At 69.6% G+C, this 57,671-nt stretch carries 38 protein-coding genes and 2 pseudogenes (1 of these 40 running past the window's edge); 11 read left to right on the top strand and 29 right to left on the bottom strand.

Annotated elements, in window-relative coordinates; genetic code table 11:
- The 5 genes from AB0435_RS13890 to AB0435_RS13870 form a co-directional block, all read right to left on the bottom strand.
- On the bottom strand, positions 1 to 813 hold the 5' portion of the coding sequence (locus AB0435_RS13890) for an IS110 family transposase (protein WP_366427063.1). It extends 396 nt beyond the left edge of the window; the window shows 813 of its 1,209 coding nt (coding positions 1-813); it begins with the start codon at positions 811 to 813; its stop codon lies beyond the left edge, outside the window.
- A gap of 254 nt (positions 814 to 1,067) precedes the next feature.
- Complete coding sequence (locus tag AB0435_RS13885) at positions 1,068 to 4,007, bottom strand: DUF3962 domain-containing protein (RefSeq protein ID WP_366427062.1); 2,940 nt, start codon at positions 4,005 to 4,007, stop codon at positions 1,068 to 1,070.
- Between the two features lie 39 nt (positions 4,008 to 4,046).
- Positions 4,047 to 7,658, bottom strand: coding sequence for a hypothetical protein (locus AB0435_RS13880; protein WP_366427061.1), 3,612 nt, complete (start codon positions 7,656 to 7,658; stop codon positions 4,047 to 4,049).
- Positions 7,651 to 8,808, bottom strand: a complete 1,158-nt coding sequence (locus tag AB0435_RS13875; protein WP_366427060.1) for a hypothetical protein — start codon at positions 8,806 to 8,808, stop codon at positions 7,651 to 7,653. The genes AB0435_RS13880 and AB0435_RS13875 overlap by 8 nt, the downstream gene beginning before the upstream one ends.
- The gene (locus tag AB0435_RS13870) at positions 8,805 to 10,433 is read right to left on the bottom strand and encodes a PD-(D/E)XK nuclease family protein (RefSeq protein WP_366427059.1); all 1,629 of its coding nucleotides are present in this window, start codon (positions 10,431 to 10,433) and stop codon (positions 8,805 to 8,807) included. The genes AB0435_RS13875 and AB0435_RS13870 overlap by 4 nt, the downstream gene beginning before the upstream one ends.
- Positions 10,434 to 10,578: 145 nt before the next feature.
- On the opposite strand from AB0435_RS13870, the gene AB0435_RS13865 reads away from it, so the two are divergent.
- A complete protein-coding gene (locus AB0435_RS13865; protein WP_366427058.1) occupies positions 10,579 to 12,090 on the top strand; it encodes a serine/threonine-protein kinase in 1,512 nt (503 codons plus the stop codon).
- 22 nt (positions 12,091 to 12,112) lie between these two features.
- Here AB0435_RS13865 and AB0435_RS13860 read toward each other — a convergent pair whose 3' ends face one another.
- From AB0435_RS13860 to AB0435_RS13835, 6 genes and pseudogenes are all read right to left on the bottom strand, one after another.
- A complete protein-coding gene (locus AB0435_RS13860) occupies positions 12,113 to 14,104 on the bottom strand; it encodes an N-6 DNA methylase (protein WP_366427057.1) in 1,992 nt (663 codons plus the stop codon).
- Positions 14,105 to 14,170: 66 nt separating this feature from the next.
- A complete protein-coding gene (locus AB0435_RS13855; protein ID WP_366427056.1) occupies positions 14,171 to 16,345 on the bottom strand; it encodes a DEAD/DEAH box helicase in 2,175 nt (724 codons plus the stop codon).
- Between the two features lie 41 nt (positions 16,346 to 16,386).
- Complete coding sequence (locus AB0435_RS13850; RefSeq protein WP_366427055.1) at positions 16,387 to 17,628, bottom strand: restriction endonuclease; 1,242 nt, start codon at positions 17,626 to 17,628, stop codon at positions 16,387 to 16,389.
- A 5-nt stretch (positions 17,629 to 17,633) separates the two neighbouring features.
- Positions 17,634 to 19,499: a DUF4357 domain-containing protein gene (locus AB0435_RS13845; protein WP_366427093.1), complete on the bottom strand. Its 1,866-nt coding sequence runs from the start codon at positions 19,497 to 19,499 to the stop codon at positions 17,634 to 17,636.
- A gap of 69 nt (positions 19,500 to 19,568) precedes the next feature.
- Positions 19,569 to 20,708, bottom strand: coding sequence for a hypothetical protein (locus tag AB0435_RS13840; protein WP_366427054.1), 1,140 nt, complete (start codon positions 20,706 to 20,708; stop codon positions 19,569 to 19,571).
- Between the two features lie 63 nt (positions 20,709 to 20,771).
- Positions 20,772 to 21,192: pseudogene (locus tag AB0435_RS13835) on the bottom strand (ATP-binding protein).
- 199 nt (positions 21,193 to 21,391) lie between these two features.
- On the opposite strand from AB0435_RS13835, the pseudogene AB0435_RS13830 reads away from it, so the two are divergent.
- A pseudogene (locus AB0435_RS13830) lies at positions 21,392 to 21,667 on the top strand (Scr1 family TA system antitoxin-like transcriptional regulator); the annotation flags it as partial.
- The gene (locus AB0435_RS13825; RefSeq protein ID WP_366427053.1) at positions 21,664 to 21,816 is read left to right on the top strand and encodes a DUF397 domain-containing protein; all 153 of its coding nucleotides are present in this window, start codon (positions 21,664 to 21,666) and stop codon (positions 21,814 to 21,816) included. The pseudogene AB0435_RS13830 and the gene AB0435_RS13825, both read left to right, overlap by 4 nt.
- Before the next feature lie 91 nt (positions 21,817 to 21,907).
- On the opposite strand, the gene AB0435_RS13820 is transcribed toward AB0435_RS13825, so the two are convergent.
- From AB0435_RS13820 to AB0435_RS13795, 6 genes are all read right to left on the bottom strand, one after another.
- A complete protein-coding gene (locus AB0435_RS13820; protein WP_366427052.1) occupies positions 21,908 to 26,062 on the bottom strand; it encodes a DNA methyltransferase in 4,155 nt (1,384 codons plus the stop codon).
- Positions 26,062 to 29,007, bottom strand: a complete 2,946-nt coding sequence (locus AB0435_RS13815; protein ID WP_366427051.1) for a helicase-related protein — start codon at positions 29,005 to 29,007, stop codon at positions 26,062 to 26,064. The genes AB0435_RS13820 and AB0435_RS13815 overlap by 1 nt, the downstream gene beginning before the upstream one ends.
- A gap of 29 nt (positions 29,008 to 29,036) precedes the next feature.
- Entirely contained in the window at positions 29,037 to 35,357 is a 6,321-nt protein-coding gene (locus tag AB0435_RS13810) for a protein kinase (protein ID WP_366427050.1), read from the bottom strand.
- A gap of 1,075 nt (positions 35,358 to 36,432) precedes the next feature.
- The gene (locus tag AB0435_RS13805; RefSeq protein WP_366427049.1) at positions 36,433 to 37,434 is read right to left on the bottom strand and encodes an aldo/keto reductase; all 1,002 of its coding nucleotides are present in this window, start codon (positions 37,432 to 37,434) and stop codon (positions 36,433 to 36,435) included.
- Complete coding sequence (locus tag AB0435_RS13800) at positions 37,431 to 38,657, bottom strand: MAB_1171c family putative transporter (protein ID WP_366427048.1); 1,227 nt, start codon at positions 38,655 to 38,657, stop codon at positions 37,431 to 37,433. The genes AB0435_RS13805 and AB0435_RS13800 overlap by 4 nt, the downstream gene beginning before the upstream one ends.
- Positions 38,658 to 38,732: 75 nt before the next feature.
- Positions 38,733 to 39,344, bottom strand: coding sequence for a toxin (locus AB0435_RS13795; protein WP_366005419.1), 612 nt, complete (start codon positions 39,342 to 39,344; stop codon positions 38,733 to 38,735).
- Between the two features lie 486 nt (positions 39,345 to 39,830).
- On the opposite strand from AB0435_RS13795, the gene AB0435_RS13790 reads away from it, so the two are divergent.
- Positions 39,831 to 40,682 (top strand): TIGR03619 family F420-dependent LLM class oxidoreductase, encoded by an 852-nt coding sequence (locus tag AB0435_RS13790; RefSeq protein WP_366427047.1) that lies wholly within the window; start codon positions 39,831 to 39,833, stop codon positions 40,680 to 40,682.
- A 4-nt stretch (positions 40,683 to 40,686) separates the two neighbouring features.
- Here AB0435_RS13790 and AB0435_RS13785 read toward each other — a convergent pair whose 3' ends face one another.
- A complete protein-coding gene (locus tag AB0435_RS13785; protein ID WP_366427046.1) occupies positions 40,687 to 41,028 on the bottom strand; it encodes a MerR family transcriptional regulator in 342 nt (113 codons plus the stop codon).
- 185 nt (positions 41,029 to 41,213) lie between these two features.
- Positions 41,214 to 41,936: a trimeric intracellular cation channel family protein gene (locus tag AB0435_RS13780; RefSeq protein ID WP_366005416.1), complete on the bottom strand. Its 723-nt coding sequence runs from the start codon at positions 41,934 to 41,936 to the stop codon at positions 41,214 to 41,216.
- A 277-nt stretch (positions 41,937 to 42,213) separates the two neighbouring features.
- On the opposite strand from AB0435_RS13780, the gene polX reads away from it, so the two are divergent.
- The 4 genes from polX (at position 42,214) to AB0435_RS13760 (ending at position 46,088) form a co-directional block, all read left to right on the top strand.
- Positions 42,214 to 43,932 carry a DNA polymerase/3'-5' exonuclease PolX gene (gene polX, locus AB0435_RS13775; RefSeq protein ID WP_366005415.1) on the top strand — a complete coding sequence of 573 codons (1,719 nt, stop codon included), beginning with the start codon at positions 42,214 to 42,216 and terminating at the stop codon, positions 43,930 to 43,932.
- Between the two features lie 177 nt (positions 43,933 to 44,109).
- A complete protein-coding gene (locus AB0435_RS13770) occupies positions 44,110 to 44,724 on the top strand; it encodes a DUF4956 domain-containing protein (RefSeq protein WP_366005414.1) in 615 nt (204 codons plus the stop codon).
- The gene (locus AB0435_RS13765) at positions 44,721 to 45,551 is read left to right on the top strand and encodes a polyphosphate polymerase domain-containing protein (protein WP_366005413.1); all 831 of its coding nucleotides are present in this window, start codon (positions 44,721 to 44,723) and stop codon (positions 45,549 to 45,551) included. The genes AB0435_RS13770 and AB0435_RS13765 overlap by 4 nt, the downstream gene beginning before the upstream one ends.
- 105 nt (positions 45,552 to 45,656) lie before the next feature.
- Entirely contained in the window at positions 45,657 to 46,088 is a 432-nt protein-coding gene (locus AB0435_RS13760) for a hypothetical protein (RefSeq protein WP_366427045.1), read from the top strand.
- A gap of 12 nt (positions 46,089 to 46,100) precedes the next feature.
- On the opposite strand, the gene AB0435_RS13755 is transcribed toward AB0435_RS13760, so the two are convergent.
- The 10 genes from AB0435_RS13755 to paaA all read right to left on the bottom strand — a co-directional run bounded on the left by AB0435_RS13755 (position 46,101) and on the right by paaA (position 54,929).
- Entirely contained in the window at positions 46,101 to 47,159 is a 1,059-nt protein-coding gene (locus AB0435_RS13755; RefSeq protein ID WP_366005436.1) for an ABC transporter permease, read from the bottom strand.
- A gap of 100 nt (positions 47,160 to 47,259) precedes the next feature.
- Positions 47,260 to 48,519: a kynureninase gene (kynU, locus tag AB0435_RS13750; RefSeq protein ID WP_366427044.1), complete on the bottom strand. Its 1,260-nt coding sequence runs from the start codon at positions 48,517 to 48,519 to the stop codon at positions 47,260 to 47,262.
- Positions 48,520 to 48,569: 50 nt separating this feature from the next.
- Positions 48,570 to 49,376, bottom strand: a complete 807-nt coding sequence (locus tag AB0435_RS13745) for an alpha/beta hydrolase (protein ID WP_366427043.1) — start codon at positions 49,374 to 49,376, stop codon at positions 48,570 to 48,572.
- On the bottom strand, positions 49,369 to 50,220 hold the full coding sequence (locus tag AB0435_RS13740; protein WP_366005409.1) for a tryptophan 2,3-dioxygenase family protein: 852 nt from the start codon (positions 50,218 to 50,220) through the stop codon (positions 49,369 to 49,371). Before AB0435_RS13740 ends, AB0435_RS13745 begins: the two co-directional genes overlap by 8 nt.
- Before the next feature lie 177 nt (positions 50,221 to 50,397).
- The gene (locus tag AB0435_RS13735; protein ID WP_366427042.1) at positions 50,398 to 51,165 is read right to left on the bottom strand and encodes an SDR family oxidoreductase; all 768 of its coding nucleotides are present in this window, start codon (positions 51,163 to 51,165) and stop codon (positions 50,398 to 50,400) included.
- Positions 51,166 to 51,244: 79 nt separating this feature from the next.
- Positions 51,245 to 52,360 (bottom strand): 2Fe-2S iron-sulfur cluster-binding protein, encoded by a 1,116-nt coding sequence (locus AB0435_RS13730; protein WP_366427041.1) that lies wholly within the window; start codon positions 52,358 to 52,360, stop codon positions 51,245 to 51,247.
- Positions 52,361 to 52,368: 8 nt separating this feature from the next.
- Complete coding sequence (gene paaD, locus AB0435_RS13725; protein ID WP_366005406.1) at positions 52,369 to 52,866, bottom strand: 1,2-phenylacetyl-CoA epoxidase subunit PaaD; 498 nt, start codon at positions 52,864 to 52,866, stop codon at positions 52,369 to 52,371.
- Entirely contained in the window at positions 52,863 to 53,642 is a 780-nt protein-coding gene (gene paaC / locus AB0435_RS13720; RefSeq protein ID WP_366427040.1) for a 1,2-phenylacetyl-CoA epoxidase subunit PaaC, read from the bottom strand. The genes paaD and paaC overlap by 4 nt, the downstream gene beginning before the upstream one ends.
- The gene (paaB, locus tag AB0435_RS13715) at positions 53,632 to 53,934 is read right to left on the bottom strand and encodes a 1,2-phenylacetyl-CoA epoxidase subunit PaaB (RefSeq protein WP_116214376.1); all 303 of its coding nucleotides are present in this window, start codon (positions 53,932 to 53,934) and stop codon (positions 53,632 to 53,634) included. The genes paaC and paaB overlap by 11 nt, the downstream gene beginning before the upstream one ends.
- Positions 53,931 to 54,929, bottom strand: a complete 999-nt coding sequence (gene paaA, locus AB0435_RS13710; protein ID WP_366427039.1) for a 1,2-phenylacetyl-CoA epoxidase subunit PaaA — start codon at positions 54,927 to 54,929, stop codon at positions 53,931 to 53,933. Before paaA ends, paaB begins: the two co-directional genes overlap by 4 nt.
- A 223-nt stretch (positions 54,930 to 55,152) precedes the next feature.
- Here paaA and AB0435_RS13705 point away from each other — a divergent pair, with 223 nt between their 5' ends.
- Genes AB0435_RS13705 through AB0435_RS13695 form a run of 3 tightly spaced genes read left to right on the top strand, consistent with a single transcriptional unit; the run spans position 55,153 to position 57,511 of the window.
- Complete coding sequence (locus AB0435_RS13705) at positions 55,153 to 55,404, top strand: acyl carrier protein (protein WP_366005403.1); 252 nt, start codon at positions 55,153 to 55,155, stop codon at positions 55,402 to 55,404.
- Positions 55,404 to 56,873 (top strand): AMP-binding protein, encoded by a 1,470-nt coding sequence (locus tag AB0435_RS13700; protein ID WP_366005402.1) that lies wholly within the window; start codon positions 55,404 to 55,406, stop codon positions 56,871 to 56,873. Before AB0435_RS13705 ends, AB0435_RS13700 begins: the two co-directional genes overlap by 1 nt.
- Positions 56,874 to 56,875: 2 nt before the next feature.
- Entirely contained in the window at positions 56,876 to 57,511 is a 636-nt protein-coding gene (locus tag AB0435_RS13695; RefSeq protein WP_366427038.1) for a 4'-phosphopantetheinyl transferase superfamily protein, read from the top strand.
- The last annotated feature ends 160 nt before the right edge of the window (positions 57,512 to 57,671 follow it).

Genomic DNA, 57,671 nt, shown 5'->3' with positions numbered 1-57,671 from the left:
GGCCTCCAGCAGTTCCTCGATCCTCGTGGCGAGGAGTTTCCGCTGGTCGAGCACTGCCTGGAGCGAGCTGGCGAGGCTTGGGACGATCAACGCGGCCGCGTCCGTGCCGGGCACGGTCACCGTCTGCTCGTCCAGGGCCGTGAAGATGTCCTCGATCAGCCGCTCGGCCATCCGCGGTGCCTTCGGCCGGATCAGGTTCACCAGCCGGCGCCGTCCGGCCTTGCGGATCTGGGCCGGGGAACCGAACTGGTCGAGCAGTTTGAGCACGGCTGGGTGCTGCACTCGCGGGCCCAGCACGCGCTCCAGCGACGGGTGGATCTGTGTCAGCAGGCCCCGCAGCCTGTTGGCGATCCTCGTCGCTTCGCCGGCCAGGTCGTCGTCGAAACCCACGATCATCTCCATCTCCGCGACCGCCTCGTCGGCAAGCTCGATGGTCCGGAGAGTGTGCGGCATCGAGCGGGCGGCGTCGGCGATGATGAACGCGTCACGGGCGTCGGTCTTGGCCTCGCCTGGGTAGAGGTCGGCGATCCGGCGCATCGTCAGTCCGGGTAGATAGGCGACCTGGCAGCCCATATCCCGGGCCACGGTCAGCGGGAGGGCCCCGATCGAGCCCGGCTGGTCGACGATCACGAGCACGGTGCCGTGCTTGGCTTGCAACTTGGTGAAGACTTCGCGGAGCTTGGGCTCGCTGTTGGGCAGCCGCTTGTCGAAGGCCTTCTTCCCGGCCGGGGTGACGGCGGTGGCGTGGTGTTCGCCCTTGCCGACGTCCAGGCCGAGGTAGACGTCGATGTCGCTGGTGTCGATCACGCGCATCCTCCGGTCGTAGTGTTGCTCCGGCGCTGCCGGATGCGCTTGGGCCGGGGGTCGTTCCCTGCGAAACGGATCGTCGGCCCGATACGATGGTGCGTTCTTGCCTTGCGGGGCGCGTTGCTATCCCTCCGGAGTGGCGCGAGGCAGACTCGATGCCCACCTGACGCACGGGTGGGTCGTCAGAGGGGCCTCTTTCCTGTACCACCCCACTATGCGCCCTTGCGAGGAATCCAGAAGGCCAGAAGGTGTTTGCCCGTTCAGGCTGCGGGGGTTCGCGCGGATGGCCCGAAGAGTGACAACTGTTCGTCGTGCTCGGCCGGTTCCGGCATGTGGGCCAGGCCCGGTGCAGCCGCCACATCCGGGTTTACGTCTGCCACCTGGTCCGTTTCCGGGGCCGAGTCCTCTTCAGCGCGGGTGGGGAGGACGTACTCCTGAGACAGGCCCGCGAGGTGCAGGGGCAGCGGAAGGCTCAACGCGTCTGGCAGGTCGGGGGCCTGCCGTAGCTGGTGAACGGCCAGTGCCAGGGCCTCTGGTACGTCCCCGTCCTGCGTGTGGCAGCCGAGCACGGCGACTTCGACCAGGCCGGGGTTCCAGGCGGCTTCGCCCGTGTCGATGGTCAGCTTTCCCTTGGTATTGACCCGTGGGGCCAATTTGTCCGCGGCTACAGAGAGCTTGAAAGTTTGAGCCTTGGGCGTGGTCGACCAGAAGACACGCGCCTCGCCCTGGGCAGTGGATGGATCTGTCCACAGATGGGCCGGGAGGCCATTGGCGCTGTTCGGGTCCGGATTCAGGCCCCACCACTGCGCAGTCTCACGTCCGCGCGCGCTGCGCACCCGTACGATCCGCAAATCCGGGTCCAAGCGACGTGCGGGGGCGTGGCTGCCGCGGAACTTGTCCGCCACCACATTGGCGTCCTGCAGCCAGGTCCAGTGCGAGCGCATGTTCTGACCGTGCGCGAGCAACACGGTGGGGGTGCCTCGAACGGAGCGCAGCACCTTTTCCAGCCATTCCTCGGCCGCCCGTCGCTGTTGAGCCCGGTCTGTCCACCAGGACGGGAGGCTCGCCGATTCGCCGGTGTCACGCGGGGCGGGAACCGGATGCCGGGGGACCTCGGCACGGCGGGTGAGTTGCAACAGCATGACCGGGTACGGCACCCAGGCCCGGGCCTGCTCGTCCCAGCCCTGTACCCGGGCCGCGCCTGCCCCCGACGGCTGAGGCGTGACGAGGACCGCGACGGGAACATGGCCGGCCCAGCGCGTGCGGCTGCGCGCGTTCTTACGCACCATCCAGGTGGCCAAGTACCTCAGGCCCTGCGGGAGTTGCGAGCCGAGGCTGTGCTCGGGATGCACGCGCACGCCCAACTGCCGCAGACCGTCGTCCCATGCTTTGGCAGCACGGAATTCCGCATTCTTCTCGCTGTTGTAACCCTTGGTCTTCTTCGGTACGGCCATGAACTGCGTCAGCACTTTGGCGTCGGCGCAGCCCAGGCGCAGTGCGAACTTCGGATCGTGATCAGGGGAGGAGAAGTCCTTCGCGCGGTCGATTTCCACCAGTGTGAGAGTGGGCACGGGCGAGGCTTGGTCCGAGGCGACGAACTCGGCGGTCTGTGTACGACGCATGGCGACTGCAGTCGTGATGGCTTCACGGGAATGCCGGGTTCCCTCAGGAAGGGGCAGGTCGCCGCCGAGTGAACGCGGCAGCTTCAGGCACCGCAGACGTACGACGATCTCAGGCATCTGCCATTCGAGGACCACTGGGCTGGTGTCGTATGCGGACGAAGCGTCGGGCGCGCCGCCGTCGCCCTTCAGATCCAAATGTGCGATGAGCGCCGCGACCGCTACGTCCCGCATCGCCGGCGTCTGCCACAGCAGTCGCGCCTCCAGTACAGGCGTCACCCCGACGTCGGTTCCGGAGCTGAGGTCGCTCAGTGCGAACGCAGCTCCCTTCCGCCGGGCTTCGGCACGGCGAAGATTCACCTCCGCCTTCTTCGCCGTGTCGGAAGGGTCCTGACGGGGGTTGGCGGGTGAGCTGCCGGAGAGGCGGGTGCGGACGAGAGGCGCGGTGGGGCGAAGCTCCTCGGGCAGAGCCTCCTCGGCCCACTCGGTGAGAGCGGAGCGCTGGTGCGACATCAGACCGGCGCCCACCTCGTGCGACCCCATGGCCGTGCTGTACACGACAGCCGCGCGCATGTCGTCCTGAATCCACTCGGCAGGTGCGGCAAGCAGGGCCTGCGCATCGGGGAACGGGTCGGTGAGGAAGATGTTGCGCAGCATGCCGGCGGGGCCACCGCCCACCCAGTCGTAGCCTCCCTGGAGCCAGGCAAGCCGGGCCACGGCGAACCGGTCGCTGAGCGGCGCGCCGGACAGCCAGGGCACGCGCGGTCGCAGCATGACCGTGGTCCTGCGCCCGAAGGGAAGGTGGAGCCGACCGGCCTTCGCGCCGATGCGCGTGGCGTACCGCCGGATGTGCGTGTGGAAATGGAACCGTGGCAGCGGTTCGAAGGGCACCGTGTGGAGGGTGATGTTCAGGACCACTGAGTACCACTCCGTGCCGCGAGCGCCCTCGTGGGGCAGCGCCTGCGACACCAGCTCGGCCCCTTGGTCCTGCGGTCCGCGCGGCATCGCCCGGAAACGCAGCCGTCCCGCTCCGAAGTCGTACGGCTCCAGGGAGAGGATCCGCTGGGCCAGCCAGTCGGTGGTCAACTGGAACTGGCGAGGGTCCGGAGCGGCGGTTCCGCCCGCGGTCGTCGGGCACTTGAGCAGTTCCACCTCGACGTCCTGTTGCCACTGGGGCGGATCCTCCTGGAACAGGGCCCGTACTTCGGCGACGCGGGAACGGTGTTCGGGTTCCGGTCGGAGGTCGCGGAGCCAGGCACCCAACAGGCCCTGGAAGGCCGGATCGGGAAGCGGGGCCGGGGACGAGTGGGGCGCGTACAGCCAGAAGTCCGGCCCCTCTCCCCGGTACTGCGAGGGGCGCGGGCGTACCAGCAGGTCTGGCGCGAAGGTCTGGAGCACCTGGTCCATGCGCCAGGTCGGCACTGTCTCCCATCGCTTCTCTCGGCCTGCGCTGCACAGGTCGAGCAAGGCATCTCGCCACTGCTCGGGAAACGGAAGTGCGCGGTAGCGTGCGAGGTGGGAGGCGTCGGGAGAGGCCGGGAGCCAGGAAGCGGTTCGGACGGAGTCATAACGAAGAGCCATGGTGGTTCGCCTTCCGGGGCAGGGGTACGGCGGGGCTGTTCAGGAGACGTGATGGGTGAGGTCGCGCAATGCCTTGTACAGCGGCGCGTACAGGAGCTGGGCCACGGCAGGGTCGCCGGAGTCGGGGAAAGCGGAGGGATCGACCGACGGGTCGAAGTAGGGGGCGAGGGCATCGCGCAGTCCGGTCAACAGTCCGTCCTGGAAGGGGACTTGCGTCGCCAGGGACCCCGGTGAGAGGGCCCGCGCCGTTTGCGGAGCGAATCGCGCATCGACGAACACCACCCTTGCGGGGACGCCGCCGCGAACGAGTCGGCCGATCACCTGCCAGATGGTGACCAACTGGTCCCAGGTGAAGGACTGCTTCTCCCGTTCGGACAGTCGTGAGTAGATGTAGCGGCGTGCCAACAGCCTGCGCCACTCCGCCCGGGCCACGTGGCGGAAGGCGAGGCCGGCGGCATCCAGGTCCTCCGCATCGACGGCGAGCTTACCGAAAGTCCCCTGCTCCAGGCCGGGCTCGTTCCGTACGAAGCGCGAGGCCCAGTCGTTGATGGCGAAGACAGCCAGTGACAGGTCGTCGGGGCGGGGGTGCGGGCGCGCCAGGAACAGGGCCGTTCCGAAGGCGGCGTTGCGCTGGGCGTTGAGGATGTTGTGCCCGCGCTCGACCGCCATCAGGGGGGCCACCAGAATCTCCGCGTTGCGATCCTCGGCGAAGGACGCCAGATCTCCACGCCTCAGAACGGTCACCGCTCCCTGGCCCGCCGCCCGGGGCGTCGCCCCTGAGGGGCCCACGGCCTGTTCCAGATCTGCGTCGTCAGCGGCGAGAACGCGGACCCTGTCGCGCCACCGGTCCAGGTCGTGCAGTGCCATGGCGACGGTGTTCGCCTCCTTGTAGCTGCCCACGAGCAGGATCGCCCGTCGTCGGCGGTCGTCGGTGACTTTGGCGAGTTCCTGCTCCAGAGGGCTGGGGCCGCCGCCCCGCCCGGGAGAGCCGAGCTTCTGCGCCAGCTCGCGTGCCGCTGCCGGACGTGTCTTGGGGTTCACCGCGGAGAGGCCCATCGGGCGGCCGTTGTCGTCGTACAGAAAGTGCGTGGTGAAGACCGACTCCCCGACGGCCCGCAGCGATCGCTCCGCAGGTTTGAGCACGGCGCCCACCGGGGCGAGCACGTGGGCCCGGGTGGATGTGCCTGCCCAGCTCGTGCCGGACATCAGCACCACGTGAGGCCCCTTCCGACCAGTGCCGGGATCGGAACCCACCTCGCACAGCGAGAGCAGTAGAGCGCGACCGACACCCGCGCAGCGGAAGAAGCGCAGCGTGCCGCTGTGCCGCCCGTCGTCGTCCCGCTCACGTTCGTCGGGTAGGTACTGGAATCCCAGGACGTTGCCCATTGGCGCTTCAGGGACCAGCGGGGCGTAGTCGAGGGGAGGACGGCGGGAGAGGTCGTTGCCGGTCGAATCGAGATGCAGAGCCGCCTCGACCTGCGGCCACAGGAAGACGAGCCGGTCGAGCCGCTGGTTGAGTGCGCTCAAGAGCAGCATGAACTCCAGCCGCCGCGCGGTCAGATCGAGCCACTGGTCGTCCTCGATGCGTGCTACCGCCGGGGTACGGGCGAGCATCGGGGACAGCACTGCCACGACCCGCTCCCGGGACGCCGGTGTGGAGAGGGTGGTGAGCACGTCGTGTGCGAGCCGGACCAGGTCGTCGGTCTCGTTGGCGTAGGGGCCGTCGCCGCCGAGCGGGTCGTCCCGGAAGGCGTCGAAGATGTCCGTCAGTTCCTTGCGCAGCGCGTCGGTGACAGGGCCGGCCGATTCGGGTTCCGGTGCGTCATCCTCGTACGCCTCGTACAGTTCTGCCTCGTCCGGCACGCCGTCGGGTGCGCACGACGGTGTGGCCGGGGAGAACCACTCGCCGAGGAGCTTCTCCTGGAGGGTCCAGGGGCTGAAGTACTCGATGTCCGCCCACTCGCGGAGATCGGCGTCCGAGATCAGCAGCTTGTACAGGCGGTCCGTGGCCGAGTGGGCCACGGTCAGTGAGGCGGACCACCGCTCGATCTCCTGATCGGTGAGCGGCAGTCGGCCCTGCTTGGACAACTCCTCGATCCGGTGCGTCTGCACCTGGTCGAGCCAGGAGTCGATGCCGGGGGAGACGAGGGTGGCGGAAGGGGCGAAGATCTCGTCCAGTTTCATCTGCACGGAGTCCGCCTCGTCGACGAAGACGATGTCGCTGCGCAGGAGGGCAAGTTCAAGGTGACGCAGCCGTTCGGCACCCAGGTGCCGGGGCACGGCGGACTGTACGAGGCTCGCGGGGTTCGCCACCCAGATCAGGGCGTCCACCAGCTCGCGGGCCGTGTGGTGGCGCGGGCAGGCGTGCCACAGGGGGCATCCGTGCGGAGCGCCTTTCAGCTCGGACGGCTGCGTTTCGGTACACCGAGGGGCGGCCTTGCCGGGGCGATAGGGCTCGGGCAGCGCCGGGGCCGGGTCCGCGGGGAGGGGCGGGTCCTGACGCTTCTTCTCCGGGTACAGGGACGCACAGGGGGCGTCCGCGTAGCGCAGTGGCTCGGGGGCCTCGGTGCCGCGCAGTGCATTGATCACACACACGGTGCTCAGGTCGTCGAAGCCTGGGGCGTCGTGGTCGAGGATGTTGTCCAAGCCGCGCGCGGCGAGCCTACGGTGGAGGCGTTGTACATGCGTCTGCCGGGTCGTCGGCCCCAGTACGGGAGCCGCAGCGAGACCCAAGTCCCGCAGGAGCCCGGCCAGCCGCAGTTGCTCCGCCACGTCTCCCACGACCAGCGTGGTGCGCAGCCCCTGGCGTGCGCCCCAGACGGCCACGAGGGTCATCAGCGTCGACTTGCCCGCGCCGACCATGCCCGCCAGGTGCAGCAGTCCGTCGATGCGCAGGGTGTCGGAATCGACGAAGGACAGCCCGTCGCTGCTGCGTGGTGAGAGCCGCAGCTCCGTCAGCCGGTCCTCCCAGTACCCGGGGCTCGCGACGCCCCTTGTCTGTTCGGTCTCGTCCATCCACCGCGCTGTGTCGACGAGTTCTGCCCGCTTGACCATGAGCGGCGTGCCGTCACCGGGGCGGCCGAGTTCGGGCCGGTGCCCAGGAACGGGCTCGGCGGCGAGCCCCGCGGGGAGGGTCACCGAGGTGGGACGCCGCCAGGCGAGGAAGGTGGCACGGCCGGGCGGGGCGAGCGGCAGTTCCTTGCGGGCGAGCGGGGGGAGGGCCGCCAGCGCCATGTCGTATACGGTGAACCGCTCCGTATCCTGCGATTCTGTGCGTACGGCGGGTGCGTCGCCCTCCCGCGGAACGTCGTAGACACGCACCCGAGGCGGCAGCGCGCGGTAGGTGTCGAGTGCCTGGTGCCAGGCGCGGCGCCGACGCAGCGTCCACAACAGGTGGCGGCCCGCCGTGAGCATGATTGTGTGTTTCTCAGTCACTGCCAGCCCCCGGGACCGGGCGAACGGGTAGCCACCGAAGAGGACGTATGCGCCTCGGGGGCTTTCGCCGGGTGCGATGTGTTCGAGTAGCCGGAGCGCCAGCTCAACCTGACAGACCAGTGCGGGCCTCGTCCCGGACAGGTCTGCGGGGACGTCACCCCACACCTGGGTGAGCTGTTCGGTCACTTTCTTGTACCAGCCGTCGCGGTCACGCACCCTGGCCTCCTTCGGCTCCGGTCAGCCGGGCGCGGGCGCGCACGGTCAGTGTGGTGTCGGTCAACAGGGTCAAGGACCGAGCGTGCGGGGGGCGGTTGCGTGCGTACGTCGCGAGGTAGCCGGGGCGGTCGGTGACCCGGCTCTGCGGCACCACCCAGAACGCCTCGTCGTACCGGGGCTCCTGGGGCACCGGGCGGGCGGAGCGCCCGAGGAATGCCGGGTGGGCCCAGTCCTTCACGTCGACCGCCCACACCCAGCCGTCGGGAAAGGTGATGTGCAGGTCGTATGCGTCGAAGGCGGGCCACATGCGCACCCGCAGGCCGAGCCGCACCAGGGCCTTCTCCAGCTCGGCCTCCGCCCTGCCGGGACCGGTGACGAACTGACGCAACGGAGGCTCCAACTGGAGCAGTTCACCGGCCTCCTGGCGGGCGATGAGCCGCCCCAGCAGCGGTGCGCCCTGTCGGCGGCAGCGGTCCCGTTCGCACCACCACCCGCCCTCCCTCAGCGGCGTGAGCAGGGTGAGGCAGCTGCCGCACGTGGCGTAGGTGTCGCCGCGCAGGTAGCTGTCGGGAACGGGTTGGTAGATCCGTTTGACGAGTTCCCTCACCGGGTCGAGGACGTGGTCCACGGAGACGGAGAAGGCATCGGCCGAGGTCAGTACCGGACGGTTGACGAGCAACCGGCGGAACTCCGTGTAGGCGTCCTCCTCGCCGTACTCACGGCACAGCCTGAGCGCCGCCAGGATGATCTCCCGGTCGCGCTGGTCCAGTGCGCTGTGGGGGTACTTGTCCGCCCATTCGTGGCAGAGCTCGGTCGGGCGGGACGACGCCGGATCGAGGAGCAGATCATCGGGTCCGATCACTTCGTCGGGAAGTGCGACCGGCCAGTCCGCCACCGGCCGCTCCCGGCACCAGGACACCAGATCGGGCAGGCTCATCGGCGGACGTGCACCCCGTTCCAGGCAGGCGAGGACCGTTCCGTCCAGGGCGCGCTGTGCCTCAGGCGGGTAGGGCAGGACGAAGGAGTGCAGACCGCCGACCGCGTCCAGGGTGGTGAGCGCGGAGGCGAGAGTCCGCACGAGGGCGATGCCGTCGTGGGCGGCCCAGTCTGCGGTGTACGGAGGGAGGTCGTCCGGTGCTGTCGTGCTCATCCGGCCTTCACCCGACTCTGTCCTGCTGCACAGTGACGCAGCATTTCGCACCCTTCGCATTGGTCCCCGGGACGCGGCTCGTAGGTCTCGTCGACGGCCCAGGGCGTCGCGAGACGGGAGATCACCTGCCGGGCTTCGGCGACGGTGTCGGAGTCACCCGGGTCGACCTCCAGGCAGCGCGACCCGTCCCCGTACAGCACCTCCAGCTCGATGAGCGACCGGCGCGGGTCGCCGCCGGGTACTCCGTGGGACATCAGGAGCACCGCCAGGGCGAGTTGGGGGTAGGACTCCAGCAGCGGACGTCCCTCCCACAGCGGGCTGCCCGCCGTCTTGGTCTCGTGCCAGATCCACCCGCCGCACCGCGTGTACAGCAGGTCCGGGTCCGCCACGATCACCGTGTCCAGTTCGGGGTCGTAGGCTGTCAGGCGCTTCTGCACCTGTACTTCTTCGTCCGGGCCGAGCTCGTCGAGCGGACAGGCCCGCACATGCTCAGCAATCATGGCGAGCGCCGTGGTCTGCTCGTCCGGGGCCAGTTCCGGGATTTCCTGCGGCAGAGCCGCATCGGCACAAGGGCCCTTGAGATGCTGCTGGTTGAGCCAGGCATCGACGGTGCGCCCCCGTCGGATCGGCTCGCTCTCCGGCGCGGGCGACTTCAGGTGGAGCACCCGGGTCAGGTGGAAGAAGGCGGGGCAGCAGTCGTGCGCGCGAAGGTCGGAAGCGGACACGGAGCGGCGCTTGCGGGGGCGGCGCGGCCCGGGCACGCCGAGCAGGCCGGGGGCCTTCGGCAGCCCCGCACAGCCCGCGAGGGCCTCGCACCGCACGCATTCCGACCCGGGGTTGGTCGCGGTGCCGGTGACGGCGCGGGCGAGTGCCGGCCGGGCATGCGCGGCGAATTCCCGCTCCACGCGGGCGGTGTCCCAGTCGGCCAGTACGCCGTACTCGCCGTCGCCGCAGCCCACACCCACGACGCGGACCCGGTGGGGGAGGGCGGTACTCCCGGGGACCGGGCGGTGTATGTCGCCGAACCCCGCTTGTGAGGGGGTGCCCGTCGCGAGGACTGAGGCGGCCTCGGCGATCTCCTCGGCGGGCCGGTCGCGCTTGAGGGTGTTGAAGGACGGCAACCACAGCTCTCGCTCACCGCCGTCCTCCGATGCGTACCGCCGCCCCCACGCGGTGCGTTCGTAGCGGAGGGCGCCGCGTGCGTCGGGCGCCCGCAACCCCTCGCAAGAAGTCCACTCTTCCCGAACCGGGATCGTGGCCGGGCGCCCGGCCACGATCCGCTCGGACTCCGACTGCCGACGCGCGGCAAGGTACGCGTACACCGCCGTACAAGCCCAACTGACGTGCCCGGTGGTGTACTTGCGGACGTGAGAGATGCCCTCCAGTGCGAACTCCGGAGAGGCGCCGTCGAATTCCACGGCGTCAAGGGCGGCCATCACCGGGCCGAGTGCGAAGTCTTCGACGGGCTTGCGGCGCGAGCGCTTCGGTGCCTGCTGGACCAACGGCCTGGCCCGCACGGCGGAACCACGCGGGCAGCCCCGGGGGTCGTTGCGGACGAGCGGCAGAGAGGTGCGGATGAGGCGGGTGTCACCGTTGGTTCCGGGCGGGAGCGGTTGAAGCGTCACGGCGAACCTCTCAGGGGGCGCGGGAGCGTACTCGACAAGAGAAGCATGCGTCTGTGTACATAGTCAATCCAGTTAATGCATTCTGTTCATGAAACGCTATGGTGTGTCAGGCGGCGCGCATCGCGCAGGCAGAAGGGGGTGAGGTGTGGAAGCCGGGGACGTCCTCGACGACGGGCGCTTCCTGGTCGAGGAGTCTCTCGATCAGGGTGGCATGGGCAGCATCTGGAAGGCCACGGACACCACTACCGGAAGGACGGTCGCGGTCAAGGTCCTCCGGCTGGACGCCTACACGCACGGGCGCCTCAGTCCCGGCGAGCGGGTACGGCGCAACGTCGAGATGCTCAAACGCTTCGAACGCGAAGGCGCGATCCTCGCTGAACTCGACCACCCCGCGATCCCCCGGCTTCTGCACCGGGGTTACTGGCGAGAAGAGCCGTACCTCGTCATGGAGTACCTCGACGGGCCCACCCTGCGCGAATTCCTCGACCAGCACAGGCCGCTCCCGCTGGCCGCGGCCTGTGCCATCGCCGTCCAGATCGCCGAAGCTCTCGCCCACGCCCATGTCCACGGAGTCGTCCACCGAGACCTCAAGCCGGGGAACATCGTCCTGAGCCGCGCCGACGGGAGGGTGAGCCTTCTCGACTTCGGCATCGCCTACCTCACGGACCCCGACGCGACGCGCTACACCGCACTCGGCGAGACGCCGGGCAGCGCCGGGTACATCGCGCCCGAGCAGTTGCGCGGTCTGCGGGAGGTCACCGCCGCGGTGGATCACTACGCCTTCGGCTGCGTGCTGTTCGAGCTGGTCACGGGGCAGCGCCCGTTCGAGGACAAGCCGGACCGCAACAAGAACATCCAGCACCTCGAAGACCTGCCGCCCCGCATCCGGTCCATCAACTCCGGGCTCCCACAGGAACTCGACGACCTCGTCGCGGACCTGCTGAGCAAGATTCCCGGCGACCGCCCTGCCCGCATAGAAGTGTGGGAAGCGCTGCACGGCCTCCTGCCGGCCCCCGGCGACCCAGCTCCGGAACCGGCGCTTGAACCCGACCCGACGCTGCACTACCGCACGGCCGGAGGCCTGCACGCGGTCGCCGCGCCACGACGGCCCGCCGCTCCTCCCCGCCTGAACCGGCGGCGCGGGAGTTGGCTGGGGCGCGGGGAGTTCGCCGCCCTCCAGGCAAGGGCGAAGGCCGAACTCGAAGCCACCGACGCGGGGCCGGTGTGCGCACGCCTGGAACGTGCCCTGGCCCAGGCCGTGGAGGACTGGGGAATCGCGGACCTCTCTGTCGCCGATGCCCACCTGACCTGCGCCGACGCCGCTCTCCTGGGCGGACGTGTCCAGCGTGCCGAGTTCTTGTACGGGCAGGTGGCGGGCGCCCCCGTCCGGCAGGCGGCCCCCGAACTCCTGGCCCTCATGCTGGAAGCGGAGATCGGAGCGGTGGAATGCCGTATTCCCGAGGGCGACGCGCTGCGAGCGGTGGAAGACTGGACCCGGACGGTACGAAAGGTGCTCGAACTGCCCGATCGCACGGCGCGGCTCATTGGCCGGTGCCGCGAAGCCGGCCTCGGATTGGTGGATTGGCTCGGGTCCGACAAAAACGAATCCGGACACATCAAGGCGGTCGCTGACCTCCTTTCGAGCCTGCCGGACTGACACCTGACCGCCTGACGCGGATTCACATTCCGGAGAGCCGCCCCTCCGCGATCAGATCACCCAGGGACCTGCTCAACATGCCCGCCGCGGAGCTCAGTTCCCTGGCCTCCCGCTCCAGCGAGACCACCTTCCGGTGAACCTCCCCGTACTTCTGCTGCTCGCGCAGCGGCAGGCGTGGCACCTGGAGGCGACGTACGTCGACCCGGGAGGAGGTGGAAGCATGCGTACCCGCCTGACGGACGTTGGCGGGCGCGCCCAGACAACCTGCCAGGAACCACGGATCGAGCAGAGCCGGGTCAACGCGCAGGGCGTAGAGCTGCGGGCCGAGCACCGAGGGTGCCTCATCGTCCACGCTCACCCTGAAGTCCCGTGCTAGACCGACGACGATCACATCCTGGGAGGTCGTCACCGTCATGGTGCCGTCGGCCTCACCCCGTGCGGCCTCCGCCCGGGGCAACCAGTGGCCGGTTTCCTTGGAGAGCACGACAGAGGTGAGTGCAGGAACCGCGTCCTCGGGCCGCTCCCCGCGCAGCACGAGGTGCTCCGGCACGCTCTGACCGGCGAGGACCTTCAGGGCTCCGGCCCGTTCCAGCTCCGCCACCGTCGCGCGCGTACCCGCCCCCTCACGGTTCGAGGGCATCATCCCTGAAAGCCCTCCCGCCACGTCCCGCAGCTCGCGCAAATGCCTGTCAAACCGAGTCCACCTGCGGCGCAGGTCCACTCCGCTGGCCGCGTCGGAGCGTGGGATGTGCCGTGCGGGTGTGAGATCGACCTCGTCGTCGAGCAGATCGATGACCGGGACGGACACGCTGCCCGCGGAGTGCTCCCCGCGCAGCGCGGGGAGCACGCAGTCCCGCACCCGAGCCCAGTCCAGCCCCGGCTTGCCCATGCCGGCGGCATCGAGTCCGTGTGCGGCGTCCACCAGCAGTAGACCCGAGCTCACGCTTTCGGGGCCGGGAATAGCGAGCACCCACACATGCAGGCCCACCCCGTGCGGCGGAGCCGCCCCCGGCGGCAGTGCGATCACTGCACGAAGCACCCCGGCCTGCAACAGCTTCGCCCGCATCCGCCGCCCCGCCCGGCGGGCGGCCACAGCCGGAGGCAGAATGAGTACGGCCGTCCCGCCAGGGGCCAGCGCCGCGAGCGCGTGCTGAACCCAGGCCAGCTCCGGCTCGGTGCGGGGAGGCAGCCCGTACGTCCAGCGAGTGTCGGTGGCAAGCTCCGCGTGCCCCCAATCCCGCTCGTTCGACGGTGGGTTGCACAGCACCAGGTCCGCCCGCACCCCACCCTGGGCATCCGCACGCAGGGTGTCGGCGACGGTGACGGAAGCGGGAAGGCCCGCCATCGCGAGTCGCGCCGCGGCCAGCGCTGCGAGTACGGGGTCGCGGTCCTGCCCGAAGAGCTGAGGTCCTTCCCCTTCGGGTCCTGGCCGGGCCGATGCCAGGAGCAGGGACCCGGTCCCGCACGCCGGGTCCAGCACGGTGCGTACCCGATGGCCGTGGGCGGTCGCAGCGATGTCGGTCAGCAACGCCGCCATCGGTTCGGGAGTGGCCGTCACCTGGCGCACATGCGTCTGCAGCCAGCGCTGGTAGAGGAAGTCGAATGTAGCTTCAGGGCCCTCTGAGTCCGTCACCTTCACGGCCCGGTCGAGCAGATCGGCCTGATGCGTGTCGATGACGGGGAGGAGGCCGGAGAGATCTCCGCCGCGCTGTGAGCTCAGGCGCTCACCCACCGCCGCCACCAGATAGCCCATCGAGTCGCGCCCTCCCACGGCCTCGAACTCCGGCCACAACCGGTCGAGCGCACTCACCGGGACCCTGAGCTTCCCCTCGGCCCGAAGCCAGGCCTCGACCTCGGCCCAGGAGAACTGCGGGCTGACGTCGTTGCCTTCCACCGGGGCGGGGAAGCTCTCGTGCCGCCGGCGCCAGTTGCTGACCGCTGCCCGACCGACCCCCACCATCCGCGCGATGTCCGCGAGGCTCACTGAAGCGTGCGGCCCTTGGGGCTGGGACATCAGGTCCTCCGGAAGTGTCGTGGCGTCGTGGATTGACTCAGTTTACAAACGTCATGACGCCTCCGGCTATCGGGCGGCCGCCTCCGATCCGGATTCGTTCGCCTGGGGTGGCTCCTGAGGTACGAACTCACTCGCCACCCCCGCCCAGGAGACATGGAGCGCCTCTCTGGCCCGGGTGCACGCCACGAACAGAAGACACCGCTCCCGCAGCAGGTCCGAAGCGTTCTGCAAGGCGTCGACCGAGGCGGAGGTGACCTCCCGTGCGAACGGCAGAGCACGGGACGTGACCCCCAGCACCGCCACGCAGCGAAACTCCAGCCCCTTCATCGCGTGCATCGTGGCCAGCCTGACCCCTGCCACGTCAGCCCCCGGGTTGTCCCGGACCCTCACCACCGGGATTCCGGCCGTCGCCAGTCGCTCGTACGCCTTGTCGAGCTGGAGGTTGAAGCGGGCGCAGACGCCGATCTCGGAGGGATGGATGCCCTGGGCGATCCACTCCTCCACCCGCTCCACCAGCGCCGCCACCTCGTCGTTCTCGCTGAGATGGTGCTGGGTCCCGGGGCGGCGGCCGTGCAGCAGCGAGTGGTATCCGGTCAGGTCGTCAGCGCCTTCGCCGCCCAGGTCCTCTACCCTCACCGGGTCGAGAATCCGCGTCGACCACAGCAGGATCTCCTCCGTACTGCGGTAGTTGATCCGTAGCCGGCTCGTCCGGCCGGCCACCGAAATCCCCAGCGAGCCCAAGGACACCTTCGAGTCGTAGATCCGCTGGTGCGGGTCCCCGGTGAGGAACAGGTCGTCGTTGCCAGGGGTGACGGCCGCGCGCAGCACCCGCCACTGTGCGGGGTGCAGGTCCTGCGCCTCGTCCACCACCACGTGGTCGTAGACCGGTGCCCGTTCCGCCAGCAGATCGCCCGCACGCCGGCACACCTGGAGGTACGTGGCGTAGCCGCGCTCGCGCAACATCGCCTCGAACAGCTCGACGGCGGGCCAGAGCTGCTCCCGCCGTGCCGTCGACAACTTGCTCCTGCGCCCCCGCCGCCGAGATGCGCAGTAGGCGTCCAGTGAGCGGAGATTCTGCCCCAGGAGGACGTGCCGGTACTCCTGCATGAGGAACTGCTGCGTCCAGGGCACATCGAGCTTCTTGATGATGCGTTGCCAGATCTGCTTCTCCTCCTGCTCACCGACGGCAGTGGGCACCTTGCCGTCGTAGCGGGCCACGACGGAGTGCGCGTAAGCGTTGACCGTGGTCACATCCACCCGGTCCAGCAGCTGCTGATCCCCTTCGAGGAGTAGCGAGAGATTCTCGCGCAGGCTGGCCGCCAGAGCGTTCGTGTACGTGGTGACAAGGACGCGCGAGTCGGGCGACCGCGTCAGAAGGTGCTTGACGCGGTGGAGCGCCACGACCGTCTTCCCCGTCCCCGGACCGCCCGTGACCTGGACGGGCCCGTTGTACGAGGACCGGTACGCGAGCCGGCGCTGTGATGGATGCAGGAACACCCGCCACGCCGCGAACGGCTTCTCCAGGATATCGGTCAGCTCTTCGGGCCCCGTGATCAGCGTGATCCGGGTCCTGGTGTTGGCGAACACCATCGCGAGGCTGTCCTCCGCCGCCGACACCGGTGCGGCCGGTCGTCGGGCGGTGACGACATCCCGGTAGACGTCGTCGGGGTCGAACCCCTCGGCCAGGTACTGGAGCACCTCGAACTGGTCCTCCGGCAGCAGCGTCTCGAACGCCTCCAACTGCGGCTTGTCGATGACCGTGCGTACGGCTCGCAGTACCTGAGCGTCGATGCCCAGGTGGTGAAGGGTCGTGTCGGAGTACCGGGTGAAGAGCAGGGAAGGGGCCGTGGCCGCGGCCTGCTCCAGAGCGGGGGTCAGCTGCTCGATGGCCACCACGTTACGCACTTCGAGGGCGCGCGTCGCCGAGTTCGTCGTGTAGAGCCGCTTGGCCGCCCAGTTGTACGCGACATCGTGCGGGACCACGTTCACCAGCAGGAAGACATCGCTGCCGTCGTCCGGAGCCAGGACGACCCCGCGCCAGAAGCCGTTGATCCGGATGGTGCGCATGCGCGGGTCACGCGCCTTCTCGACGGATTCCAGGTGCAACCCCTTGTCGGCGTGCAGTTCGGCCAACGTCAGTTGCTGGAACCTCTGCATCGCCTTGCACACACCGGCTTTGACGGGCTTCTCCAGGACGTCGTAGCTCTCCCAGAAACTGTTGGCGAACGCAAGCTGCGGCACGACGTGAACTCCCCGATCGGGTATGCCCGTTCAGCGGCCGATCATACGGGCGGGGTGCTGTGACCGGCCCATACGGGAAGGACTGGAGCCATCCGGCAGGCCAGCTCGGCGATGTCGTCGAGGAGCCCGGCCGGCTTCTGGTCCAGATCCAGGGCGTGTTGATGGATCACTGTGCCCGCATGCCGCACCTCGTGTGCCGCATGCACGGCATTACCCTTCGCGTACACCAGATGCCCCTCCCGAAGTCCGAGAGAGGTGCAGTACGCCAGCATCTGGTAGAGATCGGCGTCGGGGTAGCCGCTGCGCTTCTCCGCCTTGTACTTGGCGTCCGCCACAGCGGACACCGTCCCGTCCGGCTCGTAGAGCACGAGGTCCGGCTTCATGCGGATCTCGTCGGCCACATCGAGGTGGTGCGGGTCCTGGAGCCGTGCGGTACGGCCCGTATCGCGCAGGGTCTCCCGCAGGGCGGTGGTCACGAAGTCCTCGAAGAGCGTGTTCATGTCGAACAGGAAGCCGTTGATCCGTACCTCACCCGGCGCGTGCTCGGCGGACGCCCCGTCCAGCACCACCCGCGCCAGCCGAAGGGCCTGGTGGTAACGGGAGTTGAGCCGGATCGGATGCCACGCGGGAAGCTCCCTCCCTCGTACGACAGGAGTGACGTCCGCCAGTCGCACACGCTGGTGCAGGAGTCTGCGCCGCACATCCCCCGGCACCCCGGGCAACCGTAGCAGGCGCTCCACGGCCGTCCGCAGGATGCGGTTCTCCGCGATGTCGGTGCTGAACTCGTCGTACGCCACCTCCACCGGCAGCGTCATCCCGAGGCGCCGCCGGATCTGCTCGGCCTCCCTGATCCGTCCCCGTACGATGAGGGCGCTCTCCTCCGTCGGGCGGTACCCCTGCAACAGCCCTCGCCGCAGAGCCCGGTCCACCTGCCGCTCCACAGTGTGGGCGAGCGTGGGCAGCAGGTCGCGGTGCTCGGCCACCTCCACGTCCTCGTCCCGCCAATTTCGCTTCGGGTCCAGGCTGTACCCCAGCAGGAAGAAGAGCCGGGCGATTGGCACCTTGGGCGTGACGCGAAGAGTGACGGGCGCCTCACCGCCGGGTGCGGTGACGACGATCGCCCCCACCTTGCTGTTCGCCTTCAGCGACCAGACACCCGGCGTGTACGGATCATGGGTCGCGCTGACCATGCCGCCCGCGGCGAGCGCGCGCCCGATGGGCTCGGCCAGGCGCACGGAGACGGCGGGGGCATGTTCGACCAGTTCGATGTCGTCGGCGCTCACCCGGTTCACCCCAGCGACGCGCGCAGGGCCGCGAGGCCGTACCGCTTCTCGATGTCGATATCCTCCCCGTAGTGGTGCTCCTCCAGCAACGGCAGGATCTTGGTGCGCCAGGTGCGCTCGAGGCCGCCCTCGCGGTACACGCCGGGCTTCATGAGGTACGACGGCCCGATCCTGAAGTCCGCTTCGTCGATTCGGGAGTTAAGCGCGTCGAGCAGATCTGCCGGTTCGGAACTCTTGCCCTCACTCTCCAGCCATCGCCGCAGCAGCCCGCTCGTCGGCTCGATGCGTGGCGACAGCTCCACGAACGCGAAGCGGCGTCGCATGGCGGAGTCCACGAGTGCGATGGACCGGTCGGCGGTGTTCATGGTGCCGATGACGAAGAGGTTCGGCGGGAGGGAGAAGTCATCCCCTGAATAGGGGAGTTGCACGGACTTCCGCCGGTACTCCAGGAGGAAGTAGAGCTCGCCGAAGACCTTCGCGAGGTTGGCGCGGTTGATCTCGTCGATGATCAGAAAGTACGGGATGTGCCGGTTGCCCTCCAGGGCCGCGAGGTCGGCCAGCTCGCGCAAGGGGCCCGCGTTGATCCGGAAGGCGACTTCCTTGGTCTTCGGGTCCTCCTTCGGCCGGAAGCCCTCGATGAAGTCCTCGTACGCGTAGGAGGGGTGGAACTGCACGAGCTTCACCTGCTCGGCGCCACCGCCCAGGAACTCGGCGATCTTCTGTGCGAGATACGTCTTGCCCGTGCCAGGCGGCCCGTACAGCACCAGCTGTCGCTCGTCCGCGAGCAGGTCGCGCACTTCGCGCAGCCACTCGACTTTGTGCACCAGGAGATCCGTGGCCAACTTTTGTGTGGGATAAGGCAGTTCAAGCTCACGGCGTACGACGATGGCCGGGATCTCGGCGCTGGGGTCCCGCTCTATCTCCGCGGCCTCGCGCTCCAGCTCCTCATCACTCAGCCCGAGTCCTTCGATGTGTGCCTGCACCGAGGCGAGGTCGACGATATCGTGCTGGATGGACAGCTTCTGCTGAAGTTCCTCCGGCAGTTCGTCGTACTCGAACCCCTTGGGTTGCCACTCCACCGGGCGGCGCAGATTCGATCGTCGATCCTCCGTCTCGACCTGGGTGAATTCACCGGTGACGACTCCCACGTACAGCTCTCCGCCGGAGATCGTGCACACGGTGTCGCCCGGCTTCATCCGGCAGAGAAAGACGTACAGGTCCTCGACGAGCTGCTGCTTCTGGCTGTACGTCGCCGTGGACTCGTAGTCCTCCTCGACGGCGGTCCGCAGGAAGTCCTTGGTGATTCCCTTGGTGATGCCCTCGGGAGCAGTGGCTTCCGCGCTGGTACGGGCCTTCCGCGCACTCTCCTCCACGTTCGGTCGCAGCCGGGAGGCGGAGAGGGTGACGAGCCCGTCCGGGAGCCACATGCGCTGGACGAGGTCGAGCCCGGACACGTTGGAGCCCCGTACCAGCCATGGCCGGTTGGGCCCTGGCCAGCTGCCGGGCATGAAGTCGCTCAGCGGTCGGCCGTCCTCGGTCTTCCATTCGAACCAGCCGTTCGCGCTGCGGCCCAGCAGGACGGCCGCGGCCTCGGAAGGTGAGTTGAAGGTTAGGGAGGCCGTGGTTTCCAGGTATTCGGGCAGGCTGACCGACCGGACGATCAGTTCCTGCCGGATCAGCTCCTCGCGCTTGCGGTGAGCGGAAGTCACTCGATGGGCGAAGGAGTCCACCACGTCCGGTCGCACGGGCTGCCCGGCGAGTAGGGCGAACCTCTGGGCGCCGTTCGTCCCGCGCTCGTCGGTCAGCCGGCCACGGGCCGTCGGCCCGCCGTTCGGCAGGCGGAGCCGGAACTCGGGGTAGGGGTCGGACATGGCTTCCTCGGTCCTTCTGGCTGGCACCGCACGACTGTGGAGCTGTGATCTCTACGAGTCTAATGGCCCTTACTGACAGTCGGGCTTGTCGCGGGGCGGCAGGACCTCGCGAGCACGTCCGTGGAGGCCGGTCAGCCGCCCGGTCCGTTCGTCGATTTGGAAGACGAAGGCCTTGGCCTGGTCTGCAAAGGCGGCGGCGGGCTTGCTCAGGCCCGACCGGGTAATCACCATCAGCCGTTTGGGCACGTCGTCCCCGGCTGCCGCGGCCTCACCGTTGAGTGCCTTCAAGGCAGGCGCGGAGAGGTCCTTCTCCGGGCGGTGCAAGGCGATGTGGAAGTGCTCCGAGCGGAGGGGGTTCTCGGTGTCGCCTTCGTAGACGTCGGTGAAGCCGAAGGTGCCGAGCTGGCCGAGTACGGTCAGGAAGAGATCTTGGTAACCGAGGCTGCCGGAGCCGATAGCACGTTCCTCCTTGATGTGCCCCACCTCTTCGATCTCCCAGGCACGGGGACCGTCCCCGATCAGCTCCGCCAGGTCGTCGACGGACAGGGCTGCCTGGGGTACCCCAGGTACGGGAGACAGAGGACGCCCGAGCGATCGGTTGAGGTCGATACGGGTCCAGAGGTCGACCTCGGGGCACCAGAGATCGACCATCCAGCCGAGACGCGGCTTGAGAGAGATGCGTACCTCGTGGCCGTCGACCGTGGCATCGACGTGCGGGGAGGGGTGGCGGGGAGAGACGAGCTCGGGGGCGTAGGCGGGGCCGTGCAGGCTGTACCTGTTGCCTGCGGCCACGCGACGGACCGCTACCCCTTGTGCGTCCAGCAGGTCCGCCAGCTCGGTCAGGTCCGAGTGCTCGCTCTCGTGCCACCGCCAGGGGGACGGGAGGGGAGTGCTGGTGAGATGCGCGGTCACATGGGCGTGCACCGCGTCGACGAGCGCTTCTTCACTGGTGTCCAACGGCAATACCGAAGTGCCGGCCGCCAGGCCGGGGCCGGTGAGGCCCCACATGATGGTGTACGGGAACCGCACGTGCGCGAGCATCACGCCACGCTTCCCGTCCAGGTCCACCTTCAGGTAGAACGGCGCCGTTTCAGCGACTTCGATGCGGTGCGCGAGCTCTGGATAACGCTCGGCCAGGGTCTGTCCAAGAGTCTGGAAACGTATGTATGTGCCGAATGAGGCGAGCGTGTCGCTGGTCGGGAAGGGCAACGGGCACGCTCCAAGACAGGGAGGGGCAGTGGCGGGCGGTAGGAGTGGGGGAGTTCAGGAAGCTTACGCCCCGTGACCACGCCGGGCAACGGGCGCGGGGGCCTGCTGGCCGGAACTGCCCCCTGCCGCTTCCGGCGTGAGATCGAGCTCGGCCCAGACGCTCTTGCCGCTGGGAGGATAGAGCTCGGTGCCCTACCTACCGGTTGGCGAGCGAGGCGACCAGAAACAGGCCGAGGCCGGATTCGTGCAGTGTTCTGAGCGCCGGTGACCTCAATCCTGAGGGTGCGGGCCAAGGCGTCCAGCGTGAGTGGCAACCGGAAGTTACGACCCTGTACGCGGCCGTGCAGCACTGCGTTTGCGGCGAGTTCGGCGATCTGCTTCTCCCGCTCGGTGGCACCGGCCAGGTGCGGAGCTGTTCGGTGGCGAGCGGGCGAAGCGGGCACCGCGTCGGGTGGGGGGACAGCAACTGCGTGAAGGTATGCAGGGCGGCGCGGAGCTGGGGTGTGCTCGTGTTCACGGAACCACCGTGGTGGGCGTGCGGGGCCTGGGGCCAGGAATTCGCTCCGTACGCTGTGTCAACGTACGGGTATGCGGGGTAGACGGTAGGCGGTACCAGCCGTCACCCTGGGTGAGTTCGATTGAGGAGTAGCGCTGCGGTACGTGAACGCACCGGGAGGTGGCCGGAGCATGTGTTCCGGCGGCGGTTCGATGGTCCGCCGGTGACGGCGGGGCATTTCGAACATGCGATTGAGCTGACCGCGCTGCGCCGCGTGACGCTGCAAATCGTGCCGATGGAGGGTGGGTTGCATGCGTGTCTGGACGGACCGATCCAACTGCTCGAAACCCCCGACGGTCGCCGCCGGGCCTACGCGGAGGGGCAGCAGAACGGCCGTCTGATCGCGGCCCTCAACGCCAAAGGCTCGCGGGGCCTGCTGGAGCGACTGCGAGGAGAGCAATGAGCACGACGGAACTCGCCTGGTTCAAGTCCAGCTACAGCGGCAGCCAGGGGGACAGCTGCGTGGAGGCGGCCGCCACGCAACAGGCCGTCCACGTAAGGGACTCGAAGGGCATTGCGCTCCCGCACTTCGCGGTGGGGCGCGACGGATGAGATTCGTTCGTGCAGTACGCGGCTGGCGTCTGAGCCCGTACGTCCGCGAAGCGCGTGCCCGCCGCAGAGGTCTGCGGCGGGCACGACGTGTCTACGGGGCCGGGTGGCGGGGGCCCTGGCCGGGCGGCGGGGAGAGCGGGGACGTGTAGGTGTCGCCGTCCACCAGGGGGTGCTCCATGGTGAGGCCGCCCTTGGCCATGCGCTCGTACTCGGTGAGGACGAGGCGCTTGGTGCGGTACTCACCGTACTTGGCGATCTCGTTGTTCTTGAGCCCGCCGGATTCCGACTGGAAGGTCTCCAGGATGTGGTCGGTGTCGTCGGCGGAGATGCCGTAAAGGTGGAAGAAGTAGGAGTCCAGCTCGGCACGGAGCTGTGCGCGACGTTCTTCATCCCAGCGGAAGGGCTGGCCCTCGTCGTCCAGGTCGCGGGCGAGAGGGGCCATGTCGTAGGCCGTGTAGACGAGTTCGATGACGCGGGGGAGGAGGAAGGAGAGGTGCGATTTGAGGCTAGTGGGGGTGGGTACAGGAAGCTGCTTCCAGATGAAGAGCCCCATGCTGGTGCCGCCGATCTTCTGGCGGCTTACATAGTCGAAGACGAGTGAGGACTGGATAGAGATGAGGGCTACTGCAAGCGAAGCGCTGACTTGAGGCATCATCAAAGGGAACTTGTGCCCTACCGCAGTGCGCGGGAGGAAAGCTGGGATGGCAGTGCGTTCATCGGTTGCACGGCAGACATCACGCCACCCGAGCAACCAGCCGTGTTCCCAGTGCACTTCATCGAGCCGTTCCGTGATGGCTTCCACCTCTAGCTCCCTCCCGTTGCGCACGGTCTTGATGGGGTCGTTCTCCGCGATCCAGTAACGGGGATCTGCGCATGTGAAGGGGGACTGCTTCTCGGTGGGCTCGATGCGGCGCCTGTCCTCGTTTCCGGCGCCAGTGTAGGAGTTCCAGCGGTGGTCGTAGAGGTGCGCCATCTTGCCCTCGTACAGAGGCAGCATTCGCTCTTCGCCCCGCACGAAGACGTTGCCCTTCAGCTCCCAGCCCTCGCCGTCGAGATCTTCGCGCTTGCGGAAGAGATCGGAATCGTCAGTCATGTCGAAGAGGCGCTTGAAGGACATGCCCCACGGGTTGCCGTTCCGTCGCGTTTCGTTCCACAGCACCGGAATCCGCCGGTAGACGCCCGTGGTGAGGTCTGCGTCGCGCCGGGTTCGGAACACGGGGAGGGTACCGGTGTTGGGGTTGATGAGGTCGAGATCTTCGGGGCTGAGGGCGAAGACACGGTTGGGGTCGTCGAGATCGGTGATATCGGCGAGGAAGAAGCCGAACCGGCCTGCTGATTCGCGCATTCCGCGCCCAGTGAGAGAGAGCAGACAGAACTTGTAGCTGGAGTGCACGCTCTCGAACCATTTGCCCCCCTTGGGGAGGGCCGGGCTCTTGGGGCGCTTGTTCTCAAAGTCGTACAGCGAAACCAACGCCCCCCGCCGGGTGAAGTCGGCGAACAAGTGCTGGGACCCGGCCCCGGTAGCGATTGCGGTCGGTAGAATCAGTCCGAAGCGACCCTCGGGCGCGGCAACGGTCGCCATACGCTCGGCAAACAGAGTGTCCGTCTGGAGCGAGTTGACCCCCTTGACCGTGAGCCCCTTCGCGCACAGCGGGAACGCACCCGAGTCCCCCGCGAAATGGAAGGTACCCTTCACTGTCCTGCGAGCTCCCTGGTAGCGGATGCCCGCCTCAGGATTCTCGGACTCCCACTCAACGATTTTCCTGCGCCGCGCAACTCCAGAGATCTCGGCGATCTCCGGAGCGACCACGCTGAAGTACTTCTTGTCCTCGAAATCGACCTTGTCCCAAGGCGGGTTCCCCACTACACACGAGAAGCCTCCTGCCCAACCCGTCTCCGGGTCCACCGCCTTCGCCTCGGCGGAACCCGCCTCGGGCACGGTGAAGACCTCGGGAAACTCCAGATACCAGTGGAAGAAGTCGTACTGCTCCCGCTGACGGATGATCTCGTCGTGGGTGGACTGAGGGGCAGCGTCACCCTTCGGGTCGTTGAGCCCCCGGAAAATGTCGTAGGTGATGGCGGGCGCAGCGTCCTTCCGCTTCACCCAGGTGAACGCCGCGCACCAAGCATCCGACAGATGCAGGGCCCGCAAGTAGGCGGAGGAGTTCGCCCACGTCTCGTAGGCGGACTCCTGACGACGGACCTCGGCAAGGGTGTCGGAAGGGGCGGCCGTGATGCCGCGCATTACGTCGGCGAAAGCGGTGTTGGAGACGCGGGTCTCCGTCTCCAGGCTGAAGAGGCCGACGTTGCCGGTCCGCTCCATTTCGTTTTGCCGGAACAACGTGCGCACCCAGGCCTCGTCGTCGCCCTCGGTCTTCTTGAACGCCTTGTCGGGAATGCCTCCCGCCATCAACGCCGGCGTGGTCCCGATCAGGCCATTGCCGTGCTTAATGTGCGCGTCGAGGAAGCCGAGTGCGACACCGGGCTCCATGGCCTCCAGCCACAGGGAGACCTTGGCCAGATCGACAGCCATCGGGTTGAGGTCCACGCCGTAGATGCAGCGTGCGGTGACCTCGTGCAACGCGTGGCGCACGGCATCGAGGGTCGGCTCGGGGTTCTGCTCCCGTACGGCCGCCACCTGCTTGGCGATCCGTCGGGCGGCGGCCACCAAGAAGTGGCCGGAGCCGCAGGCCGGGTCGCAGACAGTGAGGGAGAGGAGCTCGTCGACGATGTGCTCGGTGGGGTCGGTGCTCTTCTCTTCCGCTGCTCGCCGCTCTCCCCGCTTGACGGCGGCCTCGATCACCGGGTCGAGAGTGGAGTCCAGCACCGTCTCGATCAGGGCCGTCGGCGTGTAGTAGCTTCCGGTCTTCTTGCGGTCGTTGCCAGGGCGGTCGACCAGCTCGAAGGAGCGCTCGGAGGCGCTGTGCTTAGGAACGAGTTCCAGCAGCGCCTCGTACACCGAACCCAGTTCCTCGGAGCCCATGTGCAGGTAGTCCACCGGCCGCCAACGGCCCGAGGCTTCGTCGCGGACACGGGCCAGATGGCGTACAGCCTCAAGGAACGGGCGGTTGGCCAGCCGGGCTCCGTGCAGCGGCTTGTCCGCATCAGTGTCGTTGAACAGGCCGCCGAGGCCGGGCAGCCCCAGTTCGGGACGGCCTTGTTCGTCGCCGAGGGCAGTGATCAGCAGCTGGAGGGCATCGTACTGATCGGAATGGGCCGTGCCCTGACGGCGCAGGGAGTGTGCGCGCAGCCGGGCAGTGGAGAAGAAGCGGTTGTAGCGATCGCGAGCCAGTTCGTCCGCGTCGGGGGAGAAGAGAGTGTTCCGGTCCTCGGCGACGAACAGGAAGATCATGCGGTAGACGAGCCGCAGGAGCGCCGACTGAAGGGCGGCCGGCTCCAGGTTCTGGCGCAGCGCGGTGTTCTCCGGGTGGCGCAGGAAGCCGGTGCCGAGCACAGTGAGGGCGCTCTGCACCCCGTCGCGGAAGTGGTCGAGGGCCCGGGTGCCGGACTCGATCGCGGTCGTGCGCCAGGTCTCCAGCCAGCAGGTCGAGGGCGGCGCATCCTCCGCGACCTCGAACCGCGAGACATGCAGCAGCCGGTACAGCAACACGAACTCACTGAACAGCTCGCCGTCGAAGACTGCCTCAAGGTCGAACTCGACGTACGACGCCGTGGCCAGGGCACTGGAGTCGCGCAGCAGCCGGATCTGACGGCCATTGGTGAGGACACCCCATAGATGCGCCTCAGTCCGGTTCAGGCACTCCTGGAGCAACGATTGCGGCGGTACGGTGCCCGCCCCACCGGGGCGCTTGTCCAGGTCGGCGTTCCACGCCGTCTGGTGGATCAGGGTGTGGCGCCAGCGGTGGGAGACCTGGAACTTCTTCCCGGGGTCGGAGTCGGCGGGGATGCCGTTCGGGCCTACCGATGTCAGTGGGCCGAAGCCCAGCTCATGCCAGAGCGGGGTCTGCCAGTCGCTCAGGGCGAGACCGGTCGGGTCGGCCGCCGGGACGTCCGTGTTCGGGTCCTGGGGGAGGCGTGCCCGCAATTTGCGCCAGAGCGGCTTCAGATACTCCCAGGCGCGCTCGGCCTCCTCCCGTACCGTACGGGACGACGGCATGCCGTAGTCGGCGGGCTTGGAGCCCGGCACGTCCTTGTTCTCGGAGATGCGTACCAGCATGTCGGCCGGCAGCAGTGCGCCCACCGTCTGGACCGACGAGAACACCAGGTTGCGGGTGGTGGCGGACATCAGGCGGACACTCCAGTAGCCGGGGCGGAGGCGGCGGTAGCGGGCAGGTACACGTACGCGCCGAGGATGTCGGCGCAGGGCTGGGCGGTGACCGACAGGCCGCGCCGGATGTCGTCGGACGCCTTGCGCACGCGTCGGTGGGAGTCCCGAAGTTCGGCCTCCAGCTCCTTGCCGTACGCGGTCAAGTAATCCTCCACCTCGGGGAGCTGGGACAGGATGCGGGACATTGTCCGCTCGCCGAAGTGCCGCTCGGTGTTCTCCGTGGCCGTCGCGTCCAAAAGTTCCAGGGCACGCTCCGGCGCCAGCCACACCGCGTTCTTCGGAGAGCCTTCGAACGCCACCATCCGGGCGTCCTCCGCCACCAGCTGCTTCTCACCGTGGCGGGAGGGCAACGTGAGGTGGAAGCGGTAGCGGACCAGGAGGAGGGTCGTACGGGTGGAGACGGCGTCCGTGGTGACCACGCCGCAGCGGCGGGCAGGCCGGGCGCCGTCGGCCTGGGGATCCAGAGCCGCGTTCAGGACGTGCGAGGCGAGAGCGCCCACGACGGGGTCCGTGCGTACCAGAGCCGCCTCGCCACGTGCCACCGCCGGGTCCGCCCGGAACGGGATCGGGAGGTCCTTCTCGATCACCTCCGCGCCGATCACCGGTGCGAGCGCGTCCCGCAGGCCCATCGGAGTGCCGCCCACCTGTGCGGTGAAGTCGTCGCCGCCCTCTCGCAGCAGCGCCCCGAGGGCGCGCAGTGACTCCCGTACGAACGTGTCCACCTCGTCCGTGCTGCCCAGCGCCGCACGGACGGCGGTGACCTCGCGGGCCACCTCCTCCGGGTGGATCAAGCGCTGTGCGAAGCGGGAACGCGAAGCCTTCTCGCGTTCGGCGGCCGAGTTCCAGTCACTGTCCAGCTTTGCCGTGTTCACCTTGAACGCGTCCGCGCTGAAGAGTGTGTCCTGGTCCTCCCGGCCGCGCATCAGCAGCCACTCGACGATCGCGTCCGTGACGCCCGTCGACAGTTCGTCCGGCACCGAGACGGAGATGCCGAGGTCCTTCTTGATCTGGCGGTGCTTCTTGATGAGGACTTCGAGAACCTTGCCGTCGATGCCGTTGTCGTCGCCGTAGAGGGTGATGACGCGGACCTCGTCCCGGCGCTGGCCGTACCGGTCGACGCGGCCTTCGCGCTGGTCGTGGCGGGTCGGGTTCCACGCGAGGTCGTAATGGACGACGGAGTCGAAGTACTGCTGGAGGTTGACGCCCTCGGACAGGCAGTCGGTGGCGATCAGTACGCGGCGCGCGGCGGCGTCCTCACCGGCCTCCGTAGCCAGCTCCTCGATGCGCTCGATGCGCTGCTGCGGGGAGATGGTGCCGGTGACCGCCTTCACGACGGTCTTCGCGCCGAGCGCCCCGCGAATGCCCTTCTCCTTGTCACCGCCCAGCTGCTCGGCCAGGTATTCGGCCGTCGGGATGAAGCGGCAGAACACGATCGGGTTGTGGCCGTCGGCGAGCAGACTCTTGAGGTGCTTGATCAGTGCCTTGAGCTTGAGGTCCTGCGCCGGGCCTTCCAACTCCTTTGCCCGGTCTGCCAGTTCAGCGAGACGGGAGTCCTGTCCTTCCTCGCCGGTCTTCGCGCCCGGCGCAACGTCCCCGCCCTCCATCGTGTCGCTGTCCGGGGAGTCACTGGTGCCCTGTGCGCCCAGGTCGTCGGCCTCCTTCGCCGACGCCGCCACCGCCGTGGCCGAACGCGTGACCAGCGTCTGGGTGGCGGCCCGAGGGGACGACACCAGCGAGCGCAGCATCGCGATCGCCGACCACCAGGCGATGCGGGCCTTCCGCTTGTCCTCGGTGCCCGCCTGCTCCACGCGCTCTCCCGCGTAGGCGATGGCGTCGTCCAGCAGGGCCCGGTAGGCAGGGGAGAGCTTGTACGTCTCGTCCTTGAAGTAGCGGTCCGAGGGGAACGCCGTCCGCTCCACCAGCGAATCGTCGCTCAGCCCGTCCTCCTTGGTGAGGTACTGGCGTACGTCGGCCCGCTTGCGCGCCACGAAGTGCTGTGCGAGGAGCTTTCTCCCCGCCTCGGATTCCAGGTTCACCCCCGCCAGCTCCGGCTTCACCAGGCCGAGCAGGTTGCGGAACGCGGACTCCTTGCCGCTGTGCGGAGTCGCCGTCACCAGAATCAGGTGCCGTGTCTCCTTCTTGGCGACCTCGCGCAGCAACTGGTACCGCAACTGGCTCTGCGCGCTCGACGTTACGTCGTCCGCGGTCACGCACGTGTGCGCCTCGTCCACGATCACCAGGTCGGGGCAGTTCCGTACGAAGTCGTCCCGATGACGCGGTGACTTGATGAAGTCCGTCGAGATGATCACGATCGGGTGCTTGTCGAAGAGGGACTGGCCCAGATCCAGGCCCCGCTCCAGACGAGAAAGCGTCGAGGAGAGCACCAGCTCCGCGTCAATGCCGAACTTGCTGCGCAGCTCCTGCTGCCATTGCTCAGCCAGTGCAGGCGAGCACAGCACCGCAAGCCCCGTCGCCTCACCCTGTGCCAGGAGCTCGCTCGCGACGAGACCCGCCTCGATCGTCTTGCCGATGCCGACGTCGTCCGAGATCAGCATCCGGACGGTTCTCTGCCGCAGCGCCATCAGCAGCGGTACGAGCTGGTACGCACGCGGCTCCACCGCGATGCCGGCCAGTGAGCGGAACGGGCCCGCGCCGGACCGGAAGCCAACGCGCAGCGCCGTACGCAGCAGACCGGCGGCACGCTGATCACCCAGGTCGCTCGGCTCGGGCGGCGCGAAGCGCGCTTCCTCCACTTTCTCGAACGCCGGAAAGACCGCGGCGACGTCGTCGTCCGAGCCTCCCAGCGGGCGCAGGACGAGCAAGTCGGCCTTGCTCTCGGGGAGAACCACCCATTCGCGGCCACGGGAGCGCACCAGCGAGCCTGCGGAGTATGTGTGTGCCATGTGCGTCGTCAAGTCCTCTGAAAGAGCAATCAGTTGGCGGCGGGGGTGCCGAAGTAGCGGGGGTGCTTTGCGGCGATGGCGTCCCAGTCCTCACCGTGCGGGAAGCGGAGGACGTCCCAACGGGCGTCGTAGAGCCGCTCCTCAGCTTCGTCGTCCCGGAAGGCGTCCGCCTCCGTGTCCGGCAGGTCCACGAAAACGGCCAGCTTCACTCCCGGCATCCGGTATACGAAGTCCGGAGCGGCGTTCGCCTCAGTGAGGAAGGAGCCGGGCTCGTCGGGCAGCCGCAGCCCGCGCGCCTTCGCCCAGCCCAGGAAGTCGCCCCGCTCCACCAGCTCTGCGGCGGACGCCTCAAGGGGGGTGGACGCGGTGGGCCCGGGTGTGGTCGACTCGGATGCGGCCGGGGCCTGCTTCAGCAACCGCCGGTACTGCTCCGAACGCGACTCCCCACGCCCCTCGCGCCGGGTGACCGCCGACGCCAGCTGCACCAGCCGATGGCTCACCGTGTGCCGGTTGATCAGCGCGTGGTTGAGCTGATTGCCGTACGTCAGCAGACATTCGTAACAGCCCAGCGCGCATGGCCGGTCGGGGTGCGGGCCGCCCAGGTCGCTGCCGTCGGGCTCGAAGTGGCAGATCTCAAGGGCATGTTGGGCAGCCTTCGCGACAGCCCCTTCCTCGGCCTGAAGCCGTCGCAGGACGCCTGCACCGCCCTCGGCCGCCTCCATGAAGAGGATGCGATTGCGGGGGCCGTTGTCCGGCGGCAGCAGCTCGCTGGACAGCTCGACGTCCTCCAGCTCGAACGCGGCCTCGATGCCCCGCTCAAGCGCGTACATCAGGGTCAGCGCGATCGGCTCCGGCAGCGCCTCGTCCAGGGTGACCACGAGGATGTTGCGGCGGTCCTCCACGTACGGGATGACTCGCTTCTTGCGGCGCCCCTCGTTGCCGTCCTTGTCGATGCGCGGCAGCTCGTTGGAGTCGCCGGACGCTTCGGCGGCGTCCTTGTCGTTCATCCACCGGCCGTCGGCAAGATCCAGCCAGTACCCCGCCGGCTCTTCCTTCTTGGTGCGTACTCGGCCGGTGTTGGTGATCCGGACCTCGGCCGAGTCTCCGTACGCGAGAGTGGCGAGCGGTGCGCCGGACACATCGCTGACCGCGGCATCGAGGCGGCCCTTGCGCAGCGGCCCGTGGTCGCGGAAACGGTACGACGTCTCCAGCTTGAACCCGGCCCTGCGCCGCTCCTCCTCGTCGGAGGAGATCCGTTCCCGGCGCGTGGTGTACACGGTGTGCAAGTGCAGCAGACCGTACGTCGCTGCACCGAGCGGCTCCTTGCACATGCGGCAGCGGTCGTCGCGTTCCTTGGGGTCGTGGTGGTAGCCGCACTGCCCGCAGCGGGTGGCCTCACTGGTCGCCAGTTCCCCCGAAGAGTCCGGCGGCAACTGGATGCGGGTGACCTGGTAGCGGGCGCCCTCGTGATAGATGAGCGCGCCCGGCCCGAACTCGCGGATGGCGAGGAAGCGGGGCCGCTGGAGGTAGTCCCCGTCGCCGCGCCGACGGCCGACGGTGGGAATGTACGCGGCCAGCGGCAGACGGGGGAAGCTGTAGCCGGGCAGGAACCCTTCGGACGCCAGATAGCGGTACGGGTTGAAGTCGGAGAGGACCGACTTGTTGTCGGCACTCTCGTTCATCAGCAGGTTGAGCTGCGTCTCGGCCTCCCGGCGGCGGGAGTTGGCCCGGCGGCGGTCGGTCTCGGTGAGGCTGTAGTCCAAGCGGCGCTTGTTCTGGATGTACTGGTCGTCGAGCGCGGCTCGGAAGAGCTGGCGCCAGCGGTCGAAGGCCTCGTCGAACCGGATCGGAACGGTGCGCACCCGGTCCTGGATCCAGTCGTCGTGCCACCACGTGGTCTCGGCGAAGTCGGGCAGCAACGGGCCGAGAACGCGCAGGGCCGCCGCCGCCGTCCGACGCTGTGCGGCTTCGTCGAGGGACGCCTGGTGGATGTCCGGCAGCAGTTCCAGGGCGGCGGAGGGACGCTCTCCCGTGTCGGGGTACGACACATCGAGGATGTCGGGGATGGACCGGCCCAGCTTCAGTCCGGCCTCTGCGATCCAGATGCCCTGAAGGTGGGAGAGTACGAGATCCTCGTTGGCGAGGTCGAGTCGCGGTGGCGCGACCACACCCGCGACCATCCGATCGGACCGGCGGAAGTAGTACTGGTCATGGCTGTTACCCGTGGAGCAGTACGTTGTGACGAGGGCGGGCTGACCACTGCGGCCGGCACGGCCTGAGCGCTGTGCGTAATTGGCCGGTGTGGGTGGCACGTTGCGCATCATCACCGCGTTCAGCGACGAGATGTCGACGCCCAGCTCCATCGTCGGCGAGCAGTACAGAAGCTTCAACTCCGCCTTGCGGAAGGCATCTTCGCGCTTCTCGCGTTCCTCCGGGGGGACCTGCGCCGTGTGCTCCCGCGCGAACAGGCCGGACAGCGTGCCCGCCGCCTCCCTGTACAGATTGCGGAAGAACGTGTTGACGCGCGGCCCGTCACCGCTCTGATACGTGCGGGTGAGTGGGTCGTGCGTGCCCGTCTCTCCCTTGCCCGCCCGCCAGATGAGCGACTGGGCGGCGACCCGGTAGCCGGTCGCGGCGGGAGCGGTGGACTGGCGGAAGCGCCCCGCGCGGTGGGGAGCCTCCGTCGCTTCCTTCACCAGGCCTGCCTTGGCGAGTACCTTCAGCAGCTGTTCGATGACCAGCTGGAGATCGGCCGGGTCTATACGGAAGGACCTGTCTGTCCGTCGCAGGTACTTGCCGAACTTGCCGCGCGCCGAAAGGAACAAACTCGCGCGGTCCATGCCCGGACGGGACGGGTGCGGGTAGGCGATGCCCACCTTGGGCTTGTCCGCGGCAGACAGTACCCACGGGTCGATCAGGCGCTCCTCGCTCGCCCGCTGCAGCGCATCGAAGTCGTCACGGAAGTACGACACGTCGACGGCGAGCGAACGGCGCATCTCGTCCAGCACAGCCTTCATGATCTCGGCCCGCAGCGCCGGGTCGGCATCCCGCAGGGCCGGGTGCGTCTGCTCCCACCGGTCCTGCTTGTTCGCGACCCAGCCCAGGTCCTCGTAATCGATGGCCAGCAGACCCGTCTGTTCCAGGTTTGGCATGGTGATGCGCCAGCCGCGCTCCAGGTCGAGATAGAGCCGGAAGGCGATCACGTCGCGGAGGGTCTTGGCGGCGTTGCGGGCGAGGGAGGGCGGCAGGTCGTCGTCACCGGCGTAGTCGGCCGGAGAGATGGCCAGCGCGTTGGTCACCGATGAGGCCAGCTCCTCGTGTCGTACGCCCTCGTCGCCGGCCTCGACCGCCGCCCGGTACAGCGCGCCCCGCAACTGTGTGATCTGTACGAAGTCGTTGAAGTGGCCCGCCTGGAGGGAGGCGTCCTGCCGGTTGTCGACGAAGGTCAGGAGCTTACGGGCCTCCTTGCTCAGCGCCTCCTCGGGCACCGACTTCAAGGAGCGCACCACCGAGGCGGAGATCAGCGAGGTCGCGGAGGAACGGCCCTCCTGATCCAGCGTCGCCAGTTTCGCGAAGTCCCGGCCACGGGTCTGCTCGTACGTCACCCCGCAGTGCAGGCAGAACAGGAAGGGGGAGGGGATGAACGCCGCCTTGAGCTCGCCGCGCCCCTCGTGACCGAGCGGATCGACGGTGACGGCCCGCGGCACCCGCTCGCGGTACGTCTTCTTCACCGTCTCCTGGCCCTGGCCGTCTAGCTCCAGCCAGGACTCGGGAAGTCGGCGGTCGTCCACTGCGTACTGGACATTGGAGGGCCACTCGCGCTCATGGTCCACATACAGATAACCGTCCCCCTGACGGCCACCCGTGGCGGACGTGTCACGGCGCGCCTCGTAGCGCACCTCGCCGTCCTGCTCCGTACGCCAGACCGTCAGATACTCCTGGCCGCACTCCCGGCAGAATGCCAGGGGCATGAGCAACTTGCCGCCGCTGCCCGGCTGTTCAATCTGGTACGAGCGGGTGAGGAAGCGGGACCGCTTGTCCTCAAGGGTGACGTACACGGTGTCGCCCTTGGAGAGGAACTGGTGCAGCCGGAACGCGAACAGCGTGCGGTCGGTCACCGGATGGCGGGCCTGCGACCCGGCGTCCAGGGTGGCACGGATTGCTTCGGCGCACGTCTCCTTGTCGACTCCCGACTGCTCGTGCAGCTCCCCGGCCGCGACCTCGATCTGCGCGGGCTGCCTGCGTACCAGAGCCCCCGTGTCCTGGTCCGTGGCCAGACCGAAACGTGTCTCGATCCAGCGGGCCAGGGGGTCACGGACCAGATCGTCGTATGCGCGAGGAGCGGCAGGAGAAGCCAGGCGCTCGGCCGGCACCGAGTCCGGCGACGGGCCGGTGGCGCGTACCAGGGTCTCCCCGATGATGTGCTGCGGGCGCACCTGCGTTCCGAACAGCAGGCTCGCCACCTGGGCGACGACCTTCTTCTGATCCTCGGCGGTTCCCTCGGTCGACATGGTGGCCGACGTACCGATGCACTGGAGCTGCTCGGACCCGCAGGCTTCCCGTACCCGGCGGATCAGCAGCGCCACGTCGGCGCCCTGCCGACCCCGATAGGTGTGGAGTTCGTCGAAGACCAGGAACTCCAGGCCGCGGGCCATCTTGATGAGACTGGCCCGATCGGTGGGCCGGGTCAGCATCAGCTCCAGCATCACGTAGTTGGTGAGGAGGATGTCCGGCGGGTTGTCGCGGATCTCCTTGCGCTTCTCGTCGTCCTCCTGGCCCGTGTACCGGGCGAAGGTGACGGGCTCCCTGCCCTCGCCGTAACCGTCCCGCAGGAACTTCTTCAACTCCCCGAGCTGGCTGTTGGCCAGGGCGTTCATGGGATACACGATGATGGCGCGCACCCGCTTCTCGGCTCGAGGGCCTTCGGCTTCGCGTTCGCGCAGCACCTTGTCGACGATGGGGACGATGTAGGAGAGCGACTTTCCGGAACCGGTGCCGGTGGTCAGGACGTACGAATCACCAGACTTCGCGGCGTCGATCGCATCGCGCTGGTGCTGGTGGAGCATAAGAGGCCGACCGTTGCAGACGGTGCCGCTCTCGGTCTTGCCCGCCTGGAAGATGCGGGCGCACTCCGGGTGCAGCACACCCTGGGTGGTCAGCTCGGCAACCGTGCCGCCGCCCTTGAAGAACGGGTTGAGGGACAGCCAGGGGTCAGGCCACTGCGACTTCTGGTTGAGGTCTTCTTCGACGAAAGCACTGACCCGGTCGTCGCGGACGACCGTGCCGCCCTGGGTGAAGGACCGGTAGTCCTTGATGAGTGTGCGGTGGACGCCGAAAACGTCCATGGCTGTGCCGGACGCCATCACTGGGGCGGGCGCGGTCCGCAGCTGGTCCGCCGGGGTTGCCTGGGGCTGCGGGTGCGGGGTGCGCAGGGGCCGGGTCGGGTCCAGGGCGCTCCAGTGCAGCAGCTGCGCCGCGTCCGCGGCCGTCACCAACGGTAGCAGCGCGCTGCGGACCGTGACCGCGTCGGCGGGACGGTCTGCAGGGTTCTTGGCGAGCAGGCGGTCCACCAGCCGGGCCAGCTCGACAGGGACGTCGCCGCGGATCGCGGCGATGGGGGTCGGGGGGTCGTCGACGTGTTTACGTGCCAGTTCGAACGGAGACTCGCTGGTGAAAGGAGGAACACCGATGAGCATTTCGAAGAGCACGCAGCCCAGGGCGTACAGGTCTGCGGCCTGGGTGACCTGCTTGGCTTCGAACTGCTCGGGCGCCATGTAGCGTGCGGTGCCCACGCTCACTCCGGAGCTGGTGAGCCTGGCTTCGTCGGGGTCGTCGACGATCCGGCCCATACCGAAGTCCAGGATCTTGACCGTACCCCCCTGGACGAGCATCACGTTGGCGGGCTTCAGGTCGCGGTGTACAACGTCCGAGGCGTGTGCGGCGGCCAGACCGGATGCGATCTGGGCACCGATCGCGGCGGCCCAGGAGACGGGCAGGGTGTTCTCTTCAGCAATGAGGTCGCGCAGCGTCTCGCCGTCGAGAAACTCCATCGCGAGGAAGGGCATGCCGGTGTCGTCTGTGACGCCTCCGGCGATGAGCCTGGTGAGGTTGGGGTCGCTGAGGCGGCGCATCATGCGTACCTCGCGCGCGAAGCGTTCCACTGTCTTGGGGTCGGAGGCGGTGTCGATCTGTGCGCCCGTGCGGCTGCGCAGGATTGTCTTGACGGCTACGGTGCGCCCGGGGCTGCCTTCCGGCGCTTGGAGATCCTCGGCTCGGTGAACCTCACCCATGTTGCCCTTGCCGATGACGCGCCCGACGCGGAATCTGCCATCGATCAGACCGTGGCTCACTGCCGCTTCTCCATCCTGTTCCGCTACCCCTCGGAGGGCACACCTGCCTGATTGAACTGTTGCGCTTTTCATCGTGTCAGAACGGGGGTGGCATTTGCCTGCCGTGCGCAAGCAATACTCATCCACAATACCTGTGTGTTAACTGTGTCAATGGAGAACCGTGATCCGATATATGCGCTCTATCCGTAATGTCTAATTCGACGCAGTGGCCGGAGGTGAGTTGCTCGGCAGAGGGGACCTCGTGGCGGTGAGCAGCATGGCCCCTGCCGCCCTGGTGTACACGGGAGCGCGCGGAGGACTGCGTCGGTGCCCTTGGGTGCCGCTGGACGAGGCGGCGGATGACCATGGGGGAGGCAGGGTTGTCGTTCAGATGTTTTTTAGCTGCGTTTGGCACGCGTGGTCCCGGATCAGTGCCGGATCGGTGAGCAGTGCGTCGATGCAGCCGAACTCGGCATAGAAGTAGATGCCTCCACTGGCCAGGTGTGGGGATGGGCACGCCCCGGCGGCGTCGCCGAGTCGTTCAACGCAACCCGCAAAACAGGAGACCCTGCAGGGCCGCCGGACCTGGGACACCGAGGGCGAACCCACCCGGACCTCTTCCGTTGGATGCACCGATGCAACACCGCCCGACGTTAGTTCCGCTTCGGCCATCGCAACCCGATCGCCTACGGGTAGGCGCTCCAAACAACATCAACTCCGCTGACCAAAGCGCATAACTGTGTTCAAGGTCAAGAGTTAAGGCCCTTTATGTCCGGACCGCGTGAGGGCGGACGACGCAAGCAGAGTCGGTCGTGGCGGTTTCCCCTTCGAGTAGGAAGCAGGTGGGCTCCTGGGCATGACGCTCATTTGACGCTCTGGGGTGCCCGCCCCCATGGCAGTGAGGGGAGAAACGCCCTCTGAGCAGGGTCTTTATGCGAACGGCCCAGGGTGACACCTTCCCGATAATCCGTCACGTGGAGTGCGTGGCGATCCTCAAGCCCACGGGGGACCGCGCCTGACCCGCGCACGAACCCGCCCGCCGACCGGACCACGCGGGTTCGTCGGCGAGCGGCTGTGTCCGGGCGGGGAAGAGGCCTCAGTGCCCCAGCCGCTCCAGTGCTTGCGCCGGGTAGCGTTCCCCCGCCACCGCTTCCTCCGGGACGGCCTTGCGCAGCAGGTCGAGGTCGGCGGGGGTCAGGCGCAGGTCGACCGCTTCGGCGTTCTCCTCCAGGTACCGGCGGCGCTTCGTGCCGGGGATCGGCACGATGTCGTCTCCCTGGGCCAGCAGCCAGGCCAGCGCCGCCTGGGCCGGGGAGCAGCCGAGGCGTGCGGCGACGTCTCCCACGGCCTGGACCAGCGCGAGGTTCCGGTCGATGTTGTCGTCGGCGAACCGCGGCCAGCGGCGACGGTTGTCGTTCGGCTCCAGGTCGTCGCGTGAGGAGAGCGCCCCGGTGAGCATGCCGCGTCCCAGGGGAGAGTAGGCCACGACCGCGATTCCCAGTTCCCGGCAGGTGTCGAGGAGTTCGCCCTCCACCACGTTCCGCGTGAAGAGCGAGTACTCGACCTGTACCGCGCTGACGGGATGCACGGCATGCGCCCTGCGGAGCGTGTCGGCGCTGACCTCGCTCAGGCCGACGTGACGCACCAGCCCCTCGTCCACCAGGCGGGACAGGGCGCCCATCGTCTCCTCGACGGGGGTGTCGGGGTTCCTGCGGTGCGCGTAGTAGACGTCGATGTGATCGACGCCCAGGCGGCGCAGGGAGGCACGGCAGGCGACCGGGACGTAGGCGGCCGACGTGTCGACGTCGCCCACCCGGCCGCTGGCCGCGTCGTGGCGCAGGCCGAACTTGGTCGCCACCACCACCCGGTCCCGGTCTCCCGTGTGCCGGCGCAGCCAGCGGCCCACCAACTCCTCGTTCAGGCCCTGCCCGTAGGCGTCCGCGGTGTCGAGCAGCGTGACACCCGTCTCCAGGGCGCGGTCCAGGGTGCGCTGGGACTCTTCCTCGTCGGGCACGCCGTAGGCGATCGACATGCCCATACAGCCCAGACCGATCGCCGACACCTCGGGCCCGTCAGCCCCGAGCTTGCGGTACTTCATCGCTTGGTCCTTTCAGTGCTTTCAGCATTTTCAGCGGAGGGGAGAGCGGTGTACGCCCGGGTGACGCTCAGCAGCCAGGCCACCTCGTCGGCGTAGCCGCCCTCGGTCGTGTCCGGGCCGAGGGACGGGGCCTCCCGGCCCGGCTGCTGCCGGCGGTCGCGCTTCGCGCGCAGGGCCGCCGTCAGGGAGGCGGCCTGCACCCGCGCCCGCAGCCCGTCGCCCGAAAGCCCCGCCTCGTGTCCCGACCGCCGGGCGGCGACGACGACGTCCGGATCCGTGTAGGGCCGCAGAGCGAGCAGACCGTCCTGTATCTCGATGACCCTGCGGTAGAGCCGGAAGTCGATGTCGCCCGGCAGCAGACGGGTGAGGCGGTTGGCCGGCTGTGGGTCGAGCGCGATGTCGGGGATCGCCGTGGACAGCGCGTGCCAGAGCGGATGCAGCCGCTGGTACGTGATGAAGTTACGGGCCAGTCGCCGCCCGTCGGACACCCGGGGACCCCACGAGGGCATGGTGAGCCCCGCCACCAGGAAGAAAATGCCCAGGCCGTTGGCGATGGGCGTCAGCAGTTCCCACTCCAGCGGGTCGAGTCCGCACTGCACCGTGATCAGGGCGAGCAGGCGGTTGAGGCAGTAGACGAGGCAGGCGCTCGCGCCGATCGCCGTGGCGTGCAGCCCTCTGCGCAGCCACTGCCGCCCCGCCACCCGCCCGTACCTCAGGCACAGGCGGATGATCTCGATCATCCCGGAGCCGAAGGCACTGACGTACAGGAGCAGATAGGCGGCCACGACCGGGCGGTTCGCGTTCTGCAGGAGGTAGTGGGCGCTGCGCTGCTGGTTCCCGTGTTTCGCCGCGATCCACAGGCCGACCATGGCGACCGCCACCGAGGCCGCGGCCACGAGCCGTACGCGCACGTGCCGGCGGGCTTCCTCGCGCGGGTACACCCAGTGGACGATCGCGGTGAGGAACGCCGCACTGGAGACCACACCGCCGAAGAGATGGATGCCCAGCGCGCCCAGGTCCTCGACGCCCAGGGCGGCGTCCACCTTCTGTGAGACGAGCGGCGTGGAGAGCGTGAAGGAGACGCCCTTGCACGAGAAGGCGACGAGCAGCGCCCGCAGCGCCGGGTCGTCCCGTCGGCGCCGCACGTCGCGCAGCTTGAAGAGGAAGGCCAGCGCGCACAGGGCCGCGCACGCCGGGAACACCACGGCCTTCAGATCGGGCATGGCCCCTCCTGTCGTCGCCGCAGGCCGGTGCCGCGCGGACGGCGGTCCGCGCGGGCCTCGGCCGGGACCGCGAGGTCAGCCGGGATTGAGGGAGCGGTCGATGCGCGCGACGGTCTCGGCGTCGACGGGCGGTACGTCCCAGCGGCACTCCACCGGAGGACGTGTGACCCGTTCGAGAATGAGGGAGGCGACGGTCTCCGCCTCCTGCTCCTCCGCGCTGGAGTAGCTCGTACGCCCGAGGATCTCGCGGACGCGCTGATGGTCCAGGTTCGGCAGCAGGTGCGCGAACCCCGTCGGGTCCGGACCGGTGGAGTCGCGATGCCCGCACAGCATGTGCGCGAGCTCGTGGGCGATGATGTGGTCACGGTGCAGCCGGCTGGTGTTCGCCTCGACGAGGATGAAGTCGGCCTCGTCCGTGGCCAGCCACATGCCGCAGGGCGACTCCGCTCCCATGGGGAGCTCCACGAGCTGGATCGGGTGGCCGCGGTCCGCGCTGAGCCGCTCCGTAAGCGTGGCGATACCGCACCCGTCGGGCAGGTCCAGCCGGGCCAGGACCGCTTCGGAAGCCCTGCGCAGTCGTTTGAGATCCCCTCTGCCGGCCTGCTGCCGCGCCGGTGGGACGGTGGCCGCGGCCGACGTCTCCGGTGTGCCCGCCGTTCCCGCCGACGGCACACCGAGCCTTCGCAAGAGAGCGTCTTTCCTGTGCACGCGCGAACCCCGCGACATGTCATTCTCCCTGACACACCATTCCACTAACGCTGTCCCGTGCAACTGCGTGGCTGTCGGTGATGGTAGCTCGCGCCGCTGTCAGCGCGGTGGGCGGAGGCGGAACGGCGTCCGCTGTCGCCTGTCGCCTGTCGCCTGTCGCCTGTCGACGGCGACGGTGGTCGTCGTGTCGGACGGCGCGGGGTGGGGTGCGCGGATGGGGGCCGTGACGCGACGGCGCGCTTCCTCGCTTCTGGCGGATGCACGGGCCGGTAAGCCTACGGGGCTCCCGTACCGGTCCCACGGGATGCCGAAAAGGCGGCAGTGGGCCGGATCACAAGGGTCGGCATTGCGCCTTGACACGGCGTCAGCACCTAGCGTCCTCCATGTGACACAGACGACGCGGTTCCGCCGGACCGCTGGTCATGGCGTACGTCGGCACCCTCAACTTGGAGAACCCACCTCCCCATGAAAGTCAGCGTTTCCACCTTCCAGACCACCGAATCCGCCCCCGTCCACGACCTTGCTCGGGACCTCGAAGAGCGCGGTTACGACGCTCTCTACTTCTGCGAGCACACGCACCAGTCCTCGCGCGTCGCACGTGAGAAGCCGGACCTGGAGCGGCGGTTCCGGGAGACCTTCGACCCGTTCGTCAGCGCGCACGCCGCTGCCGCGGTGACCGAGCGGCTGCGCGTGGGGTCCGCCATCTCGCTGCTCGCCCAGCACGAGCCCATCGCCATGGCCAAGCGCCTCGCGACGCTGGACCGGCTCATCGGTGGCAGGCTCGATGTCGGTGTGGGCGCCGGCTGGATCGAGGACGAGATGGTGACCCATGGCGTCGATCCGAAGCGGCGCGACGGGCATCTCGCCGCCCACGCCCGTGCCGTCAAGGCGCTGTGGTCCGGCGAGCCGGTCACCTTCTCCTCGCCTTACGTCTCGTTCGAGGAGATCGTCGTGCGCCCCACCCCGTCGCAGCGGCCGGGGCCGCCGGTCTATGTCGCAGGGGCGGGGCCGCGGTCGGTGGAGCGCCTCCGGGCCTTCGGGGACGGCTGGATGCCCGACTACGGGTCCGTCGACCCGCGGACCTTCTTCGCCCGGCGCGAGCAGGTGCGGGAGCTGGAGCAGGAGACGGGCCGGCGCATCCCGGTCGTCGTGATGGGCGTGCCGCACGATCCCCGTGTCATCGAGTCGCTCGCCGCGGCGGGTGTCGACCAGGTCGCGACGCTCGCGCCGTCGGCCCCGCTGGCCGAGATCCGCGCGTTCCTGGAGCCCTTCGAGGCGAGCCTGCGCGCGGCCCTCGGTGGGGAGGCGAGGGTCTAGGCGATCAGGCCAGGGAGGCTGTACGGCCGGTGAGAACCGCGATGTACTGACGGGTCCGGCCCAGTGACTCGATCTCGTGCGAGATCCGCTCGTACTCGTCGTCGAGCATGGCGGCCAGTTCCTCGCACGTCGTGGAGATGTCGATGCCCTCGTGGGCGCAGTCGAGGAGCAGGGAGATGTTCTGCGTGCTGACGCCGCCGTCCAGCAGGAACCTGATGAGGAGGACCCGGGACACGTCCTCGGGGCTGTAGAGGCGGTGTCCCAAGTCGGTGCGGTGGGGCATCAGCAGGCCGCGGCTTTCGTAATAGCGCAGGAGTCGTTCGCTGACTCCCGTGGCACCGGCCATTTCCCCGATGCGCAGGTGCCGACGGGGCCGCGCCGCCGCGTCATCGGGAACGGCGACGCGCTCGCGCGCCCTCCGTGCGGTGATTGCTTCGCCGAATCCTGCCGACACTGTTGCCCCCTGTTCCCGACGCACCGGACGCGTCCTGTCGCATTCAACCGGGGCGGCCCGGGAGATCATCCCGCGTGTCAGGGAGAGGCCGGCGGCTCGGCCGGCGGTGTCCCCGGGCTCCGTCCGGCCAGTCTCGGGAAGTGCAGGTCGAAGCGCAGCGCCGCCATGCGGATCGTGAAGACCGTCGCGGCGGCGACGATCGTGGTGGGGGTCGGGGCCGTCCCGGCCCAGTGCAGGAGCAGGTAGACGCCGGCGCCCGCGGCCGCCGCCGTGGCGTAGATGTCCTCGCGCAGCAGCAGGGGCGGGAACTGGCCGCACAGCAGGTCGCGTACGACCTCACCGGTCACCCCCGTGAGCACCGCCAGCATGATCACCGCGAGCGGGGTGACGCCCGCGTCGACGGCGGCGCGGGCGCCGATCACCGTGACGACCGACAGGCCCACGGCGTCCACGGTCATCAGGCTGCGGTGGGGGAGCCGTCGGCGGCGCAGGAGGACCATCGTGGCGACGGCGGTGGCTGCGATGACGGTGAGCAGGACCCAGTCGTGCGTCCAGTACAGCGGGTGCCGGTCCAGGATCAGGTCGCGCAGGGTGCCGCCGGAGATGGCGGCGGCGAAGGCGAGGACCAGGCCTCCGAAGGGGTCCAGCCGGGCCTGGTGGGCGGCGAGCACGCCGCTGGCCGCGAAGGCGGCGATGCCTGTCAGGTAGAGCACGTACAGCACCATGGCTGCCTCCCGCCGGATGACGCGTATGACTTCGGCGGGGGCACCCTCGACCCAGCGCACAACCAAGCCAGCCAACCAGTGCCGCCCTGGCCCCGGCGTCGGTCTTTCGGTCAGAGGTATACGGCCGAAAGACCTATTTTTGCCCGACCCGACGCTGAAGGGGGGCTGTGTGCCGGCGCTCGGAAGCGCTATCGGGCCGTGTTCTCTTAGTAAGGCGATGGCGAGGGCGATGGTGACGGCGAGGACAGGCGCGTCCGCGACCGTCCCACGTCGGCGCTGGTCACCGGCTAGGAGAGGCAGCGGCACCGCCCGCGGGCGCGCGCCCACGGCCGACCGGTGGCACGCTGAAGCCATGGCCCGGCGCAATGCCGAGATCGAGGCGCTGCTCCAGGAGTACGCCGACCTCGTCGCGATCACCGGTGGCGACGCCTTCAAGGCGCGCGCCTACGAGAAGGCCGCGCGGGCGATCGGCGGGCACCCGGTCGACGTGGCGAAGCTCGACGCCAAGGCCCTGCGTGACATCCCCAATGTCGGGAAGTCGATCGCCGAGAAGGTCGAGGAATACCTGCGCACCGGCCACGTCTCCGCGATCGAGGAGACCAGGACGGCCGTCCCGGCCGGGGTCCGCGAACTCATCGGCATCCCGACCCTCGGGCCGAAGAAGGCCCTGGCCCTTCACGAGGAACTGGGCGTCTCCTCCGTGGCACAACTTCTCGACGCCGTCCGCGAAGGGCGCCTGCGCGACCTCAAGGGCTTCGGGGAGAAGACCGAGGCCAACATCCTCCACGGCATCGAGCTCATGCAGAAGGCGGGCGGCCGCATCCTCCTCGGCGCCGCCATGGACGCCGCCGAGCAGTTCGTCACCGCGCTCTCAGAAGTGAGCGGCTGCGCGGGCTGCACCTACGCGGGATCGCTGCGCCGCATGCGGGAGACCATCGGCGACATCGACATCCTCGTCGCCGCCGAGCGGGCGGACCCGTTCATGGAGGCGTTCCGCGAACTCCCGGACGTCGCCGAGGTCATCGTGGGCGGCCGGAAGAAGACCTCCATCCGTACGGTGAAGGGGCTCCAGGTCGACCTGCGCGTGCTGCCTCCCGGCGCCTGGGGAGCGGGACTTCTGTACTTCACCGGCTCCAAGGCACACAACGTCCGCGTCCGCGAGATCGCGGTCCACCACAAGTACAAGCTCTCCGAGTACGGCCTCTTCCACGTCAGGAGCGGGCGGAAGATCACCTCCGCCACCGAGGAGGACATCTACGCTCGGCTCGGCCTGCCCTGGATCCCCCCGACCCTGCGCGAGGACCGCGGCGAGATCGCCGCCGGGCTGCGGGACGAGCTCCCCGAGCTGATCGCGGAGGACGACATCCGCGGTGACCTGCACACGCACACCGACCTCACGGACGGGCTCGCCTCCCTGGAGGACATGGTCGCCGCGGCGGCCGCGTGCGGCTACGCCTACTACGCCGTCACGGACCACGCCCCCGACCTCGCCATGCAGCGCATGACCGACGCGAAGATGCTCGCCCAGCGCGACCAGGTGCGCCAACTCGACGGGAAACACCACAGGATGCGGGTGCTGCACGGCACCGAGCTCAACATCGGACCCGACGGCGCTGTGGACTGGCCTGATGAGTTCCTCGACCGTTTCGACCTGTGCGTCGCCTCCGTGCACTCCCACTTCAACCAGAGCCGCGAGGACCTGACGCGGCGGCTCGTGCGTGCCTGCGAGAACCCGCACGTGGCGATCCTCGGCCACCCCACGACCCGGCTGATCGGCAAACGGCCCGGCATCGACGCCGACTTCGACGCCGTCTTCGAGGCGTGCGCGCGGACCGGCACGGCGCTGGAGATCAACGCCCACCCGGAGCGGCTGGACCTGTGCGACGAGGACATCCTGCGCGCGAAGCGGTACGGCGTGGCGTTCGCGGTGAACACCGACGCGCACGCCACCACCCACCTCCCGTACATGCGCTACGGCGTGGGGACGGCGCAGCGCGGCTGGCTGACGAAGGACGACGTGATCAACACCTGGCCTCTGCAACGGCTTCGGCGCTTCCTGCGCCCGAGGTGACGCGCGCTGCCCGCGCTGCCAGCAGAAATGTTTCTCCACAGGCAAACCATGTTCGAATGCGAAGCGGTTACTCTCTGTTTCCAGATCGACACGCAATGGCTGTATCGCCGGGCAACGGCCGTATCGCCAGGTGGCGGCAGCACCGCCACGCAAGGGCTACCCAGGGGGATTCGCATCATGGACGTACTGCGGCACATCGCCGCCCACTTCGCGCTCGACCTCGTCGCCGTGTGCCTGTTGACCTTCGCGGTCTACTGCCCGCGCCACCGCCGGCGAGATCTCGTCCCGGCCTATCTCGCCCTGAACGCCGGGCTGTTCACGGTCGTCGCCGCCCTCGGCGAGATGGGCGGCAGCGGTGGGGCGGCGCTCGGGCTGGGGCTCTTCGGGGTCCTGTCGATCGTCCGGCTCCGGTCCGACTCCGTGCAGCACGAGGAGGTCGCGTACTACTTCACGACCCTGGTGCTCGGGCTCGTCTGCGGCCTGCCGCACCTGGGGCTCCCCGTCGAGGCCGGGCTGAGCGCCGCCCTGCTCCTCGTCGTGTGGGCCGGCGACCACCCCCGGCTCCTGGCCCGTTCCCGCCGGGCCGTCGTCACCCTGGACAGCGTGCACCGGGATCCCGTCGCGCTGCGCGCGGACCTGGAGCGGCGGCTGGGCGAACCGCTCCAATGGACCGTCACAGAAGTCGACTTCGTGCGCGACCTGACGGTCGTGGACGTGCGCTACCGCGAGCCCCGGCCGGCCGTCGCCGACACCTCCGTCCGCCGTGAGGTGCCCGCCTGGGAGCCGGTGTGAGCGCCCCGGCCGCACCTCCGCGGGCGTTTGGCGCAGGGACGGCCGCCGAGGCGGTGAGCGGGGCCGCGTACGCCACCGCGCCTGTCTCACTCGCCGAGGTCAACGAGCGCTCCGCCCTCCTCGCCCGCTTCGACCACAGCTACCTCGTGCCCGTCCCCGTCTTCCTGCGCATGGCCCGGCGCCTCACCGAACCCCGCCGTCCCGACGGGCCGTTCCGCGCCCTGGCCATCGACGGGCGCCGCGCCTTCCGCTACCACTCCGTCTACTACGACACTCCCGCCCTCCGCTCCTTCCACGACCACCGCCAGGGCCGCCGCCTCCGCTTCAAGATCCGCGAACGCCATTACCAGGACACTGGTGAGCGCCAACTGGAGATCAAGCTCAAAGGCGGCCGCGGCGACACCGTCAAACACCGCCGCCCTCTCCCTGACCGCACCGCGCTCCTCGACCCCGACAACCGCGCCTTCGTCGCCCACACCCTCCGCCGGGCCTACGGGATCGACACCCCGGCCCACCTCGCACCCGCCCTCACCACCGACTACCTCCGCACCACGCTCGTCGCCGACGGCCAGCGCATCACCTGCGACGCCGCGCTCACCTGCACGGATCTCCACACCGGACGGGTCGTCCACTGCGATCCGCGACTCGTCCTCGTCGAGACCAAGACCACCGGCCACCTCACGGAAGCGGACCTCTTGTTGCACGCCTACGGTGTACGCCCCGCCGTCTTCACCAAATACTGCGGCGCGCTCGCGGCGCTGCGACCGGAACTGCCCGCCAACCGCTGGCGCCGGGCGGCACGCCGCGCCTTCGGACCGGGCGGCTGACCCGGGTCACCGCTGCCCGGCGCCTTCCAGGACCCGGGTGTCGGACTCCTGCGCCTGTCGTCGGAACTCGCCCGGAGGGAGGTCGAACATCTTGCGGAACGCCAGGTGGAAACCCACGGAGCTCTGGTAGCCCACCAGCTCGGGGATCGTGGCGAGCGCGACGGTGGCCTGATATTCGGTGTCAGCGGATTCCAGGGCGGGGCGGTCGCCCGTCTTCTGGCGGAGCAGGGCCGCGCCGTGCGTGGCTTCGCCCGCCGCCGGGTCGAAGCGGACAAGGCCGTCGACGGTGCCACTGTGGTTCAGGACCCGGCGGAGTTCGAGGCCGGACTCGCCCAGGTCGTCGGCGCTGAGGCCGCCGCAGGCGTCTACCGCTGGGCCGCCGCCGGTGACGAGCCGGAGCTGTTCGCGGCCGACCCGAGGGTCACCGAACAGAGGCTGGGCATTCGCCTGGCGTCGCCGGCCGAGTGGATCTCCGCGCAGCCCTGGCACATATGGTCGACGGCGGGGTGTCGACGCCGCATGCTCGCGGACGGGTGAGTTCGCAGGGCTTCAGCCGGGCAGCCCGGCACCCCCGCCGACCTCTCGTTCGCGGCCGCCCGGGTGGCGGTGGCGCCAGAGCCAGAAGATGGCGCTGCAGCCGACCGTCCACGCCCCCAGCACCGCGAACGGGAAGGCGTGCTGGTGGCCGCCGAAGTAGACCGCCGTGTGGTGGGCGTTGACCGAGGCACCCGGTGGCAGCCACCGGCCGATCGCGCCCAGGAAGGACGGCAGCAGCGGCCAGGACACCGCGCCGCCCGAGGAGGGGTTGCCGAGCAGGACCAGCAGGCTCCAGGTCGGGAGCATCGCCCAGCGCCCGATCAGAGTGTTGAACATCGTGAAGACCATCCCCGACGCGAACATCGTCAGCGTCAGGATCAGCCACGACTCCGTGAACGGCAGCCGCAGCGCGCCCAGGCCCCAGTCGACGACGGCGGCGATCGCGAAGCCGCCCAGCGCCGACTGCACCAGCGTGAAGGCGATGCGCTCGCCGGGGTTCAGCCGGGCCGCGTGCACGCTCAGCTGGATGGCGCCGATGAAGCCGACCACCGACGCGGCGAGCGAGACGTAGAACAGCGCGAGCCCCCGCGGGTCGCCCTTCTGGAGCGGCTTGATGTCCGTGACCGTCACCGGCACGCCGATGGCCGCGCCCACCCGGGGTGCCGTCTCCGTCAGCAACTGCGCGACCGAGGCGCCCGACGCGCCCGACACGGACAGCGCGGCACGCCCGTCCGCCCGCTGCTCCAGGATCGCGAACACCCGCTGCTCCTCGACCGCCTTCAGAGCCTGCCGGTACGTGCCGTAGTGGTGCAGCTTGAGCGTGGCCCCGAGGGCCTTCTCCATCCCCTGCACGAACTGGGCCCGCTTCACGTCGGAGGCCGGCACCCCGGTCACCGCGGTGGGGATGCTGCGGGGCGTGGGGTTGGCCATGCAGTACGTGTACGACCCGGCGAAGAGCCCGGCGGCCGCGGCCACGAGCACCACGAGCACGGTGGCGGGGAAGAGCGGCGACCGCCGGAACGCCGCCCAGCGCCCGTCGGCGGCGGGCTCGCCCGCGGGTCCGACGCCGATTCCGTCTCCGGTCGTGCCTTCCTCGTTCACGCCCCTACCATAGGCGGGCAAAAGGCGGCGTCCCGGACATCTTGGCCTCGCCGCTCGCGGCGGCCACGGCTCAGGTGACCGTCGTGCGCCGCTGGAAGCGTTCGGCGTGGTGCTCTCCGGAGTTCACGACCTCGCTCAGATGCCGCACCGCGGACAGCACGTCCCCGTGGGTGACATAGAGCGCGTTGACGCCGAAGCGCAGCATGTCCGGGGCGCGCATGTCACCGATGACATCGCGCGCCGAGAGGGCCTGCACCAGCGCGTAGGCCTCTGGGTGACGGAGGGTCACCTGGCTGCCGCGCCGCTCCGGGTCGCGTGGTGTGACCACGGTGAAACCGTCCAGCAGGGCGTCCGCGCAGTCCAGGAAGAAGGACGTCAGCGACAGGCTCTTGGCCCGTACGTCCGCCATGGCGACGCCGTCGAACGCCGTCAGCGCGGCCTCCAGCGCCAGCATCGACAGGATCGGCGGCGTGCCGATCCGGCCCCGCCCGACCCCCGCGGCCGGCGCGTAGCCGCCGCTCAGCCCGAACGGCTCGGCGTGCCCGTTCCAGCCCGTGAGCGGCTGGTCGAACGCCGCCTGGTGGCGCTCCGCGACGTACAGGAACGCCGGTGCGCCGGGGCCGCCGGACAGGAACTTGTAGCCGCAGCCCACGGCCAGGTCCGCGCCCAGCTCGTCCAGCCGGACGGGAAGCGCGCCCGCCGCGTGACACAGGTCCCACAGCATCAGGGCGCCGGCCCGCTGCACGGCCCGGGTCGTCGCGGCCATGTCGTACAGCTCGCCCGTGCGGTAGTCCACCGGGGAGTAGCCGGCGACCGCGACCCGCTCGCCCTCCCGCGCCAGGAAGTCCGGCAGTTCGGCCGGCGGCACCCGGCGCACCTCCAGGCCGAACAGGCGGGCCACCGAATCGGCGATGTACTGATCGGTGGGGAAGTGCCCCGGGTCCGTCAGCAGCAGCTCACGGCCGGGCCGCGAACGGACCGCCGCCGACAGGGCGTTGAACAGCTGGACGCTCGTGGAGTCGCCGGCCAGCGTCTGCCCCGGCGCCGCGCCGACCAGCCGGCCGATCGCGTCCCCGACCCGCAGGGGCGCCTCCCACCACGCGTTGTCGTTCCACGACCGGATCAGGTCCGTGCCCCACTGCCGGTGCACGGCGTCCGCCATGACGGGAGGCACCGCGGCGGGCAGCGCCCCGAGGGAGTTGCCGTCCAGATAGACGACCCCCTCCGGCAGCAGGAACCGGTCCCGCACGGCGGCCAGCGGGTCGGTTGCGTCGAGCGCGCTCGCGCGGGCTGTCAGGGCGTCGAGGTCGTGGGTGGTGGCGGTGGTCACCGCGAGGTCCTTTTCTTGTCGGGAAGGGCGGCCGGAGGGGAAGGAGCGGCCTACGAGCAGTGCGTGCGGGACAGCCGGGCCAGCGTCTCGATCACCGACCGGCTCGCCGGTGACCCCGGCTCGATGAGCGTGTAGTGCCCGGTCCCCGGCAGGGTCACGAGCTCCGCGTCCGTGTGCACGGACATGTAGCCGGTGAACTGCTCGTGCGGCAGCTCCTCGTCCACCTCGCCGTGCAGCACGACCGTCGGTACACCGGTCGTGCCCGGACCGCGGAGCATCGTCAGCGGGTCCACGGACGGCAGCAACGACTCCACCCGGTCGGCGGGGCCGAGCAGTTCGAGCCCCGCCCCGTTGCTGAGGTCCTCACGGATCGTCCCGGCCAGGTCGGTGATCGGGGCGAGCGCCAGCACGGCCGTCGGCAGCTCGGTGGTGTGCCACGGGGAGCCCTCGGGCAGCAGCCCGCGCGCACCCGCCCACAGCGCGAGGTGACCGCCCGAGCAGTGACCGGCCAGCACGTACGGCCGCCCCGCCGGAATCGTGTCCACCAGCAGCGCGATGTCGTCGAAGGTGGCGGGATAACCGCCCGCACCGCCGGCCCGGCGGAACCCCGGCAGCACCGTGGTGAAGCCGTTCTTCGCCAGATACGCGGCGAACGGCGTCAGGTGCATCCGGTCGTACCGCCAGTAGCCACCGTGCAGCAGGATCACCAGCGGCGCGTCCGGGTCCTCCGCGGGCCACAGGTCGTACGCCTGGTGGGGGTGGTCACCGTACTTGTGGTGGGAGGGCGCGAGGACCGGCCGGAGGCTCAGCACCCGGCGCTCCTCCTCGGCCGCGAAATCGGAGATCGTCCTAGACATAGCTGCGGGCCGTCCATACCTCGGGGAACACGGAACGGGCGGCGCGCTTCTCCAGGAAGGCCACGCCCGGGGAACCGCCACTGCCGGTCTTGGAGCCCATCGCCCGCCGGGTGGCCAGCAGATGGTCGCTGCGCCAGCGCAGCACCAGCTCGGCGATGTCCGTGAGCGCCTCGCCCAGCGCCACCAGCGGGTCGCTCTGCGGGCCCGCGTAGATCTGCCGCCAGACCTCCTCGACCCCGGCGTCCGCCTGGTACGCCACCGTGCGGTCGCGCTCCAGCACCTGCTCCGGGACGGGCAGTCCGCTCCGGTGCAGATACGCCAGCACCTCGTCGTACAGCGACGGCTGGGTCAGGGCGTCCTCCAGCTCCGCGCGCACCCGGGGGTGACCGCGGTGCGGCTGGACCATCGAACGGGACTTGTCACCCAGCAGGAACTCCATGTGCCGGTACATCGCCGACTGGAAGCCCGACGCCTCGCCGAACGCCGAGCGGAAGCCGTTGAACTGCGCCGGGGTCAGCGAAGCGATCGGCCGCCACGAGTCGTTGAGCGCCTGGAGCGAACCGAGGCTCCGGCGCAAGGCCTCCATGGCCCGCTCGGGGTCGTCCTTCATCAGGGAGTCACGGGCGGTGCGCCACTCGTGGACTATCAGCGTGAACCACAGCTCCATCACCTGGGTCGTGACCAGGAAGGCCATCTCGCCGGGGTCGTCGGAGAGCGGCTGCTGGAGGTTGGTGAGCACCGAGGCGTGGACGTAGTCCTCGTACGGCGTCGTCCCGTCGAACTCCAGCAGGGAGTCGTCCTCTTCGAGCGCCTCGGGGGCGGGTGTGCGTGTGCTGTCAGACATACGGGTCTCCTCGGACAGGGCCCCGCCGGCCGGAAGGCTCAGGGCGGAGGGCGGAGGGAAGGTGCTCGGGCCGCGGCGGGCGGTGCGGTCCGCTCGCCGCGCGGTGTCCCGGGCAGGCGGCGGCGGTCGCGTCCCGGCGCCGCGCCCCGGCCCGTGTTTTTCAGGGTGACCGGCGGGTCACAGGCCCAGGTGGGCGCCTCCGGTGGCGTCCAGGTACTGACCGGTGACCCAGCGGGCGTCGTCGCTCGCGACGAAGGCCACCACGTCGGCGATGTCGGCGGGCTCGCCGACCCGGTTGAAGGCGGAGACGGCCGCGTACATCGCCCGCACCTCCGGGTTCTTCAGGGTCGGGTTGATCTCCGTGTCGACGAATCCGGGTGCCACCGAGTTCACGGTGATGCCGCGCGGGCCGAGTTCCTTGGCGAGGGACAGGGTGAGCGTGTCGATCGCGCCCTTGGTCATCGAGTAGGCGGAGATGTGCGGGATGGCGATCCGGGTGACGGCGGAGGAGATGTTGACGATCCGGCCGCCGTCGCGCAGCCGGCCGAGACCCTGCTGGATCACGAAGAACGGCGCCTTGACGTTGACGGCGAAGACCTGGTCGTAGTCCTCCTCCGTCACCGCGGCGATCGGCTTGGGGAGCGTGACACCGGCGTTGTTGACCAGGATGTCCAGGCCCGGCCCGGCACCGTACTGCGCGAGGCCCGCGTCGAACGCCTCCCACAGGGCGACGGCGTCGCCGCTCACACCCAGTTCGGCCTGGAAGGCGAACGCCTTGCCGCCCGCCGCCTCGATCAGCCCGACGGTCTCCTTCGCGGCCGTCGCGTCGTGCCCGTAGTGGACGGCCACCAGCGCGCCGTCCCGCGCCAGCCGCAGCGAGATGCTCCTGCCGATGCCCCGGCTGCCGCCGGTCACCAGCGCGGTCCTGTCGGCGAGACTGCCCATGGTTCCTGTCCTTACGTGTCGCTGTGTGTCGATGTCGTCGTTCGGCGCTCGGTGACGCCGAGGGCCCGCGTGGGGCCGCTCAGGCGTCGAAGTCGAGCCCGACCTCGTCCGAGTCCGGCCGCGCCCGGCAGGCGAGGGTGTAGCCGCCCGCCAACTCGGTCTCGCCGAGGGCGTACTGCCGGTCCATGCGCACCGAGCCGGTGACCACCTTGGCCCGGCAGGTGCCGCACAGCCCGTCGCGGCAGGAGTACGGGGTCTCGGGCCGGGCCCGCAGCACGGCGTCCAGCACCACCCGGTCGTCGGGCCCCATGGTGGCCACGGTCGTCCGGCCGGCGAGCCGCGCGGTGATCCGCCCCTGTCGCGCCGGAACGTCACCGCCGTCGGCCTCCTTCGGCCCGTCGGCGGTCGAGAAGAGCTCCAGGCGCACCCGGTTCGGGTCGGCGCCCCAGCAGGCGAGCGCCTCGCGCACCGACTCGACCAGCCCCCAGGGGCCGCACAGGTAGAAGAACCCGCGGTCGTCCGGCTCGGCGCCCAGCAGGGCCAGCAGCTTGGTCAGCCGCCCGCTGTCGACGCGGCCGGAGAGCAGCTCCGCCTCGCGCGTCTCCTGGGAGAGCACATGGAGCACGAAGAACCGGTCGACGTAGGCGTCCTTGAGGTCGGCGAGCTCGTCCGCCAGCAGCACCGACGCCGCGGTCCGGTTCGCGTAGACCAGCGAGACCCGGCACCCGGGGTCGTCCCGCAGCGCGGCCGCCGCCATGCTCAGCAGCGGTGTGATGCCACTGCCGCCCGCGACCAGCACATGGTGCGCGCCCGGACGGTCCACCAGCCCGAAACCACCCGTCGGAGGGGAGAGTTCGAGGGAGCCGCCCACGGCCAGCCGCTTTGTGGCGTACTCCGCGAAGCCGCCCGGCCCCAGGCGCTTGACGACCAGGCGCAGCCCGGAGCGCTCCCCGGGCGGCAGACAGACGGAATAGCTGCGGCGCAGCTCCGGCCCGCCCTCGCCGTCCGGGAGGTGCCGGACGGTCACATGCTGTCCGGCACGGTGGGCGAAGACCCCGGCCAGGTGGTCCGGTACGTCCAGGCGGATCACGACCGCGTCGTCGGACGCCCGTTCCACCTCCGTCACCCGCAGCCGGTGCCACACGCCCGTGAGCGGCGCGGCCGCCGGCCCGGTCGTCACCGATGTCGTCGTCATGGCGGTCGTCACATCGCCTTCAGATGAGCGAAGGTCTCCTGGCACGCGGTGCACACCAGGACGGCTTGGCAGCGGGTCGCCCCGAACGCGCTCTGCGGACGGGTCGCCACGGAGCCGCAGTTGGGGCAGGGCAGCCCGAGCCCGAGCCGGACCGGCAGCGGTGCCCCGGGCGCACCGGGCGGGGCGATGCCGTTCTCGGAGAGCTTGCGGCGGCCCTCCTCGCTGATCCAGTCGGTCGTCCACGCGGGCGACAGCAACTGCCGTACGCGCCCGTCCGGATGGCCGCACTCCACCAGCGCCTCCCGGATCCCCGCCTCGATCGCGGGCATCGCGGGACAGCCCATGTAGGTCGGCGTGATGGAGACCTCCAGCGCGCCGTCCGCCGCCACCTCCACCGCACGGATCACCCCGAGGTCGTCCAGGGTGACCATGGGGAGCTCCGGGTCCGGCACGGTGTTCACCCGCGCCCGGACCTCGTCGGCGGACAGCCGGGTCACGGCGCTCACCAGGTGCCCCCCGGATACTGCCGGCGCACCGACTGCAGCTCGGCCAGCAGCGGGCCGAAGCCCTCCGTGTGCAGTCCGGACCGCCCGCCGCTCGCGTGCCAGGACGGCACCGGCACGGTCAGCCCCGCGTCCGTCAGGACAGCGGCGACCTCCCGCTCCCAGTCGGCCCGCAGCCGGGCGGGATCCACCGCCGTACCGTCGGCGTCGAGCCGCCGCACCAGTTCGTCCGTCTCGAACAGCTCACCCGCGTAAGGCCAGACGCGGTCCAGCCCCGCCTGCATCCGGCGGTGGCTCTCGGCCGTGCCCCGGCCCAGCCGCACGGTCCACTGGGAGGCGTGCATCCAGTGGTACTCGACCTCCTTGGCCGCCCGCGCGCCGAAGCCCGCCAGCGTCGCGTCACCGGACTCCGCCAGCGCCGTGCACAGCAGCATGCTGTACCGCGCGTAGACCAGCTGCCGGGCGATGGTCACCGCGAAGTCACCGTTGTCCAGCTCCACCAGCAGCACGTTGCGGAAGTGGCGCTCGGTCCTGCCGTAGGCCAGGTCGTCGTCACTGCGCCCGGTGCCGTCCAGCTCACCGCTGTACGCGAGCAGGGTCCGGGCGTGCCCGAGCAGGTCCAGCGCGATGTTCGACAGCGCAAGGTCCTCCTCGATGGTGGGCGCGTTCGTCACCCACGCGCACAGCCGCTGGCTGAGGATCAGCGCGTCGTCACCGAGCCGCAGCGCGTACGCCGCGACGTCCTGGGCGGTGCGGGCCTCCGTGGGGCTAACCGTCATGGCTGCCACCCTCGTTCAGCGCCACATAGTGCTCCGGATACCGGTACGGCTTGTCGGCCGCGTTACTGAACAGCGGGTCCTTCTCGCTCGGCGAGGACGCGCGCACCGCGTCGGAGCGCACCACCCAGATGGACACCGACTCGCCCCTGCGGGTGTACAGATCCCGGGCGTTGGCCAGCGCCATGTCCGCGTCGGCACCGTGCACCGACCCCACATGCTGGTGGGACAGGCCACGGCGCGGCCGGATGAACACCTCCCACGGAGTCTGCACCCGTGCGGTCCGCTCGCTCATGCGCTCTGCCCTTCCTGATACCCGCCCGCCGCGTAGGCGTCGACCGCCTCCCGCACCCAGGCGCCGTCCTCGTGTGCCGCGACCCGGTGCGCCAGCCGCTGCCGGGCGCACTGCGAGTTGTCCGCCAGCGAATCGCGGAACAGCCGCCAGTCGATCGGGCTGAAGTCGTAGTGCCCGCGCTCCTCGTTCCACCGGATCGCCGGGTCCGGCAGCGTCACACCCAGCCGCTCGGCCTGCGGCACGACGTTGTCGACGAACCGCTGCCGCAGCTCGTCGTTGGTGTGCCGCTTGATGCCCCACGCCATGGAACGCCTGCTGACCGCCGCGCCCATCGCCGCCGTACGGTCGTCCGCACCGCCCGCCGTCGTGTCCGGCGGGCCGAACATCAGCGCCACCGCGGGCAGCCACCAGCGGTTCACCGCGTCCTGCGCCATCTCCTTCTGCTCCGCCGTCCCCCGGCACAGCGACCACAGCACGTCGTAGCCCTGCCGGACGTGGAACGCCTCCTCCTGGCACACCCGCCGCATGGCCCGCGCGTACGGCCCGTACGACGTGTGGCACAGCGGCACCTGGTTGACCACGGCCGCACCGTCCGTCAGCCAGGCGATCGCCCCGGTGTCCGCCCAGGTCAGCGCCGGATGGTTGAAGGTGGCCGCGTAGCGCTGGGTCCCGTTGTGCAGGGCGTCCAGCAGCTCGGCGCGCGACACCCCCAGGGTCTCCGCCGCCGAGTACAGATAGAGCCCGTGCCCGGCCTCGTCCTGCACCTTGGCCAGCAGACTCGCCTTGCGGTGCAGCGACGGCGCCCGGGTCAGCCAGGCACCCTCCGGCTGCATGCCGATGATCTCGGAGTGGGCGTGCTGGGCGAGCTGCCGGAGCACCATCCGCCGGTAGCCGTCCGGCATCCAGTCCCGAGGCTCGATCCGCTCGTCGGCGGCCAGCAGCGCCTCGAAGTGCTCGGTGAAGCCCTCTTCGCCGCTCGCGTCGGTGGTCGTCACCCTGAGAGCACCTCACTCACTCCTTCGTCCTCGACTGCCGGAGGCGACAGTGCCTCCAGACGTAAGGAGTACGGGGCGGCGGAGTTCCATCCCTGCGCATCCGTTCCGGCCCCGTGACGAAGATCACGAAAGGGGCATGGAGAGTGAGGCCGAGCGGGCGACTCTTCATCAGCGGGCAGACCGCTCGCCGAACACGCGGCGGCACCGCGACGAAAGGAACAACATGAGCACCGTACGAGAGATGCTCGTCGAGCTGACCGGCACGCCGGAGTTCGCCGACAGCATCGGCGACGACGCCGACCTCAGCGCCAGCGGCATCGACTCCGGCGACCTGGTGCGCCTGGTCCTCCTCATCGAGCAGCGCACCGGCGCCGAGGTCACCGCCGAGGACATGGACCAGCTCACCACCATCGCGGACTACGAGCGCTTCGTCGCCACCCGCGGCGGGGCCGCCGCGCAGCCGAACGGCTCGTGATGTGGCTGACCCAGCTGGCGGAGCGCAACCGCCAGTGCTTCCCCGACCGGACGGCCCTGGTGGACGAGCGCCGCTCCGTCACCTGGGCCGAGTTCGACGACCGGACCGGCCGGCTCGCCCGCGGGCTGGCCGGCCTCGGCATCCAGCGGGGTGACCGCGTCGCGGTGCTCTCCCTGGACCGCATCGAGGTCATGGAGACGTACTTCGCGCTGGGCCGCCTCGGCGCGCTCTTCGTCCCCCTCAACCACAGCCTGACCCCCGCCGAGGTGACCGGCATCGCCGAGCGCACCGGGGCCGTCGCCGTCATCGGCGAGGCCGCGCTCCTCGACCGCCACCCCGGCCTGCCCGTCCGGCTGCGGATCGCCATGGAGAGCGAGGAGTTCGCCGCCCTGGGCGCCGACGGCGGGCCGGACCTGCCCGACCTGCCCGACGACACTCCCGCGGCGATCCTGCACACCTCGGCCACCACCGGCCAGGCCAAGGGCGTCACCGTCGACCACGCCTCCTTCCGGGCCATCGCGCTCGGCTGGCTCGCCGTGGCCCGGCCCGCCGACGACATGGTCCTCGTCAACTGCTGCCCGCTCTACCACGGCAGCATGGTCGTCTCCCTGACCTACATGGCCGCGGGCGCCACCGTCGTCCTCATGCCCGGCTTCAAGCCCCAGACCGCGCTCGCCGCCGTCGAGACGCACCGCGCCACCCACATCTGGCTCGTCCCGCAGATGCTCCGCTTCCTGCTCCAGGCCAAGGCCGTGGAGAGCACCGACCTGTCGACCCTGCGCGAGATCCTCTACGGCGCCTCGCCCATGCCCGTCGACATCTACGCCGAAGCCGCCGCCCGCCTCGGCTGCGGCTTCCGCCAGGTCTACGGCATGACCGAGGTCGGCGGCCCGTTCGTCACCCTCGGCCCCGAGGAGCACCCCGCGCCGGACGCCGTGCCCGACCTGATCCCCGCCGGGCGGGTCGTCCCCGGCATGTCCGCGCGCGCCCTCGACGACCGGGGCGAGGAAGCCGCGCCCGGCGCCATCGGCGAGATCGTCGTCCGTGGCCCCGGCGTCATGCGCGGCTACTGGGGCAACGACGCGGCCACCGCCGAGATCACCGTCGACGGCTGGATCCGCACCGGCGACCTCGGCTACATCGACCGCGCCGGCCTGATCCACCTCGTCGACCGCAGCAAGGACCTCATCATCCGCGCCGGGCAGAACGTCTACCCGACCGAGATCGAACGGGCTCTGCGCACCCACCCGGCCGTCCAGGACGCCGCCGTCGTCGGCACACCGGACGCCGACTACGGCGAGGTCCCCCTCGCCTACGTCGTCGCCGACGAGGGCACTGGCACCGCCGAACTGCTGCGCCACGTCGCCGAGCACCTCGCGCCGTACAAGCGGCCCCGGCGCATCGAATTCATCGACCAGGTCCCCAGGAACCCGGCCGGGAAGATCCTCAAGAAGCTGCTGCACACCTGACCATGGCGACTGTGACGGACCGGGCCGGGGTCGAGCACGCGCTGCTCGCCCTCCGCCCGGTCCTCGCCGCTTCCGGCATCGCGCTAGGTGTCGCGACCGACGGCGGGGAGCCTTTTGGGCCGGGGGAGGCGGAGTTGGCGTCCGCCATGCCGGAGCTCCGGCGGCGGGACTTCCTCGCCGGACGCCGCGCCGCACGCCGGGCGCTCACCCTGGCCGGACTGCCGGCGGGGGAGATCCTCGCCGCCGGCCGCCGCCCCGTCTTCCCGGACGGCTGCGTCGGCACGATCAGCCACTCCGGCGGCCTCGCCGTCGCCCTGGCCGCCCCGGCCTCCCGTTTCCGGTCGCTGGGGTGCGACCTGGAGACGCGCGGACTGCCCTTGGAAGCGGCGCACTTGGTGCTGTCCGAGGACGAGCGGGCGTGGGTGGCGGGGTCGGCGCGGCGGCTGCTCTTCGCGTTCTCCGCGAAGGAGACGGCGTTCAAGGCGCTCTTGGATTCGGCGCCGTCCCAATTGCTGGGCATCGGGCTGTGGGCGGGGGGCGGCGGCTTCCGGGCGTGGCGGGGTGGGGTGCCGGAGCGGGTGCTGGATGTGCGGGTGCATGAGGTGGCCGGTAGCGCGTTCACTTGGACCTTTTGCTAGCCGCCTGCGGCGGGCTTTGTTCCCCAGCCCCGCCCTTTCCCGAAACCGGGGAGACCCCGGACCCCAGCGCCCTTGGGGGTCCCCCCGGACGAAGTCTGGGGGAGCGTCCTCAAACGCCGGACGGGCTGGATTGCGCACCCACATCAGCCAAATTCAGCCC

The organism is Streptomyces sp. NPDC051173 (assembly GCF_040689515.1).
Lineage (GTDB): Bacteria > Actinomycetota > Actinomycetes > Streptomycetales > Streptomycetaceae > Streptomyces.
This window is presented reverse-complemented; position numbering and strand designations above follow the sequence as displayed.

What these genes read in the sequence shown, in the direction of transcription:
- AB0435_RS13885 (WP_366427062.1), bottom strand. Translation starts at nt 4,007, where the DNA reads ATGGCTCTTCGTTATGACTCCGTCCGAACCGCTTCCTGGCTCCCGGCC.
- AB0435_RS13875 (WP_366427060.1), bottom strand. Translation starts at nt 8,808, where the DNA reads ATGAGCACGACAGCACCGGACGACCTCCCTCCGTACACCGCAGACTGG.
- AB0435_RS13860 (WP_366427057.1), bottom strand. Translation starts at nt 14,104, where the DNA reads ATGTCCCAGCCCCAAGGGCCGCACGCTTCAGTGAGCCTCGCGGACATC.
- AB0435_RS13845 (WP_366427093.1), bottom strand. Translation starts at nt 19,499, where the DNA reads ATGTCCGACCCCTACCCCGAGTTCCGGCTCCGCCTGCCGAACGGCGGG.
- AB0435_RS13825 (WP_366427053.1), top strand. Translation starts at nt 21,664, where the DNA reads ATGAGCACGACGGAACTCGCCTGGTTCAAGTCCAGCTACAGCGGCAGC.
- AB0435_RS13820 (WP_366427052.1), bottom strand. Translation starts at nt 26,062, where the DNA reads ATGTCCGCCACCACCCGCAACCTGGTGTTCTCGTCGGTCCAGACGGTG.
- AB0435_RS13815 (WP_366427051.1), bottom strand. Translation starts at nt 29,007, where the DNA reads ATGGCACACACATACTCCGCAGGCTCGCTGGTGCGCTCCCGTGGCCGC.
- AB0435_RS13805 (WP_366427049.1), bottom strand. Translation starts at nt 37,434, where the DNA reads ATGAAGTACCGCAAGCTCGGGGCTGACGGGCCCGAGGTGTCGGCGATC.
- AB0435_RS13800 (WP_366427048.1), bottom strand. Translation starts at nt 38,657, where the DNA reads ATGCCCGATCTGAAGGCCGTGGTGTTCCCGGCGTGCGCGGCCCTGTGC.
- AB0435_RS13790 (WP_366427047.1), top strand. Translation starts at nt 39,831, where the DNA reads ATGAAAGTCAGCGTTTCCACCTTCCAGACCACCGAATCCGCCCCCGTC.
- AB0435_RS13785 (WP_366427046.1), bottom strand. Translation starts at nt 41,028, where the DNA reads ATGGCCGGTGCCACGGGAGTCAGCGAACGACTCCTGCGCTATTACGAA.
- polX (WP_366005415.1), top strand. Translation starts at nt 42,214, where the DNA reads ATGGCCCGGCGCAATGCCGAGATCGAGGCGCTGCTCCAGGAGTACGCC.
- AB0435_RS13770 (WP_366005414.1), top strand. Translation starts at nt 44,110, where the DNA reads ATGGACGTACTGCGGCACATCGCCGCCCACTTCGCGCTCGACCTCGTC.
- AB0435_RS13745 (WP_366427043.1), bottom strand. Translation starts at nt 49,376, where the DNA reads ATGTCTAGGACGATCTCCGATTTCGCGGCCGAGGAGGAGCGCCGGGTG.
- AB0435_RS13740 (WP_366005409.1), bottom strand. Translation starts at nt 50,220, where the DNA reads ATGTCTGACAGCACACGCACACCCGCCCCCGAGGCGCTCGAAGAGGAC.
- AB0435_RS13735 (WP_366427042.1), bottom strand. Translation starts at nt 51,165, where the DNA reads ATGGGCAGTCTCGCCGACAGGACCGCGCTGGTGACCGGCGGCAGCCGG.
- AB0435_RS13730 (WP_366427041.1), bottom strand. Translation starts at nt 52,360, where the DNA reads ATGACGACGACATCGGTGACGACCGGGCCGGCGGCCGCGCCGCTCACG.
- paaC (WP_366427040.1), bottom strand. Translation starts at nt 53,642, where the DNA reads ATGACGGTTAGCCCCACGGAGGCCCGCACCGCCCAGGACGTCGCGGCG.
- paaB (WP_116214376.1), bottom strand. Translation starts at nt 53,934, where the DNA reads ATGAGCGAGCGGACCGCACGGGTGCAGACTCCGTGGGAGGTGTTCATC.
- AB0435_RS13705 (WP_366005403.1), top strand. Translation starts at nt 55,153, where the DNA reads ATGAGCACCGTACGAGAGATGCTCGTCGAGCTGACCGGCACGCCGGAG.
- AB0435_RS13700 (WP_366005402.1), top strand. Translation starts at nt 55,404, where the DNA reads ATGTGGCTGACCCAGCTGGCGGAGCGCAACCGCCAGTGCTTCCCCGAC.
- AB0435_RS13695 (WP_366427038.1), top strand. Translation starts at nt 56,876, where the DNA reads ATGGCGACTGTGACGGACCGGGCCGGGGTCGAGCACGCGCTGCTCGCC.